Origin of the sequence: uncultured Holdemanella sp. (assembly GCF_934754935.1) — a bacterium.
GTDB lineage: Bacteria > Bacillota_I > Bacilli_A > Erysipelotrichales > Erysipelotrichaceae > Holdemanella.
Genome location: NZ_CAKVJB010000015.1, coordinates 1 through 50,211, shown reverse-complemented (window position 1 = coordinate 50,211; position 50,211 = coordinate 1). Strand labels below are relative to the sequence as shown.

Below are 50,211 nucleotides of genomic sequence, written 5' to 3'. Positions count from 1 at the left end.
AACCGTTTTGGGGTATATGCCGCCCCTTAAATTCTTGGAGAGCAAATTCACCTAACCCCATCCAAATTTATTGCGCCTTTTTATTCTTCTTTTAATCCCATGACTTCGTCTGTAAATAGACGTGCATCCATCAATTTCAAATCTTCAGCAATATATGGTTTGAATTCCATTTGGTCTAATACATCTTTTTGTAGATCTACACCTGGAGCAATTTCGATCAATGTTAATTTTCCATCAATCAACTTAAATACGGCACGCTCCGTGATATATAAGACTTTTTGACCTGTTTCATTCGCATAATCAGCTGAGAATGTAACTTGTTCAATGTGATTTTTGAATTTCTTGATTTGACCTTCTTGATCAATTGTCAATTTACCATTGCCAATTGTTTCTTTTAAACCTTTAGCAGTGAATGTTCCACAATAAACAACGACTGGTGAAGTTTGTGTGATATTGATAAATCCACCGCATCCTGCAATTTTTGGTCCAAAACGAGAAACATTGATATCACCTTTCGAATCACATTCTGCAAGTCCTAAGAAAGCTTGATCTAATCCACCACCATCATAGAAGTCAAACTGATATGTTTGATCAATGATCGCATCTGGGTTAGTACAAGCACCAAAGGCAGTACCATTCATTGGAACACCACCGATTCCTCCGGCCTCAACTGTCATCTTAAGTCCTGGAAGACCTTCTTCGTTGGCAACATTTGCGATACCTTCTGGCATACCAATTCCTAAGTTGATTACTGCAGTTGGATCAAGTTCCATTGCAGCACGACGACATACAACTTTACGTGCATTTAGTGGCATTGGTTCAATTGAATCCACTGGTACACGGATTTCTCCACAGAATGATGGGTTGTATGGATCTGAGTAAGTTTGCCAATGATTTTCAGGTTCAGCAACAACGATCGCATCCACATAAATTCCTGGAATCTTAACATCCATTGGTTTTAATGATCCACGTTCTACAACTTTTTCAACCTGTAAAATAACTTTACCACCACTGTTTTTAACAGCTTGCGCAATACTGATTGAATCTAGAGTAGCTGCTTCTTTACACATTGAGCAGTTTCCATCTTCATCGGCATATGTACCACGAATCAATGCGATATCTAATGGGAATGATTTATAACGTAACCATTCTTCCCCATCCATATTGATTAATTCAACTAAATCTTCAGTTGTACGTTCATTCATCTTCGCACCTTCTAAACGAGGGTCGATAAATGTTTTTAAACCGATTTTTGTGATAACACCTGGACGGTGACCTGCGATTTCACGGAACATCAAACTAATAGTTCCTAAAGGTAAGTTATAGCCTTCCACTTTATTTTCGAAAACTAATTTTTGGAAAGTAGGAATCAATCCCCAGTGTCCACCAATGATTCTTTTTAGCAATCCTTCATGACCCATATGGTTTAATCCAAGATCTGGAGTACCATCTCCTACACCGGCAGAGAACATAACTGTTAAATCTCTTGGGTGTCCTGTTTCTAAGAAACTCTTTTCAATGGCAACACTAAGTTCTTGAGGGTGACCCATTCCAATAAATCCACCAACACCAATTTTGTCACCATCTTTGATCATACTGATGGCTTCTTGGGCTGACATTACTTTTGACATTTAAATCATCCTTTCAAATAAATTATTTGTTTTTAAATTCTTTTTCTTTTACTTTATTTACGAAGCATTCCATACCATAAGTTTGGTCTTCTGTAGCGAAGCAATCTGAGAAATCTTTAACTTCGATAGCGATAGCTGAATCCATATCTGTTTGAAGTCCAGCGTTGATAGCTTTTTTAGATTGTGCAACAGCGATTGGAGCATTTTTACAGATTCCATTAGCCATTTTTAATGCAGTAGCCATTAATTCTTCTTGAGGAACAACCGCATTTACTAATCCGATAGCCAATGCTTTATCTGCTTTGATGTTACGAGCTGTAAAGATCATTTCTTTAGCAATTCCAGCAGGTACTAAACGAGCTAAACGTTGAGTTCCACCAAAACCTGGAGTAATTCCTAATCCTACTTCTGGTTGTCCAAAAATAGCATTTTCAGCTGCGATACGAATATCACATGCCATACTTAATTCGCATCCACCACCTAATGCAAAACCATTTACTGCAGCGATAACTGGGCAGTGTAAAGTTTCGATTTGACGGAAGATCTTGTTTCCATAAGCTCCATATTCAGCAGCTTCTTCAACAGTTTTGTCTTTCATTTCAGCAATATCTGCACCAGCAACGAAAGATTTGCTTCCAGCACCTGTGATAACTACACAATAAGTGTCTTTGTCAGCTTCAACTGTGTTAACAGCTTCTTCTAAATCGTTTAATACAGCAGTTGATAATGCATTTAATGCTTTTTCACGATTGATTGTGATAATTGAAACGTGACCTTGTTTTTCTAATAATACGTTTTCCATGATTTTTCTCCTCTAATATTTAAATAAAAAGTGAAACAACGAGTGTTTCACTTTAGTTATTTCACTAGTTGTAGCTGTAGAATCCTTGTTTAGTTTTTTGACCTAATTTTCCAGCACGAACCATTTTCTTTAATAATGTACATGGACGATATTTAGGATCTCCAGTTTCAGTATATAATACTTCCATTACATCTAAAACGATATCCAATCCAATTAAGTCACCCAAAGCCAATGGTCCCATTGGGTGGTTAGCTCCAAGTTTCATAGCTGTATCGATATCTTCAACACTTGCCAATCCTTCTTGGTAAATGAAGCAAGCTTCATTGATCATTGGAATCAAGATACGGTTAACTACAAATCCAGGTCCTTCAGCAACTTCTACTGGAGTTTTTCCTAATGATTTAGAGTATTCGATGATAGCTTCTTTAGTTTCAACTGGAGTGTTTTCACCAGAGATAACTTCAACTAATTTCATACGATCAGCTGGGTTGAAGAAGTGCATACCGATAACGTTGTGTTTGATTCCGTTAGCAATTTCAGTAACACTTAAACTTGAAGTGTTTGTTCCGAAAATGCAATCTTCTTTACAGATTTCATCTAAAGTCTTGAATAAGTCTTTTTTGATTTCCATTTTTTCAAGAACAGCTTCAACGATTAAATCGCAATCAGCTAAATCTTTGTATTCACCAGCTGTTAAGTTAGCTTTGATACCTTCAGCTTTTTCAGCAGTAATTTTTTCACGAGATACTAATTTATCTAATTTAGCACCAATTTTGTTGATTCCATTTTGTGCCCATTCGATTTTAATATCACATACAGTTACATTGTATCCAGCTGTAGCAAATGCATTGGCAATACCTTGCCCCATTGTTCCAGCACCAATAACACCTACATTTTTCATTTTAAATATGCTCCTTTTTATTATTCAGCTCTTGCAGCTTTAATTGATTCAACTAATAAAGGTAATACAGTTGCGCAATCTCCAACGAATCCCATGTTAGAAATATTGAAGATTTCTGCTTGAGGGTCACGGTTGATAGAGATGATCAAATCTGATTTGTCCATACCAGCACAGTGTTGTACAGCTCCAGAAATACCACAAGCGATATATAATGAAGGACGTACAGTTTTACCTGTTTGACCTACCTGACGATCTTTGTCTAAGAATCCATCTTCAACAACGGCACGTGTACAGCAAACTACACCACCTAATTCGTCAGCTACTTTTTGAAGTACATCTAAGCAGTTTTCAGCACCACGACCAGCACCTACTAAGATATTAGCTTTTGTAATATCTACATCTGCTTTGACTTTTTCGATTACTTTTTCTACAAATACTTGAGGATCTGTAGTTGTCCATGATGGAGTAAATTCTTCAACTTCACCAGTACGGCTAGTATCTGTTGGAGCCAATTCGAATACTTTTGGTCTGATTGTAGCCATCTGTGGACGAGTGTCTTTACATACGATTGTACCGAATAAGTTACCACCGAATGTTGGACGAGTTACGTCTAATAATGATTCACCAGTTTCTTTAGCATATTCTAAATCCACTTCAATTTTAGTAGCATCTGCAGTTAAACCAACATTTAAACGAGCAGCTACACGTGGTGCTAAGTCACGTCCTAAAGGAGTTGCACCAGTTAACATTGAATCTGGTTTGTGAGCTAAAACAACTTGTGTTAAAGCATCAGCATAGAATTGAGTTGAATAGTCTTTTAATAAAGCATCATCAACAACGATTACTTTGTCAGCTCCATGACTAATAACTTCTTGAGCTTTTTCTTTTACATTTTCTCCAAGCAATACACCAACTACTTTGTATCCAAATTCAGGGATAGAAGCAACTAGTTTTCTTGCTTCTGAAATAAGTTCATAACTTACTTCTGCAATGTTTCCGTTTTCTTGTTCAACGAAAACGAAGATATCTTTATATTCTTCAAATCGAGCCATTCTACTTCATCCTCCCTACTTTGTAATGATTTGCTTTTCTTTCAAAGTCTTAGCAATCATATCTGCAGTTTCCTGCTCAGACAATGTGAATACTTCTGTTTTGTCAGTAACATCTTTTGTGAAAGTAGTTTTAACTGATGTAGGAGAACCTTTGAAACCAACTGTTTCAGGATCGATTCCTAATTCAGCATTTGTTAAAACTTCAATCTTGTCTTCTTTACATAAGTCAACGATGTTGTCACATTGCATGTAACGAGGTTTGTTCATTCCAGATAATGTTGTGATAACACATGGCAACTTAGCAGTTACGATTTGTTCAACATCTTCTAATGAACGTTTAACAGTAATTGAATCTTCTTTTACTTCTAAGATTTCATCTACATAAGTAACTTGAGGAATATCCAAACGTTCTGCAGTTTGAGGTCCTACCTGAGCAGTATCACCATCGATAGCTTGACGACCAGCGATAACTAAGTCGAATCCTACTTTTTTCAAAGCAGCAGCTAAAGCGATACTTGTAGCACATGTATCAGATCCACCTAATACACGGTCTGTTAATAAAACACCTTTGTCAGCACCCATAGCTACGCCTTCTTTTAACATTTCAGCAGCTTTAGGTAATCCCATTGTCATTACAACAACTTCAGTGTCAGGGTTTTTGTCTTTTACTTCCAATGCAGCTTCCAAACCAGCTAAATCATCTGGGTTTGTGATTGCAGGAACACCGTCACGAATTAACGCACCAGTTTTTTTATCAACTGTAATCTCAGTTGAATCCGGAACTTGTTTTTCTAAAACAACAATTTTCATTTTTCAACACCAATTCCTTTCTTACTTCAACATAGCGCCAGAGATGACCATACGTTGTACTTCTGATGTACCTTCGTAGATTTCAGTGATCTTAGCATCTCTAAACATTCTTTCTACTGGTAAGTCACGAGTATATCCGTATCCACCTAATAATTGGATAGCTTTAGTTGTAACTTCCATAGCTGTTTCAGCCGCAAATAATTTTGCTTCAGCTGCTAATTGAGTATAAGGACGACCTTCTTGTTTAGCAGTAGCTGCAGAATATACTAACCAACGAGCTGCATCTGTTTTTGTTTGCATATCAGCTAATTGGAATTGAGTGTTTTGGAATTTAGCAATTGGACGACCAAATTGTTTACGTTGTTTTACATAAGCAACGGCTTCATCGATTGCACCTTGAGCAATTCCTAATGCTTGAGCAGCGATACCAATACGTCCACCATCAAGTGTCTGCATGGCAATCTTGAATCCCATACCTTCTTTTCCTAATAAGTTTTCTTTTGGAATACGTACATTATTGAAAATTAATTCACATGTAGCAGATCCACGAATACCTAATTTCTTTTCGTGAAGACCGAATGTGAATCCTGGAGTTCCCTTTTCAAGAATGAAAGCAGAAATTCCACGAGTACCTTTTGTTTTGTCTGTCATGGCAAAAATTACATATACATCAGCTTCTCCAGCATTTGTAATGAAAATTTTTGTACCATTGATAACATATTCGTCACCATCTAATACAGCTGTAGTTTGTTGTCCAGCAGCATCTGTACCAGCGTTTGGTTCAGTTAAACCAAATGCAGCCAATTTCTTACCTGTACATAGATCTGTTAAGAATCTTTGTTTTTGTTCTTCAGTACCAAATTGAGCGATTGGCCAAGTACCTAATGAAGTGTGAGCTGATAAAACTACACCACTTGTAGCACATGTTTTAGACAATTCTTCAATTGCTAAAATGTAGCATAAATAATCTGCGCCAGCTCCTCCGTATTCACGTGAATAAGGAATACCAAGCATTTTTGCTTGACGCATCACTTCTACAGATTCCTTAGGGAATCTTTCGTTTTCGTCAACATCCGCTGCGTTTTCTTTTACTTCGTTTTGCGCAACTTCTCTGAACAACTTTTGCATCATTAATTGTTGTTCTGTTAAATTGAAATCCATAAATGAAGTTCTCCTTTCCAGTTTTCTTGAACTATTCGAATTAGGACATCGATAGCATGAGAAAGTATGTTAAACTTTTCACACAGTCATATTCTACATACTTTTTTTACCCTCGTCAATGATTTTGTTAATATTTTAACAAATTGTTTCAAATACCCTATCTTATTAATATATATTAAGTATTTTTAACATGTGAATTTTTAAACAAGTTATTGACATCCCCTATTTTAAGGTCTAGACTAAGCATGTAAAAGTTAATCTCGATTAGGAGTAGAAAGTAGGTATACAAATGAGAAAAGCTTATATTGTTGCTGCTAAACGTAGTGCAATTGGTACTTTTTTAGGAAGTTTAACTGATGTAGATTTAGCTACAGTTGGAGCAACTGTTTTAAAAGAAACAATTAAACAAGCAAATATCGATCCAGCTAACTTGGATGAAGTTATTATCGGTAACGTAATTGCTGCAGGTTTAGGACAAAACATTGCTCGTCACGTTGCTTTTGATGCAGGAATTCCTGTTGAAGTATGTGCACAATCAATCAATATGTTATGTGGTTCTGGTTTAAAAGCCGTTATGGAAGCTACACTTCGTATTCAAGCTAACTTTGGTGACTTATATGTTGCTGGTGGTGTCGAATCGATGACTCGTGCTCCATTTATGTTAAGCTACAAAAACCGTACAGGAACTAAGATGGGAGATCAAAAATTAGTAGATGCTATGTTACACGATGGTTTAACAGATGCAATGTACGGAATTCACATGGGATGTACAGCTGACAACATCGCTAAAAAATATAACATTTCTCGTGAAGCACAAGATGAATTCGCATTTGCTTCTCAAGAAAAAGCTTTAGCTGCTATTGCTGCAGGTAAATTTAAAGATGAAATCGTTCCAATCACTTATAAAACTCGTAAAGGTGAAGTTGTATTCGATACAGATGAACACCCTCGTAAAACAAGCTTGGAAAAATTAGCTAAATTACGTCCTGCATTCAATGCAGACGGAACTGTTACTGCAGGTAATGCTTCTGGTATCAATGATGGTGCTTCATTTACAATCGTTGCCAGTGAAGATGCTGTTAAGAAATATAACTTAACACCAATCGCTGAAGTTATCGGATTTGGACAAGGTGGAGTTGATCCACGAGTTATGGGACTTGGTCCAACACCAGCTATCTTAAACGCATTAAAATATGCAGATCTTAAGATTGAAGATCTTGACTTAGTTGAATTGAACGAAGCATTTGCTGCTCAATCATTAGGTGTTATCCACGAATTAGAAGAAGCTACAGGTATGGATCGTGAAGCATTCTTAGCTAAGACAAACGTAAATGGTGGTGCTATTGCATTAGGTCACCCAGTTGGAGCTAGTGGAAACCGTATCTTAGTTTCATTACTATATGAAATGCAAAAACGTAAATCAAAAATCGGTCTTGCTTCTCTATGTATTGGTGGAGGACAAGGTGCCGCTGTTATCGTAAAAATGTGCGATTAATCAATAAGGAGACAAGTTCTCCTTATTTCTTTAGATTCACTTGTGAATTTTTTAATTTGTGATTGATTTTAATCATTCACTATGTTAAAGTTTAAAAGGTAAATGACTTATGAGTCTTACATGGAGGAATATTAATATGACAAAAAAAGTAGTTTTAGCAGGTGCATGTCGTACTGCTATTGGTAAAATGGGTGGAGCTTTAAGTAACACTCCAGCTGCTGATTTAGGTGCAATCGTTATTAAAGAAGCATTGAACCGTGCAGGTGTTAAACCTGAACAAGTTGACGAAGTATTAATGGGATGCGTTATCCAAGCTGCTCAAGGACAAAACGTTGCTCGTCAAGCTAGTATCAAAGCTGGTCTACCAATTGAAGTTCCTGCCGTTACATTAAATGTTGTTTGTGGATCTGGTTTAAACTGTGTTAACCAAGCTGCTGCAATGATTAAAGCTGGTCAAGCTGACATCGTTGTTGCTGGTGGTATGGAAAATATGTCAATGGCACCATATGCTATGACTAAAGCACGTTTTGGTTACCGTATGAACAACGCTACTATCGTCGATACAATGGTAAATGATGCATTAACTGATGCATTTAACCACTACCACATGATGATCACTGCTGAAAACATCTGTGATCGTTGGCACTTAACTCGTGAAGAATTAGATGAATTCTCAGCTAACTCTCAACAAAAAGCAGAAAAAGCTATGGCTGAACACAAATTCGATGATGAAATCGTACCAGTTCCAGTTAAAGTTAAAAAAGAAATCGTTGAATTCAAAGTGGATGAAGGACCTCGTCCAGGAACTACTGCTGAAACATTAGCTAAATTACGTTGCTGCTCTGGTAAAGAAGGCGGAATGGTAACTGCTGGTAATGCTTCAGGTATCAATGATGGTGCTGCTGCAATCGTTGTTATGAGCGAAGAAAAAGCTAAAGAATTAGGTGTTACACCAATGGCTACTTGGGTACAAGGTGCATTAGCTGGTGTTGAACCAGAAATTATGGGTATTGGACCAGTTGCTGCTACTCGTAAAGTTATGGAAAGAACTGGATTAACAGTAGACGATATGGACTTAATCGAAGCTAACGAAGCTTTCGCTGCTCAATCTGTAGCTGTTGCTAGAGAATTAGGATTCGATATGAGTAAAGTTAACGTTAACGGTGGAGCCGTAGCATTAGGACACCCAGTTGGAGCTAGTGGATGCCGTATTTTAGTTACATTACTTCACGAAATGCAAAAACGTGACGCTAAGAAAGGTTTAGCTACACTTTGCATCGGTGGTGGTATGGGTTGTGCTACTATCGTAGAACGTGACTAATTTTAATCAATAATAACTAACTACTTCTAAAAAGAGATTCAAACAAAACTGAATCTCTTCTTTTTTTCTTGCCTTTTACAATTCAACAATTTTTTCTGTTATAATCAATTTGAAGGAGTTACTATAACTATGAAGTCAAATTTAAATCGAATATTATTTATTTTCGCAGGGATATGTTTTATATTCGTATATTTCTTAACAAAGAATTTTACTTATCTACCATTAGGACTCTGTTCCTTAATACTATCGACAAACAAAAATAGAGAAGACCACTAAGTCTTCTCTATTTTTCGATTTCCTTTAAAATGTTTTCAATCTTATTTCCCTGTTCAAGACTTGTATCTTGTACAAAGATCAATTCTGGCATTTTACGAATCTTTATTTTTTTTGCTACTTGAGAACGAATGAAACCCTTTGATTGATTTAACACACGCATACCCGCATCATTACGCCCTTGTTTCCCAAGGAATGTAACATAAACTTTGGCTTGTGATAAATCATTTGTACATCGTACATCCGTTATCGTACAAAAACCTAAATTTGGATTTTTCAATTCAAATTGAAGAATACGTGAAATCTCTCTTTGAATTGTCATCTCCATACGTTCTGTTTTTAATGACATACTATTCTTCCACTTCCTGATCTTCGAAGCCTTCTAAAATATCTCCTACTTTAATATCGTTAAAGTTTTCGATTGTCATACCACATTCGTAACCATTTAGTACTTCTTTAACATCATTTTCAAAACGACGTAATGATCCAAGTTTACCGGTATAAACAACAATACCTTCACGGATCAAACGAACTTTACAATCACGTTTCATCTTACCATCAGTAACCATACATCCGGCAATCGTACCAATCTTACTTACCTTATAAATCTGACGAACATCCGCCTGACCAATGACAACTTCTTCATATACTGGTGCAAGCATACCTTTCATTGCAGCTTGTAATTCTTCTAAAGCTTTATAGATGATGTTGTGTAAACGAATTTCTACACCTTCTTCTTCCGCTTTTTTACGAATGGCTGCACTAGGACGAATGTTAAATCCATAAATAATCGCATTTGAAGCACTTGCTAATAAGATATCGGATTCTGTAATTGTACCTACAGTTGAACGAATGACATTGATACGAACGTTTCCATCGACTTCTAGTTTTTCCATACTTGCCTTTAAAGCTTCGGCAGAACCTTGAACATCCGCTTTGATCAAGACATTGATTTCTTGAACATCACCCTCATCAATTCTCTTTGCCAAATCTTCCAATGACATAGCACTTGTTGAATTACGTTCTTTTTCAATTTGTTTATCCAAACGATGACCAGCAATTTCTGCAGCTTTCTTGTAGCTATCATAAGACATGAAGACATCACCAGCTCTAGGCACTTCATTTAGACCAATGATTTCAACTGGACAACTTGGTTCAGCATGTTTGATTTCCATACCACGATCATTTGTCATTTTACGAACACGACCATAAGAAGTACCAACTACAACACTATCTCCCGTATGTAATGTACCACGTTGTACAAGCAATGTAGCTACTGGTCCACGACCTTTATCTAACTTCGCTTCAATTACAGTACCAGAAGCATTTGTATCTGGATTTGCCTTTAATTCCTGCATATCCGCAACTAATAACATCGTTTCCAATAATTCTGGAACTCCCGTTCCTTTTTTTGCAGAAACCTGAGTAAAGATTGTATCTCCACCCCATTCTTCTGGCATGATTCCAAGCTCACTCATTTCTGACATGATACGATCTGGATTTGCACCTGGCTTATCAATTTTATTTACCGCAACTACAATTGGAACACCAGCCGCTTTGGCATGATCAACTGCTTCTTTTGTTTGAGGCATTACACCATCATCTGCCGCAACAACGATAATAACGATATCTGTAACTTGAGCACCACGAGCACGCATTGCTGTAAATGCTTCGTGACCTGGTGTATCTAAGAACGTTACTTTTCTTCCCTTTAATGATACCTGGTAAGCACCAATATGTTGTGTGATACCACCAAATTCACCTTCAGTAACATTGGCTTTACGAATTGTATCCAATAATGTTGTTTTACCATGGTCAACGTGACCCATGATTGTGACAACTGGAGGACGAGATACTAATTTAGATTCGTCTTCTTCTACATTTTGAAGTTGTTCTTCAATATCATCTTCATCAACAATAATTTCTTTATGTACTTCTACATTGAAGTTCATACAGATCAATTCAATATCCTCATCCGATAATACTGTATTGATTGTTGACATATTTCCCATCATAAATAAAAATTTAATGATTTCAGAACTATTTTTGTGAAGCAATTGTGCTAACTGACCTACAGTAATCGCATCACTATATGTGATTTCCTTTACTGCTTCTTCCTTTTTAGGTGCATTAGACTGATACGAATTCTTATGCCCTTTTCGATTTGGTTTCTTTTTGTTTTTGTTGTTATAAGCCATCGAATCACCTAACCTTTCATCTTTTCGATAATCGCTTTGGCAAAGCCACTATCTACAATCGCAATAGCACTCATCTTTTTATAAGAAACATCATCTAATACAGATGGTTCTACCACTCTATACGGCACATTATAATATGTGCATTTATCCTGAATCTTCTTCATACGGTTTTGCCCGCATAAAGAAGATACAAGTACTAGTTTTGCTTGAGATTTTTGAATACTAACAAGTAAAGAATCACCCTTTGCTACTTTACCAGCACGATATGCTAGCTGTATCAAATTCGTAACTTTATTCATTGGTAATGATTGACTCTAATTCCTGATAGACTTCTTCGGGAATTTCAATTTCTAAAGCTCTCTGCAAAGCTTTATTCTTTTTGGCAAGAGCTAAAGTATCCAAACTTTTTGAAATATAAGCACCATGCCCATTCTTTTTACCTGTCAAATCGATCTCAACTGTTTTTTCAGGTGTACGCACCACACGAATCAAATCCTTTTTAGGAAAACGCTCTTGTGTTACGACACATTTTCGCATTGGAATCTTACGCATGAAACCAACTCCTAGTCATCATAATATTCATCATATTCTTCATAGTCAACGTCATCGTCCCAGTTGTTTTCATCTTCATATTCCTGTTCTTCGATTTCTGCTAACTCTTCATCCGAATAGATTGGCTTCATATCATCATAGTTGAATTTCTTAACTTCAACAACTTTCTTTTCTTCTTCAACCTTTTCTTTTTTAGGTTTAGAAACAACTTCTTCTTGTTTATTTGAAGCATCAGCCATAGATTCAAATTTAGAAGTATATTCCTTTACATCGGCAGCTGTTTTTTCTTTACGATTTTGTTTGGCAATACGAGCCAATTCTTCCATTTCATCGACTTCTTTTTCTTCAACTGGATTTTCCTTTTCAAATAAAGTATCTTGAGCATGTTCTTCAACTGCATCCACTTCTTCATCTTCATAAGTAAAATCAGCTACATCAATATTTTCGATCTCAGTTTCATTAGATTTTAATTCTTCAATCTTTTGTTGCTGTTTATAAGCACGTTCTTTTGCTTTCTTTTCTTCATATTCCTCTTGCATTTTCTTAGAAATTGCCATGTAGTCAATACCTAATTCCTGCATTTCACTTTCCGATTTAATATCGATCTTGTGATTTGTAAGTTTAACAGCTAAACGAGCATTTTTACCACGCTTACCAATAGCTAATGATAATTGGTTATCTGGAACAACAACGATCAAGCCATCTTTTACAGTTTCATTTGGAATAACCGCAACACCTGTACTTGGACTTAATGCGTTGGCAATCAATTCACTAATGTTGTCTGACCATTCGAAAATATCAATTTTTTCACCATTTAATTCTTCAATGATTGTTTGTACACGACTTCCTCTAGGACCGATACAAGCTCCAATTGGATCGATGTTTTCATTGTGAGAATAAACCGCAATCTTACATCTTTCACCCGCTTCACGAGCAATTGCCTTAATTTCAATAATTCCATTATAGATTTCTGGAACTTCACGTTCGAACAAACGACGAACAAAGACTGGAGTTGCACGAGATACTAAGACTTGCGCACCCTTAGTTTCTTTATTCACTTCTGTAATGACAACTAAAATGTTGTCGCCTTCTTTATAGTGTTCTGTAGGAATTTGAGCTGATTTTTTCATCATCGCAAATGTTTTACCAATATTTACGATCACAAATTTTTCTTCAACTGTCTCAATCGTTCCTAAAACCATTTCATCGACTTTATCACAATATTCCTCGTAAACCAAAGTCTTTTCAGCTTCACGAATCTTTTGCTTCATTACGTTTTTCGCAAGTACTACAGCCGCACGATCAAAATCTCTAAAATCCACTTCTTCATCGACGATATCTCCGATTTTTATATTTGGATTTTCGTCTTGAATTTCATCCAATTGAACTTCTAATTCATCATCTTCAACTTCTTCAACAACAACACGCTCATGATAGATATGAATATTTCCGTCCACAATGTCTACACGCACTTGAACTTCAGGAATTTCGATTTGTTTACGATAAGCCTTTGTCAAAGCTTCTTTTAAAGCATCTTCAACAATTTCCTTTGACAATTGACGATCCGATTCAATACCCTGTAGAGCCTTTGCTAAATCTTCAACTTTAATTTTTGGTTTCATCTTTATTCTCCTATACCTTTACAGCTGTCATAATCAGCTGAATGTTACTTTTTTCAATAGTGATCTTCTTTGTTCTTGTTTTTTCACGATAAGAAATCGTTACATCCTTTTCTGTAGCTTCAACAAGATCACCAACCACTTGATCTAAACCTTGTTTTGGATCTTTCATCTTCACAAATACATATTTGCCAACAGCTCTTTGAACTTCTTCATCCGTTCTGAGTTCTCTTTCGGCTCCTGGCGAACAAACTTCAAGCATGTATTCATGAGCATACCAGTCTTTTTCATCAAGCATTTGTCCAATTACATCTGAGCAAGATGCACAAGTATCCAAATCCATTGTACCGTCTTCTTTTTCAACCGAAACTCTTAATAATGGAGTCCCCTGATTTGTGATCCATTCAAGATCATACAAATGACATCCATTTTCATTAAGAACTTCTTCAATCCATTCTTTAAGATTGTCCATACATTTCTCCTTAGTAGCAAAACATAAGGAGTGGTTCCCCACTCCTTTGATTTCTATACACCTAATTTATAGCACAAATTCGCTTCATTTGCAACTATTTGTTTTCTTCAAGCTCAACATGGCGAAGAATAATCGTCTTAATTAATTCAGCCGCAAGTTTTGGATCATCATTACATACAATATATTTATATTGAGATACCATCTTCATTTCATTGCTCGCTTTGGCAAGTCTTTGCTGAATAATTTCTTCAGGCTCTGTACTACGACCACGAATACGTCTTTCTAGTTCCTCCATTGAAGGCGGAATGATAAAGATTGAAACGGCATCCGGACATTTTTCCTGTACTTGAATAGCCCCTTGCACTTCAATTTCTAATAAAACATTCTTTCCTTCATCACGCAAACGATTAACTTCTTTTAAAGGCGTTCCATAGTAGTTTCCAACAAACTCTGCCCACTCTAAAAGGCCCCCTTCTTTAATGGCTTTCTCAAAATCTTCACGTGTTGAGAAAAAATAATCTTTTCCATCGACCTCTCCAGCACGCGGTTTACGTGTAGTCATTGAAGTTGAATAAGCTAAATTTAGACGTTCATCTTTTTCAAAATATTTACGAATCGTCCCTTTTCCTACACCACTAGGACCACTCAAAATAATTAATAGACCTCTTTCCATGTGAATCTCGCTCTCCCTCTTTTTCATCCATTTTACAAGTCCAAACCATGTGTGTCAAATTTTATTTAACTATGTTATAATTTTTATCAGACCAAGGAGGTTTTTATGGCAATCGACGGATTATTTTTATACAATATTCAAGAAAAATTAAACGCATATACCCCATGTAAAATTGGTAAAATACAAAATATCAGCGATGAAGAAATCTTGATTCATCTTCATACGCGTAATGAAGGAAATCAAAAGCTTGTCATCAATGTACATTCCAACACAAATCGCGTATATATCGCAAACTTTATTCCCGGTATTCAACCAGAACCATCCAACTTTGTGATGGTATTAAGAAAATTATGTTCCCAAGCCATTGTCGAATCTTTTGAACAAGTTGGCTATGACCGTATTTTATGTTTACACTTATCTTGTCGTAATGAATTTCAAGATTTAGTTAAATACGATCTAAATATCGAACTCATGGGAAAATATGCTAACCTTATTTTAATCAAAGATGGTGTAATTGTGGATGCATTAAAACGTATTCCTGTATATGAAAATGCGAAACGATTCATTCATCCAGGCGCAAAGTATGTAGCTCCTAGCCAACCGGAAAAACAAAATCCATTTGAAATCAAAGATATTGATCTAGACCAAAGTCTAGTCAAACAAATCTATGGCTTTTCTCCATTACTTTCCAATGAATTTATGTATCGTATAAAAAACAACGAAAAATATATCGATATATTAAATGAAGTGGTGAATTCTAATACTTTATACATCTATAAAAAAGACTTTCATTGCATTGAATTAAAACATTTAAATGAGCAACCAAAAACCTATACCATTATGGAAGGCTTGAATCATTTATATGAGGAAGATGAACAAAAGAAACGTATCAAAGAACAATATGGAGATATAATTCGTACAGTCGATAAAGAAAAGACGAAACAAATAAAAAAACTTCCAAAGCTTGAACAAGCCTTAGAAGATGGTAAAGACTATCATAAATATCAAGAATATGGTGATTTGATTTTTGCGTACATGTACCAAATCAAAAAAGAAAAGACCATCGTTTTACCTTCCTTTGAAACAAATGAAGAAGTAACAATTCCCATTGATATGCGTTATGATCTAAAGACAAATGCGAATAAGTACTATCAGAAATATCATAAGATGAAACGAAGTTTAGTCATCTTAGAAGAACAAATCAATCAATGTAAAGAAGATATTGAATACTACACACAACTTGAAGAACAATTACAACATTGTAGCGTATTTGATGCAGGCGAAATTCGTGAGGAATTGATCAAACAACGTGTTTTAATGCCTAAAAAAGAAAACAAAAGAAAAAAGAAAAACAACAAACCAAATGTTCTTCATCTTGTTTTTGAGGATTGTGAAATCTATGTTGGTAAAAACAATATTCAAAATAACTATGTGACTCATCAAGTCTCACGTAAGAATGATTTATGGTTTCATGTGAAAGACTATCATGGATCTCATGTCTTATTAAAGAGTGATGATTTTACAGAAACACAAATCAGACTCTGTGCACAGTTAGCTGCCTACTATTCAAAAGGTAAAGATTCAAGTTCTGTGCCGGTTGACTATTGTTTGATTTCTCAAATCAAGAAGGTACCTGGATCTAAGATCGGTTTTGTGACGATGAAATCCAATAAGACAATCTATATTGATCCAGATGAAGCTTATTTATTAGACATCATCAAAAATCATCAGGTAAAGTAAAAGAGATGGAATTTCCATCTCTTTCTTTTACCCTTTTACTTCAATAGTAGAACCATCAGGTCCTGGTGTGTTTTTCAAGTAATCAATGATTTCTTGACGCTTGTCAGCTTTACAAGGTTTACAAGCAATATGATCCATATCTTTTGAAACCAAGGCTTCAGCCATACCACTACATCCAGGGAATCCACAACCACCACAGTTATACCCAGGTAGTAATGATGTTACTTTTTCAACACGTACATCTGCTTCTACTTTTAAATATTTGTCGGCAACACCTAGACCTAAGCCAAGCACTGCACCAAGTACAAGCATCATAATTACGGCTACGATTACCATATTTATTCTCCCTTCACTCGATTGTGAGCTGGATTGTTTGTGCACGCAAAATCCTTACATCCATCACAATCCGCTTTTAAATCTTCACACCCCTCTGGTTTGGGTGTTTTTTTATTCATTAAATACAAAACAATATAGATAGCGACCAATGCGCCAAAAAACAATATTGCGAATAAATATCTCATTATACAATTCCTGTAAAGCAAGAGAATGCCATAGCCATGATGGCAGCTACAATCAAGGCGATTGGATTACCAACAAAGGCATTTGGAACTTCACTTTGTTCTAATCTTTCACGAATTGTTGAGAAAATGAATAATACAAGGGCAAATCCTAATGGAGTACCAATTGAGTATACTAACATTTGTGCAAAATTATAACTATTAGAGATATTTACTAAACATACATTTAATACAACACAGTTTGTTGTGATCAAAGGTAAATAAACACCTAAAGATTTATAAAGCGCAGGACTTGTCTTTTTAATAAACATTTCTGTCAACTGAACCAAAGATGCGATTACCAAGATAAATGTAATCAAATCCATAAATTCAAGTTGTAAAGGTACAAGTACTAAATAATATAGTGCATATGTAACTAATGCAGCAACAACGATAACGAAGACAACGGCAACACCCATACCAATAGCTGAGCTTTTCTTTTTAGAAACACCCATGAATGGACACATACCTAAGAATTGAGTTAAGATAACGTTATTTACTAATACACTCGTTACTAAAAGTGCCATTAATTCACCCATCTTACTTTTCCTCCTTTGCCGCAGCTTCTTCTTTAGCTGTTACATGTTGTTTATAAGCACCAACAGCTGCTGCTAAAACCGCAAATGTAATGAAGGCTCCAACACTAGATCCAAAGATACTAATTGTGAAGTTTTCAGGAATAATATGCAGATTTAACCATACTTGAGCTTCATTAAATGGGTTTACCACTTTAATTCCACCTGTCGAAATCAATTCACGAATGAATGACATCGCAAGTACAGCCAAAGTATATCCAAGACCCATTCCTAAACCATCAAGAGCTGAATCCAAAACTCCGTTTTTACTAGCGAAAGCTTCCGCACGACCCAAAATGATACAGTTAACTACGATCAATGGAATAAATACACCTAAGCTTGTATTTAAACTTGGCGCATAGGCTTGAATCAACATTTGAATGATCTTAACCAATGTTGCGATAATAACAATATAAACTGGAATACGAATTTCATCTGGCGTAATTTTACGAACACATGAAATAATTACGTTTGACATAATCAATACGATAATAACACTAACACCCATACCAATCGCATTATTTACAGTTGTAGTAATGGCTAGTGTCGAACAAATTCCTAAGAACAATGAGAATACTGGGTTATCTTTAATTAAACCCGCTTTAAAGTTTTCAAAACGATTCATCTAGATAACCTCCTTACTTTAATTTGTCGACAAGTTTTGCCGCTTCATGAATACCATTCACAACAGGTCCTGAAGAAACAGTAGCACCAGAAATTGTATCCAATTCACCTGTTGCATCTTTTCCTTCCAAAGACTTCTTAAATGGAGCTTCCGTTACTTGAGATCCTAGACCTTTTGTATCTCCATTACTAATGGCATTATATTTATCAATTTTCTTTGAATCTTTATCAATGGATACTAAGAATACAGTTCCATCTTTGTATCCACTAACACTCATGTTAAAGATATAAACATTTTTATATTCATAAACCTTTTGAACAGTTTTTGAATCCAAAGTTTTATTCACTAATTTAAAATCATTTGCGCTTGCATCTGGATACATAGCCATCAAAGATTCTTTTTCTTGTCTTTCGTTATTTTCTGCAATAACTGGAGCTGTCATTTGATTCGCAAATGCTAAGGCACCACCGGCAACCGCACTAACGATAGCTAAGAATAAACCTAAATGTACGATCTTATTCATAGAGTTACCTCCATAGTTTCAACAACTGCAGCTGTTTCAGGAATAGTATCTACCTTTTGAATGGAACTAGCTGCATAGAAACTGATAGCTAAACCAATCAATGCTAAACAAGCACAAACAATTCTTGATTTTTTAACCAATTCTAATTGTTTTCCATCGAAACAAGATTCAATCCATGGCGTAAACATATTCATCAATAAAATAGAATATAAACATCCTTCTGGAAGATTGGCTTTTAAACGAATCAATGTAGTAATAATAGCTGCACCCATCGCGAATACAACACGTCCACTTGCACTCGTTGGACTTGTGACAGGATCTGTCAACATAAATACAGCACCAAAAATAACACCACCAGTTAATAAGTGTAATAATGGATACCAAATAAATGCTGGAATACCATGGTATGAATCAATTCCTGTAATTAAAGCTACAACAGCAGTTAATACAAAAATTGTTCCTAAATATACAACTGGAACTCTCCAGTCAATGATTTGACGAACAGCTAAAACAACTCCAATGATCAAAATCAAGATAGAGAATGTTTCACCAATAGATCCAGGATAAGTTCCTAAAGCTAAACCTGCAAATCCTCCATATTGAGATAAGAATGAATCTAATACAGTCGCATTAGCTGGTAACCAATGATAAGCACTCGCAATCACTGTAGTTGGTGTTGCTTGTGTGATTAGACCTACACTAACACCTGTAAATGCCTGTAAAATAACAGCACGACCTACAGCTGCAGGGTTAAAGATATTTTGTCCAAAACCACCAAATAATAATTTTGCCAGTACGATTGCGAATACTGTCGCAATAATAACTGCATAACAAGACATATTTACAGGTACCATCAAAGTTAAAATGATAGCTGTAACCCATCCAAATGAGCTCTTTAAGAAAGTTTTAATATCTTTCTTCATAATCTTTGCGAAGATGGATTCGCAAACGAATGTAGTAATTAAAGAACAAGCTAATAAAAGAACACAATGTAAAGCAGCATTAGCACCCCATGCAGATGCATAGTAAATGACAGCTGCTACAAACACAACTAATAAACTTAAAGATAATTCTTTCATGATACGTTGTGTTGACAAGTTATTCTTAATGCTTGGACTTACATGAAAAGTAAATTTCATTTGAATCCTCCCTACTTTTTCTTAAGCATAACAATACGTTTTGCCTTACGAACATTTTCAGTTACATCGATATGAGAAGGACAAATATAAGTACACATTCCACATTCGATACAACTCATAACACCACGTTTTGACATTTCATCAACGTCATTGGCCTTCAATGCAGCTGTAATTCTTACTGGCTGTAAACCACTTGGACAATGATCACTACATTTACCACAACGTAAACATGCGATCGCATCATCATTTGCAGCTGGAAGTACAGTTAATGCATTCATAGCACGGTCAACGACAAACATATCATTGACAATTGTTTTACCCATCATAGGTCCACCAGAAATCAAGCGAACTGTATCTTGTGTATATCCACCACAAGCTTCGATGATTTCACTAACAGGCATACCAACTGGCACACATACATTGTGTGGGTCTTTTACGCATTCACCACTCACTGTTAAATTCTTTTGTGTGATAGCTTCCCCTTTTTCAAATGCTTTCGCAATGGCGATGGCACTTGAAGCATTTCCAATGATGGCGCCGGCTTCGGCTGGTAATCCGCCATATTCTTTATGCAATACTTCACGTACTAATACACGTTCCCAACCCATTGGGTACACATCAGGGACTGGACGAACCTCAACACCAGCAGCATCATTCAATGCAGATTTAACTTTTTCAATTAAATCTGGGTGAGATTCTTTGATACAAATGTAAACCGTTTTGGCTTCAGCCATTTTCTTCATGATCTTAGCACCTGTTACTAAATCTTGTGCATCATCCATGACAGAGCGGTAATCGGCTGTGATATAAGGCTCACATTCTACGGCATTGATCAATACATAATCAACTCCATCTGGTTTCATATATTTTACATAGGTTGGGAAACCAGCTCCACCTAAACCAACAATACCTGCATTTTTTACAAAATCAACACACTCTTCACGACTTGCGCTTTGCCAGTCTAATGGTGCGAAAGATTGAACTTTGGTTTGTTTAAAATCGCATTCAATCACCATGTGATTTTGTGGACGCAAAGAATTGTGCATACGCTTAACAATTCCTTTGTAAGTTCCAGAAACACTTGAATAAATTGGCACATAAAAACCTGACTTTGTTTCAGCCAGTTTTGTTCCAACGGATACAGTATCTCCCTCTTCAACAAGAATATCAAAATCTAAAGTACGTCCTGCTACTAAAGGAATATAAACTTCCTTTTTAGGCATAAGATGTAATAATTCAGACTTTTCTGTCAATTCTTTTTTACCAGGAATATGCTGTCTCATTGGTCCTAAAAATAGTGACATATAAATCCTACCTCCCATTTATACTTTTTAATCATAGGCCTTTTTTTTCACAAGTTCAAGAATTTTTTGACAATTTCCCATAATTTAGGTAAGTACTTACATTTACATTAAACTCAATTCATCATATAATACTTCTATGCAAAAAAATAAGTCTATATTATCATGGTTGATCCTATCGATTTGTTTTCTAATATTCATTAGTTCCGTTGTATTTTTTGTACAAAATAAAGGCAATGAAACAACAGAAAACCTGAATGTTACACTAACCGATGTCGGCTTTGACACACCCATCACTCTAAATTGCTCATGTTCGCAAGCAGATTTTGCCAAATATACAAAGATCTTACGAAAAACATTTAAAGAAAACAACAAACGATTCGATCAATACCATGCCTATAAAAATATCAATAACCTATATACTTTAAATCATGAAGCTTATGATCATCCGATTCAAATGGATGCCACCTTTATTGATTGTTTAAAACTAGCTATAAAGATGCAGTCTGAAAACTCACAATTTGACATCAGCCAAGGAGCCCTATTAAATTTATGGCATGACGCTAGAGAAAACACACAAGTTCCTCCTAGTGATGACAAGATTCAAGAAGCTTTAAAACATATTGATCTAAACAATATTCAAATCAATAATAATGAAGTATCCTTTTTAGATCCTGAATTATCCATTGATCTAGGTGCGATTGCCAAAGGCTACACAGCTCAAATTGCCAAAGAAGCATTAAATAAAGCAGGACTAAAAAACGGATATATCAATGCCGGTGGTAATGTTGTCTTATTGGGTGAAAAAGAAGATGGATCAAATTGGAAGATTGGTATTCAATCCCCGGATTCAAGTGATGCGCTCGTTCAATATGAAACAAAAAAAGCCACTTGTTTAGTCACAAGTGGAGATTACCAAAGATATTTCACATATAAAAATAAAAAATATTCCCATATTATTGATCCACAAACAGGCTATCCTGCAAACTATGTTCGAAGTGTTACCGTCATCACAAAAGATTCAGGTAAAGCCGATGCCTTAAGTACAACCTTGTTTTGTATGAGTGTAGAAGATGGAATGAAATATCTATCCACACTTGATTATGATGTACAAGCGATATGGATCGTAGATAAAGATACAGATATAAAATCCAATCTTGAAACGAAAGATTATAAGATCATCACAACAGACAAAATTAAAAATAGAGTAACTCTTGTTGATTAGAGTTACTCTTTTTCATTTACAAATTAGTCATGTAACACGTGGTTACAACGATCACACAATCCATCTTCGTTTTCAGATTCTGTGTAGTTCCAGCAACGAGGACATACATGACCTGTAGCTTTTTCTACTTTTACCTGACAAACTTCGAATTGTTCTAATTCATCATTTGTGAATGATACTTTAGATACGATGAACCATTGTGCTGCATTACTCAATACACGATCCATGATTTCTTTTTGTGCATCACTTACATGTAATACAACATGTGCTTCTAGTGATTTACCAATTAAACCTTGAGCACGAGCATTTTCAAGAGCTTTGAAGACATCCTTACGAACTTTGAATAATTCTTCCATGTCCGCTTTGATCTTTTCTACATCAAAATCTAATTCTAAGTCTTTGAATGTAGTTAAGTGGATACTTTCTTCATCAAAGTGCATATAGTCATTGACTTCTTCACAAGTATGAGCCAAGATTGGAGCCCATAATTTAGTCATCACTTCTACGGCATTATATAGTACAGTTTGAACTTGACGACGAACTGGTGCATCTTCTTTTTCAATATAAAGAATATCCTTTGTGTAATCTAAGTAGTAAGCAGATAATTCGTTTGTCATTAAGTTTGTCAAATATGTAACAACATCTGAGAAACGATATTCATTATAAGCTTTTCTACAGAAATCTACGGCATCTTTTAATTCTGTTAAGATATATTGATCCAATTCACTCAATTCATTGAAGTTTACACAATCTTTCGCTGTGAATTGTTGATCATCTAAGTTAGCCATTAAGAAACGCAATGTATTACGAACTTTACGATAGTTTTCACTAACTTGTTTCAAGATCTTTTGACCCATTGAAACATCCGCTTGATAGTCTACACTACATGCCCACAAACGTAAGATATCTGCACCATATTTCTTAGTAATTTCACTAGGTGCAACGGCATTCCATTGTGATTTAGACATCTTAACGCCTTTTTCATCCATAACGAAACCATGCGATAATACTTGTTTGTATGGAGCTTTACCATGAACAGCCGTACCTACGATCAAACTTGAGTTGAACCATCCACGATATTGATCACTACCTTCAAAATATAAATCTGCAGGATAACCTAAGCCACGATCCATCATAGCTCCTGTATGACTTGATCCAGAGTCAAACCAAACATCCATAGTATCTGTTTCTTTACGGAAGATACCATTTGGTGAATGTTCATTTGTGTATCCTTCTGGTAATAAATCTTTAACATCTCTTTCAAACCAAACGTTTGATCCATATTCACCAACCAATTCGGCTACATGATCAAAGATGGCTTGATCCATAATAGGTGTATCATCTTCTCCATAAATAATTGGAATTGGAACACCCCAAGCACGTTGACGAGAAATACACCAGTCATTACGATCGGCAATCATATTGTGCATACGTTGTTCACCCCAAGCAGGTACCCAAGATACAGAGTGAATTTGTTCTAGTAATTCATCACGGATTTGATCAATTGACGCAAACCATTGTGTTGTAGCACGGAAAATAATAGGTTTTTTAGTACGCCAGTCATGTGGGTATGAGTGGGTAATGAATTGAAGTTTTAATAATACACCCAATTCATCTAATTTTTGAGTAACTGTCTTGTTGGCATCTTCAACATATTGACCTGCAAGCCATTCACCAACATCATCCATCATGCATCCTTGTGCATCCACGTTACAATACACTGGTAAACCATATTTCATACCAATATTAAAGTCATCTACACCAAATCCAGGCGCTGTATGAACACATCCAGTACCAGCATCAGCTGTTACGTGATCTCCACACATCAATAAACTTTCTCTTTCTGGATATAATGGGTGAGTACATGTAATATATTCGAATTCTTTACCTTTAAAAGTTTTTAAAACATCACGTTTTTCAACTTCAAACTTATCGCACAATTCTTCAACCATGCTTGATAACATGATCAATTTTCCCTTTTCTGTATCCACTAATGAATAGTCAAAATCAGGGTTTACACTAATTCCTAAGTTTGCAGGAATAGTCCAAGGTGTTGTTGTCCAAATTACGAAGTTGCAATCTGTATCCAATACGCCTTTTCCATCTTTAACGGCAAATTTAACATAAATTGTTGGACTCTTAACATCTTTATATTCAACTTCTGCCTCAGCTAAAGCTGATTCACTACTTGGTGACCAATAAACTGGTTTTAATCCTTTGTAGATCAAACCTTTCATAGCCATCTTTCCAAAGATTTCGATTTGGTGTTTTTCAAAACCCTTTTGAAGAGTGATATAAGGATGATCATAATCTCCAATAGATCCTAAACTTAAGAATCCAGCTTTTTGATTAGCTACTTGTTTTAGAGCATAGTCATAACAGATTTTTCTAAATTCAGCGATACCCATTTTTTTACGGTCATAACCTAATTTAGTAACAGCTGTTTCGATTGGTAAACCATGAGTATCCCATCCTGGAATATATGGTGTTTTGTATCCTTCCATAAAGTGAGATTTTACAATTACATCTTTTAACACTTTATTTAAGGCATGTCCTAAGTGGATATCCCCATTGGCATAAGGAGGACCATCATGTAGTACAAATGATTCAGCTCCTTCTCTTCTTTCTAACATCTTTTCATACAATTTTTCATCTTGCCAGCGTTTTTGGAAACCAGGCTCTTTTTTCGTCAAATTTCCACGCATTTCAAATGCCGTTTTAGGCATATGAAGAGTTTCTTTGTAGTCCATACTTTATCTCCTTTTCAAAATAAAAAAAAACGCCCTAATAAAAGGACGTAATAAACACGCGGTACCACCTTAATTCATAGTTTACACTATGCACTTTGATGAGATAACGGATCATCCGGATCAAACTACTATAATTTCGTAAGATCAGCTCAAAAGGGATACCTAAATTCTTATTCATACAATGTTTCACCAAATTTCATTGCTCTCTTAAATCCTAACGAATAAAGGCGTGTCTTTATCTTAGCTAAATATATCGATCAAAGTTCAAAACAAGTCTTCCCTTTTTTGTGGTTGAAACAACCTCTTTAAACTGGAATCGACCTGTCTTTCTGATTGACACGAAATCATTATTGCACAATTGTAAATTTTGTTCAAGTACCACATCATTAACTTTCACAAATCCTGCATGAATCTTTTTTAATGCTTCACTTCTTGAACAATGTGACAATTGAGCAACAATACTATCTAAACGTAGACTGCTGCACATGATACGTATTTCTTTTTTATTACTTTTTGTGATTTCATAATCCAAACACTCTTCAAAACATACATTACACTTACCAATCTGCGTACAATTATCGATAATATATTTTGAAATCTTTTCTTTGCAAAAAATATATAAGTCATCTTCTTGTACAATTAAATCGCCAATGACACTTCTTTCAATACCCGAATGCATTAAACATCCTAGTAAATCAGAGTGTGTTAATGTTTTGAATTTTGAATTGTATGTGGCATGAAGACAAACACAATCACTAAAACCCTCATATCCTTCGGGTATAAAGCATGCGATTTTTCTTTCTGCCTCATCATAGCCCCCATCAAATACAAGATGAATATTTTTAGGTACCATATTCTGAAGAATTGCTTGTTCAGAAATCGATAAAAAATAGGTCATGATCAGCCTATTTTGTTTTTGAAAGATACGAATCTGATCTTTCATCTGCGAAATAAACACATCATGACCTACCATAAATGAGCTCATTAAAAGTAAATATTAGTCTTCATCTTCGAAGTCATCAGGACTTCCTAATGAAATAGTTCCTTGTACACCAATTTCAGCTGGAGAACATAAAATTACGTTCTGACCAATTTTCTGAATTTTACCATCAAGTGCATATACAACACCTGTTAAAAAATCAATAGTACGTTGTGCATAGTCACGATCTAGCTTGTGTAAATTAACTACAACAGCACGACCTTCTTTTAAACGTTGTCCTACTTCCTCAGCTTCTCCAAAGCTTCTTGGTTCAAACAATACCATTTTTGTATTTGAATTCAAAGAAGTTGTGTTCGTACGAGCTTTTGGTCTCTCATAACGACTTTGAGGTTCTACTTCTTCTACCTTTTCAGCTTGTGGTGCTTCTTGATAATCGTCTTCTTCTTCGATTGGAGCAACGAAGTCTTTTACTTTATCCATAAATCCCATGGGAAAAACCTCCTTAACGAACATAATTATAGCACAAAGAATGACTTATTCAAACTTATATTCTTTTTTTTATTTCCAATTAAAAGACATGCCAATTTGACATGCCTTTTTACGTATTATTCAGTTTCAATTAATCCGTATCCACCATCATGACGTCTGTAGCAAACGGCAATTTTACTCGTTTCATCATCTGTATAAATGAAGAAATCATGTCCTAACAATTCCATTTTCATAATAGCTTCATCCAAACTCATTTCTTTTGGAACGATAGATTTTGTACGAACAACTTCATCATCATCTACTTCTTCATCATTGAATAATTCATGATCTAAGAAAGCTTCTGCAAGTGATTCTTTATTTTTACGTGTTAAACGTGTTTTTGTTCTACGAATTTGATCTTCCAATTTATCTACAGCACGATCGATAGCTGCATATAAATCATCATCTACAACCTCTGCACGAAGAATCGCATAACGTGTTGGGATTGTAACTTCAATTTTTTGTTTTGTAGGATATGTACGAACCAATACATTGGCTACATCATCCTCACCAATAATGAAGTACTTTGTTAAAACATCTAATTTCTTATGAATCTTATCTGAGATTCCCTGTGTTACTGTGATGTTTTTTCCTACAATATTGACTTTCATATTATGTACCTCCTATATGATTTCTATTGCTACTTAGATTATATCACGATTCTTTTCTTTTACACCTTTTGACAAGAAATGACAAAAATATAACCAAGTTTGCCAAGTAGGTTGACAAGTATAATGTAACTATTTTCAGAAAATAACTTGCATATTTTCAAAGAATGAGCTATAGTATATACAGGTGATTAACATGAACATTCAATCAACATTTTTTTACTTTTACTTTAGATAGCCCTAATGAAGCCAATCAAAACTGAATGGTATTTTTATTAGGGCTTTTAAGCATTAACAATTCTAACTGTTAATGCTTTTTTGTTACTCACAAATGGAAAGAAGGATATTACTATGATTATTACTTTAAAGAAAAATGCACCAAAACACGATATCGACAAATTGATCAACAAATTCGAAAAGATGAATCTTCAAGTCACAATGATTCAAGGAGATAACTACAACGTCTTTGGTCTAGTTGGAGATACAAGTATTGTAGATGAAAAAAGCGTATTGGCTAACCCCATCGTATATAACGTACAACGTGTTGCCCAACCTTATAAATTAGCCAACCGTATGTTCCACCCAGAAGATACAATTGTGGATGTGAATGGAATCAAAATCGGTGGTAAAAAAATTGCGATGATCGCAGGACCATGTTCGGTTGAGGGTGAAGATCAAATATGCCGTATTGCCAAAGAAGTAAAAGAAGCAGGAGCTGATATGTTAAGAGGTGGCGCTTATAAGCCAAGAACAAGTCCATACGCATTCCAAGGTATGGGTACCGCTGGTGTTATGGCTATGGTCAAAGCTAGAGAAGAAACAGGACTTCCTATTGTATCCGAACTTATGAGTGCAGAACATTTGGATGAATTCGTTGAAAATGTAGATATCATTCAGATTGGTGCTCGTAACATGCAAAACTTTGACTTATTAAAAGCCGTTGGAAAAACTAAGAAACCTATTTTATTAAAACGAGGCATGTCCGCAACGATTCAAGAATGGATCATGGCTGCAGAATATATTATGTCGGAAGGAAATCCAAACGTCATTTTCTGTGAACGAGGCATTCGTACATTTGAAACCTATACTCGTAACACATTAGATTTAAGTGTTGTACCAATCATTAAAGAAAGAACCCACTTACCTATTATCATTGATCCAAGTCATGCAGCTGGAGATTATAAATTAATTGAATCATTATCCCTAGCCGCTATTGCAGCAGGTGCCGATGGATTGATCATTGAAGTCCATGATGATCCAGAAAACGCATGGAGTGATGGAGCGCAAAGCTTAAAGCCAAAACGCTATGCTGATCTTGTTGAAAAAGGAAAAGCTATCGCCAAAGTTATTGGACGAGAACTATAAGAAACTGCCCACGCAGTTTCTTTTTATGTTACAATGCTTTGGGTGATACAATGAACAATCCTTATCCTTATTCAAATGACAATAAAAGATATCAAACAATCAATTACTATTTCCGGAATACATACCATCAAAAAGTCGCTAAGATTCCATTAAATGCAGGTTTTACATGTCCAAACCGCGATGGGACAAAAGGCATTGGTGGATGCACATTTTGTTCTAGCATGGGTTCTGGTGACAGCATTCTATGTTTTGATGATACTTTACAGAAACAATATAAAGAAGGCTTAAAGCGCATGCAAAATAAATGGCCCGATTGTATTGGCTTTGCGTATTTTCAAAGCTACTCCAATACATATGCCCCACTAGCTATCTTAAAGAAAGTATATGATCCTTTCTTTAAAGATCCAGATATTCCTGGTGTAGCGATTGCGACACGAGCTGATTGTTTAAGTGATGAAATCATTGACTATTTAAACCATCAAGATAAAGAAGTCTGGCTAGAATTAGGACTTCAAAGTGTACATGAGACTACTATGGAAAAGTGTAATCGAAAACACAGTACACAGATCGTATTTTATTGGATCGATAAATTAAAATCTACAAACATCAAAACATGTGTACATATTATTAATGGTTTACCGAATGAATCCAAATCCGATATGTTAGAAACGGTCAAACAGATTTCTAAACACAATCCAGATGCGATCAAAATTCACATGTTACACTTAATTGAAGGTACACAAATGGCCAAAGAATATGAAGAACATCCATTTCATATTCTAACCTTAGAAGAATATGTCGATATTGTGGTCGATCAATTGGAGCTTTTACCACAAGAAATGATTATTGAACGCTTAACAGGTGATGGTATTGCGAAAGATTTGATTGAGCCAAAATGGACCATCAAGAAAACGATTGTGACAAATGAAATTGATAAGTTAATGGTAAAAAGAAATACGTGGCAAGGCAAAAATGTCTAACCACGTATTTTTATTTTTATTTCAAATTTAAGCAGTAATATCTTTTCTTACCACGACGAATGATTACAAAGTTATCTACATATGCTTGATTTGCATCAATCACCAATGTTTCATCATTGACTTTTACACCATTTAAGCTAATTGAATTTCCTTTGATCCATTCTCTAGCTTCACGACGACTTGAAGCAATCTTAGCCTCAACTAAAACATCAATTAAAGTCTTTCCAGCTTCTTGATCCACTTTATCCATGTTTTTAACGGCATCTAAACGTTGTTGTTCATCCAAATCATTTAATTGACCTCTGAATAAAGCATTTGTGATCTTTAATGCTGATTCTAAACCTTCTTCACCATGTAAATCACGAACCACTTCTTCAGCTAGTTTCTTTTGTGCTTCACGTCTTCCTGCATCTTCATTTAATGATACTTCTAAAGCATCGATTTCTTCTTTTGTTAGGAATGTTAATTTCTTTAAGTATTCAATCACCTTTGAATCATCTGTATTGAATAAGAATTGGTATAGTTCATAAGGAGATGTCTTTTTAGGATCCAACCATACAGTTCCTGTTTCACTCTTACCAAATTTAGTTCCATCTGCTTTTGTGATTAGTGGCATTGTTAATCCATAACATTTTACATCTGCACCACATTTTTTACGAATCAATTCTAAACCAGAAGTGATATTTCCCCATTGATCCTGTCCACCAATCTGCATTGTACAACCTTTTGTTTGATAAAGATTTAAGAAGTCTAAAGATTGAAGGATCATATATGAGAATTCTGTATAACTAATTCCTGAATCCAAACGTTTTTTTACTGTTTCTTTATTCAACATATAATTCACATTGAATAATTTTCCATAATCACGTAAGAAATCAATGATTGTGATATCTTTTGTCCAATCTAAGTTGTTGACCATGTCAAAGCCCCATAATTTAGAGATTTGTGCATGTAAAGCATCATAGTTTGATTTTAATACTTCTGGCGTCAACATGCTTCTTTCACCAGTTGCCTTTGGATCGCCGATAAATCCAGTAGCTCCACCAACCAACATAATTGGGTGGTGTCCATGTTTTTCTAAACGTTTTGCCATCAACAATGATGAATAGTGTCCAATGTGTAAACTATCCGCTGTTGGATCTGTACCAATATAGAATGTAACTTCCCCATTATTGATTACATCTTCCACTTCTTCACTTGTAACGTTGTCGACTAGACCACGCCATTTCAATTCTTCAAATAATTCCATTTTGTCCTCCCTGAAAAAATAAAAAATCGCCCAATAAGGACGATTTGATCGCGGTACCACCTTACTTCATACAAATATTCTTTGTATGCACTTAAACCTTTAACGCAGGTATACGTCAAAATTGAAGCTCCAAGGTGTATTCCACAGGTCTATTTGAAACTTTACACCAACCAGTTTCTCTCTAAGAAATAGATAATCTGTGTACTCTTTCTTATCATAGCGAATTTATTATATCGAATCTAGAAACTAAACTCAACAAATATGTTTTAATTTGTTATAAATTTTAAAGATAAACGGCTTGCACGGAAGTATAAAGTTACCAATATATTCATGCACTACGGCATTATATCCACGTTTGAAATCAAAGACACCATAACCTTCTTTACCCGGTTCAAAATAACCACTGATACCATAGAAATTATAGAAGTCATAGCCCTCTTGAATTGCTTCTTGAATCATATGCCAATGGATCGCATAAGGCCCTCTAAAATCTCTTTGTTCATAATTACTAGAACCAACAAGATATACTATTTCATGACCATATTTAATGAACAAACAACAAGCTAATGGCACTTCTTTACCATACGTATCTTTTAATTCTTGAATATGCGAAATTTTCTTGTCTAAAGAATCCAAATACGTTTCATCCGTCTTTAAACGCTTTTCCTTTTTCTCATTACCAGGATTCTTTTCTAAGAAAGTCTTTGTCTTTTCAATACTTTTTAAAGTCGTATTGTATTCTTTCTTGATTTTTTGTTCATACTCATCTAAATCCAAATAAGATAATAGTGTTTCAACATGATCTTCACCATAGAACGCATATAGATTTTTAAAATAATCCAAACTCATGGCTTCAAAATCTTGTCGAGCACTCGTTTCTTTTTCCATAGAATCCAAGATATGAAGTTGATCTACACCAAGTTTTCGAATATGCACATTATACTTTTGTGCCGTTCTAGTATTTCGTCTTGTAGCACTTGAAAACTCATTAAAAATTTCATCACTCGTTTTACCCCTTAAATCAATAGAGGAACAAAAACGACATTCCTTCGATAAATCATATCCTTGTTTTAAAGGAAGTTGTAAAAACCCACCTGATTTTAGATTTTCTACAACATCATAATTATTAAAACCATTCTCAACAACATTTCCATCCTTATCTCTTTGAACAAGATCAATTTCAGGATCCATTTCAAGATAAACTACATTTTTCTTTTTCAGATATTGTTTTAAAGAAGAAGTAAACTTTACAAGCTTATCCTTATCTTTATAATCGGCAAGAAATCCTCTTGCGACATAACAATATTTAAAGACTTTCATTAAAGGAAGATACGCAAGCATGCACGTTGCGTATACTTCATTTTCTTGACTAGCCTGAATAAATTCAACACTCCATCCATCATGTTCAAATTTTTTGGCATGATATTGGGATTGTTGAAATACCACCGTATCCACTGTATCTAAATATTCACTATATTCTTGAATATTTATTGTATTGATTTGCATACTTCACCTTCTTAGTTGGCAACAATATTCACAACTTTACCCTTTACAACGATAACCTTACGAATTGTTTTTCCTTCAATTTGACGCTGAACCGTTTCCAATTCCATAGCTTGTTTTTCTAATTCTTCATTGCTTGAACCTACAGCGGCTTCAAACTTACCACGAACCTTACCATTTACCTGTACAACACAAGTAATTGTATCTTCGACTAATTTAGCTTCATCATATGTTGGCCATGGCTCATACGCAATCGTTTCATTATGACCTAATAATTGCCACATTTCCTCACCAATGTGTGGTGTAATACAAGATAACATCTTAACAATACCTTCGGCATATGGCTTGTAAATGGTTTCTGCCTTATAAGCCTCATTTACGAAAATCATCATTTGTGAGATAGCTGTATTAAATCCTAATGATTCATAATCTTCAGTTACTTTTTTAACGGTCTGGTTGTAGACTTTATCTAATTTACCATCATTTGTATCTGTAACTTTACCAGATTCAATAAATAAACGATATACACGATCGATCCATCTTCTAGCACCATCACAACCGGCCATTGACCAAGGTTTACTTTGTTCTAATGGCCCCATAAACATTTCATATAAACGAAGTGTATCTGCACCATATTTTTTAACGATATCAGAAGGATTCACAACAAATTCAGGATAACGTTTACCCATCTTGATACCATTTTCACCTAAGATCATACCTTGGTGTACTAATTTTTTAAATGGTTCTTTACAAGCCACAATTCCCTTGTCATATAAGTAGTTATTCCAAATACGAGAATACATCAAGTGACCTACCGCATGTTCTGGTCCACCTACATACAAATCAACTGGCATCCAGTGTTTCAACAATTCTGGATCACCTAATTGTTCTTTATTTTTAGGATCGATATAACGTAAATAATACCATGAAGATCCTGCTGAACCTGGCATTGTACTTGTTTCACGAACGCCCTTTACACCATTTCGATTGTATTGCTTCCACTCTGTCGCATTTTCAAGAGGTGCTTTTCCATTGTGTCCTTTATAATCTTCAAGTTCAGGTAAGATCAAAGGTAATTCTTCATCTGGAAGCACATAATCTGTACCATCTTCTAAATGCACAATTGGAACTGGTTCTCCCCAATAACGTTGACGCGCAAAGATCCATTCACGGAAACGATAATTTACTGTTTCTTTGGCAATACCCATATCTACTAATTTTTTAGTAATGGCTACTTTAGCTTCTTCTACCGTTAAACCTGTAAATTCTTCAGAATTGATTAACTTGCAGCCCTTTCCTAAATAGTCTTGTTTTTCAAAGGCATGTTCACTTACGTCTTGTCCTTCAATAACTTGAATCATATCGATATTGTGCGCAATCGCATATTCAAAGTCACGTTGATCATGACTTGGTACAGCCATAACTGCACCAGTACCATAGTTAGCTAATACGAAATCTCCAATAAAGACTTCGACTTCTTTTCCATTGACTGGGTTAATTGCCTTGATGCCCTCTAAGCGACATCCAGATTTACCTTTATTTAATTCTGTACGATCCATTTCAGATTTCGATACAGTTTCCTGAATATAAGCCTTTACTTCATCTTGGTTTTTGATTCTTGGCATCAATTCTTGTACTAAATATCCATCTGGTGCAAGTACCATGAATGTAATACCATAGATGGTTTCAATACATGTTGTAAAGATTGAGAATTTTCCTCCACCAACGATTTCAAATTGAACTTCAACACCCGTTGAACGTCCAATCCAATGTCTTTGCATTTCCTTTGTTGATTCTGGCCAATCAATTTCATTTAAACCTTCTAAAAGTCTTTCTGCAAAAGCAGCCTGATCAATACAAAGTTGTTTCATATTTTTACGAATGACTGGATAGCCACCACGTTCACTTTTACCATCGATAACTTCATCATTTGATAATACAGTTCCTAATTCTTCACACCAGTTAACTGGCATGTCTACATATTTGGCATAGCCATCTTTATACAATTGTTTAAAGATCCATTGTGTCCAATGATAGAAATCTGGATCCGATGTCGCAATCATCTTTGACCAGTCATAGTCAAACCCTAATTCTTTTAACTGATTTGTGAAAGTCTTAATATTTTCTTGTGTAAATCCATTTGGATTGTTTCCTGTTTGAACAGCATATTGTTCAGCTGGTAAACCAAATGAATCATATCCCATTGGGTGAAGTACATTATAGCCTTGCATACGTTTCATACGTGAAACGATATCTGTAGCTGTATATCCTTCAGGATGTCCTGCATGAAGTCCTACACCACTTGGATATGGAAACATATCTAACGCATAAAATTTAGGCTTTGAAAAATCCCAAACATCCGTTTTAAATGTTTCATGCTCATCCCAATATTTGTGCCATTTCTTTTCTACTTCTAAATGATCGTACATATTAGCCTCCTATAAAAAAATAAAAAACGCCCTTGAAATCTAAGGACGTTTGTACGCGGTACCACCTTAGTTCACAATCTTAATTGTGCCCTCTAACCCTTTATCGCAGAGTATACGGATAACATTACTCATCAGCTCCTTAGCAAGTTCAAAGGTTGTACAATGCTAAATTTCACCATTTTTAGCTCTCTAAAAATTGCCATTTCCTTTTACTACTCTAATTCATCGCTATGCATCAATTTTATCTTGTTTTTTATGGTTCGTCAATAACAACATCCACGATTGCCTTATCATCATAATAGATCTTCATACATACATTCTCATAGGTACACTCTATAAAAGTGGAATAATCTTGAAAATGCACTAGTGAATTCATAATGGTCTCATTCTTTTCTTTGATTAACTCTTCATTTGTATGACACAACTTAATGCGATTATTATGTTTGATCATATGTTTGGCATGATCCACAATCGATAGTTCTAGAATATTTTGTCGATTTGCCTTTAAAAGATATACATTTTGAATGGTACTCAACGTTAAAAAAGAAACAATTTGAAGCACAAGAAACAGACAAACCAAACTTGTCCAACTCGCATATCCATTAATAGATTTCAAAGTCATAGGTCTTATTCTTCTTTTTAAACCACAAATAATAACCATCTTCTTTCTTATAAAAATAGCCCGCATCCATTTGTTCCATATAGATTTCATAACCAGGACTTTTCACAATGCGATGCTTATCAAAATACAAACGAAACTTCTCATGATTACGAATATATTCCAATTGTTCATCTTCGACTTTAACTTCACTTGCCACACTTAATTCTCTTCTTAGCTGCAAGATCGCAAATTGATTTTGTGTATCCATATCCATATGCGCAAAATGTAAAGCACAACTTACAAGCATACATCCTAGTAAACTCACTAAGCTTGAGATAAACAAGGCAAGTAAGGCTTCAATCAGTGTGAAACCATTTCTTCTCAATCTTTTCATTTATTTTTAAATCCCTTTGAACATATAAAGTATAAATACCCTGAACCAATAAACTTGCACAAATCAAGATCACAAATAGCGCAAATAAAGCATCCTGCAATAAAAAACCATTATTCCTTTTCAAGACGTACCCTCCCAGCTCCTACTTGAAAAACAAGTTTCATCTTTGTACTTGTATTTGAACAATGAAAAGTTAAAGCCTTTGACATATTCCCTTTGGCATTATAGTAAAAAGAAACAGAATCACAGGCGATATCTTTAGGAATCTTATATTCTATTTCATCTACGTGAATCGAATCTTGAATATGTACATATACCTTACGATGTTCAACATACGCTTTTTGTCGAGCCGTTATACATAATGTTTGAACTTGTTTCATAAACACATAAAGAGATGACTGCATTTTCGAATAGAAACCAAAACTTAAAATTGACACAATCAACAATACGATCATCATTTCAAGAAAAGTAAAACCATTCTTATTTAGAGATGGCTTGTCCATTTTCAATCACCACTTGGCTATGATCTGGACATGTATCTTGTCCTTTCTTTAAATATCCAAAATCAATTAGCTCCTGCACACTTGTCGGTGTTTCTAATTGATCAATTTCATACAACATGATTTGTGAGTTTACAATTTCAAGTAAAGCTTCACAACCCTTATCACGAATGATCTTCTCCTTTTGTTGAATATTAGGTAAAGTTATCAACAAGAGTAAAGCCACAATCAACATTACGATCATCATTTCTAATATTGTAAATCCATTTTTCTTTTCCATTTTTTCTCCTCCATTTAAAATTGATTTAACATGTTTAAAGGCATCATCATGATTTGATAAACAACCACAACCAATATGCCAATACTGATATACGAAAACAACTGTATGCCATTCGATAATTTCTTTACCGATTTTTCTAAATCTAAACGACATTTCTTGACATAAAGATCAAAAAATATCGATAGGCGATTGCCACTTAAGGCATATTTGATCATCTTCTTAAAGGATGCATCAAATACATTGATACCCAAAAAACATGCTTCTAAAGTATTTCCCTTCTTTAATTGCTTTAAGATTTCATTGGATACCATACCCACAATACTAAAGTCCATTAAAGCTAAAGTTTCTAATACTTCTTGCGTTGAACTATTCGTCTTTTCTAAAACTTGATACATACATACAAATTGTAAAGAGATCATTTTCTTCATCAAAGAAAATGGACATTTCAGTCTTACATCATATTTATAGAAAAATAAATAATATAAGCCTAGATACAATAGAATACTCAAAATACTGACTCCAAATAAAACTTTTAATGCTTGAATCAAAATCAAGACAAAATGATTTGAAATATAGTCTTTCATTTGAACAAGCACAAAGTCTGAAAAGAAACAAATCATAAAATACGCAAACACAAGTAAAAAGAATGGATATGCGATCTTTTTCAATAACTTCTCAAAGAATACATTCGAACTTTTTTCGATTTGACTCACACATTCGATGGCTTCTTTAAGATTCATCTTATTAGCTAAAATCTTTAAATACTTGAAATACAACTTCTTTTGACCCCTACAAAATACATCTATTAAACGATTGCCAAATTTTAATTCATCCAAAATCTCACCATCCTTTTTAAACACCAAATGAACCAATGTATCAAATGGCACACCTTGATTTTGTAACAATTGAAATTGTTCAATTTCTTCACGACAAACTAAACATGTCGCATTGGGCTTGTTCGTCAAGGATATATCCTTTTTCAATACCCTCTTTAATTTTTGAAGATAATGTTTTGAATTGGTCTGGATAGTTTCCATTTCGAATAACATATTCCAATGTTTTTTGATCCATAATTTCATATACACACACTTTCTTGTCGCCATTTGAATATAAGCGTTGTGAAACAATGGCAGTACATACACTTAATAAATCTTGTTTCGATACACCAAGATCTTCAAGACGACTTATACACTCCTTTCCATTTTTGGCATGAATACTTGTTAATACTAAATGCCCCGTTAAACTTGCACGCAATACCATCTTTGCCGTATAGCTGTTTCTTGTTTCTCCAATACATATAATGTCTGGATCATGGCGTAATAATTGCTCGATTCCTACATCATATGTAAATCCCATCGTCTCATTGATTTGTAGCTGCAAGTAAGAATCATCCTCAATTTCAATCGGATCTTCTAGACTCACCACCTTATGTTTCTTAGTCTTTGCGATTTCATGAAGCAAGGCATGAAGTGTTGTTGTCTTACCACTGTTGGTCGGACCAACACATAGCACAAGTCCTTGTCGTAATGGAATCAAAGATTGAAAGAATTGTGTATCCTTTTTCCATAAAGACAATTCATGAAGCTGAATGGCTTGTTTGGTGTTCAACAATCGAATGACACCGGTTTGAATATTGTGATTATGTAGGATACTGAAACGACAAAAGATATCATGATTATGAAGATAAACTTTAAACTGTCCACTTTGTGGCGTATAAGGATTGGTTAGATCCATTTGAGAAATAAATTTTAGATACTCAAAAAAAGATGGTTTCCATATATCTTGATATACATCAATCATTTCATTTTGCGTTCGAAGTTGAATTTGTAACCTTTCATTTTGAAGTACAAAATGAATATCGCTCGCTCTCTTTTGAATCGCATATTCAATGAGATTCTTTAATAAATCATCCATTTTTTATCACCCCTTATCTAATACGAAAAAAAAAGCAGAAATTCTAATAAATTTCTGCATATTTTAAACTTTCGTTCCATTTTTTCTCTTGCGATAAAGAAGTTGTGGGTCCATGACCTGGATATACTTTATAATCTTTGTCGAGTTCATACATTTTTTTTAGTGATTGTTTCATACTTGAAACACTGCCAGTAGCTAGATCCATTCTTCCAATGGAACCTTGAAATAATACGTCTCCGGTAAATAAACAATCTTCTATTTTTAATACAGTCGAACCAATTGAATGTCCAGGACAATATATAGCTTCTATTTCAAAGCCTGCAATTTCATTTTTACCTTCAACAAGTGGCTTTGGTTTTGCGTTACATGTCACATCCATATAAAAGGCACTCGATGAATTTAAATCGGGATTTGAAAGAAAATCAAATTCATTTGGATTTAAATATACATCACAACCAAATTCATTTACGATCTTATCCACTCCTGAAATATGATCAAAGTGTGCATGCGTTAAAACAATCGCATCTAATGTACAATCATGTTGATTAAGAATTTCTTTCAGATTTGGCAACATGTCTGCCGGATCAATGATTAAAGCATGGTGATTTTCCATCACCAAATAACAATTAGCCTGTACAGGCCCTAAGGGTTGTTGAATAACTTTCATCGTCTAATACATAAAAAAGACCGAATAAAACGGCCTTTCTTACTTTTTCTCCTTATGTTCAGTCTGCTGATTGCATTTTGGACAATATTTTTTAACAGTCATACGTTCAGGATGTTTTTTCTTATTTCTTGTACCAATATAATTTTCTTCACCGCAAACAGAGCACTTAAATGTAATACGATCTCTCATGTTCAGTCCTCCTCACATTAGTAATTACTAGTTGATTCTAGCATAACTTACAAGTCAATTTCAAGTCATTTTCAAAATTTTAACTTGCAGGATACAATTCGAAATACTTTTGGATAAATTCTGGCATCACCATATTCGAACAAATGTTTGGTGAAACGCTTTGATCATTGATACTTGATGTTGGTGCTGAACACGCAAATGCCATGGTTGGAGCACTACTTGGTGCATATCCTACAAGGTTAGCAGTTGTCCAGTCGCCTACTTCGGCTGTACCTGTTTTGGCTGAAACTTGGCCGGCAAATGGCTGCATAGGATCTCCACAATAGCCTGAGCTTACACATGCACTAAAACCTTGTTTAACACGATCTAAATAAGCTGCATTCTTTTCTGGCAATGTGGATTTGATCTTTTTGGCATTTGTCACAACGACTTCTTGTGAATTTACTTCTGTCGCATACGTCATAAAACGCGGTTTAAATAAATTACCATCCGATGCGATGGTTGCACCATATATTGCCAGTTGTAGTGGTGAATACATATCAAACTGACCAATCGAATAATAAAGTAACATACCAGGTTCTGCACCATAGCCCATGTATCCCGTTGCTTCATTTGGTACATCAATACCCGTTTTATTACCTAAACCAAACATCGAATAATATCCACGCATTTTATTTAATGTACCTTGAAGATCATTCACATACAGTGGTTCTTCTTCTTGATACGATGCATTGGCCAAACGAATCGCCACATTAAACATATATATGTTACTACTTACTTCCAAAGCCATAATGTCATCAACCGTACCATAATCTTTGTAGGAACTAAATTCTTGTCCACCAATATTCATTGTTTTATCGACAATCGTTTCTCCTGGACTCATCACATGTTCACTTTCACCCATATATACTGTAGCTCCCTTGATACATGATCCTGGGTTGACTAAAGACATATAGTTTCCAGTTGAAAAATAGGTCATACCTTTTGTATCCAAATCCATTTGATAGCCTGACATCGCAAGAACCGAGCCATCTTGGGCATTTAATACCGTTGTAAATAAAGATTGGAAGTTTTCACGATTGGCTGTTCCACCATATTCATTTAATGTTTTCTTTAAAATATCATCTAATGAAGTTTGTAGATCAATATCGATAGAAAGATGGATATCATATCCTTTTTTCGCTTCTTGAATCACATCTTTTTGGGCTAATCCTTTTGAATTATACGTAATCTTAGCGATTTCTGGTGTTCCAGCAAGTAAATCATTATATTGATATTCAAGTCCTGATTTACCTACACTCGCATTTAATTGGTAGCCTTTAGAAATATAATAACTCGATAATTCACTAGGTAAACCTTGCGTACTTGTCGTTACACTTCCTAAAACATCCGATAAAGATTCTCCATATGGATATTCTCGTTTCCATCCGCCAAAATCAACGTCAAAGCCAGGAAATTCTGTTTTATGTTCAACAAGATAGGCCACATCATCATCACTGACATCTTCAAGTACAACATTTTCTTGTCCTGTACTTTGGTTGGCAATCATTCTTTGGTAAATCACACACATCTTTAATTCGGATTGTGTCATTTCGCCAATTTGTTTTTTACCAATACGATTCATTAAGATCTGATATCGTTTACTTTCGGCATTGTCACCCCATGCACCATTCTTATATTGTTTTAATTCTTTTGAAGTTAATAAATGATTGGCTGCATACTCAGAGTCTGTTGGAGATAAAAAGGATTTATACGTAATATACGCCTGTTTTTTATCTTCATCTGTAAAATCTTTTGCGCTTACACTAAACACTTTCACAATACGTTTCGCATACAATTCATAATCGTCTGAATCCATATTGTTTGGAGATGTAAAGACAATATTGTGGCTAACCACAGTCTTGGCTAAAATTTTTCCCTTACAATCATAGATCTGACCACGAGGTGCTGAAGTATATTGTTTGATGGAAGTGTAATCTTCTCTTTTCGCTGTATATTCATTATATGAAACAATCTGAAGATAGAATAATCGTAAAAAGATGACCAAAAAACATACGGTAATAGAGACCGCAAGAATCAATATACGATTAGAAATAACTTGATCAACAGAAATAGTTTGTCTTGCCCTTTTCAATGATTTTCTACTCTTTTTCAATTGAATCCCCCTTTATACGAAAACACTATATATTATACACGTTTCCAAGATGAAATGGAAAAAAAAGAAAGAAAGGCGTATACTTGAGATATGGAGGATGACTATGAACAGAACTCAAACGCGTCAAGTTCAAGTACAAAATCTTGAAATTGGACATAATAATCACGTTGTTATTCAATCAATGTGTAACATTGAAACAAAAAAGGCAGATGAGGTTGCCAAACAAATTTTAAACCTTGAAAAAATGGGCTGCGAAATGATTCGTGTCAGCTGTATGGATATGGAGGATGCCAAAGCCATAAAAGATATTAAAAAACAAATCCATATTCCATTAGTTGCCGATATTCACTTTGATTATCGTTTAGCTTTAGCTTGTATTGAAGCCGGAGCCGATAAGATTCGTTTAAATCCAGGAAACATTGGTTCTAGAGAAAATGTTGAAAAAGTCGTAAGGGCTTGTAAAGAAAAACATATTCCAATTCGTATCGGAATCAATGGTGGTTCTTTAGAAAAAGATATTCATGAAAAATATGGTAAGCCAACGGCCCAAGGTATGATTGAAAGTGCACAAAGACATGTAAAAATCTTAGAAGATCTCGATTTTTATGATACCGTCCTTTCTTTTAAATCCAGTGATCCACTTTTATGTATTGAAGCCTATCGTTTGGCCGCAAAAACATTTGATTATCCTTTACATTTAGGTGTAACAGAAGCTGGTACAACCATGACAAGTGCCATCAAATCCAGTTTAGCTTTAGGCACTTTATTAAATGAAGGTATTGGAAATACGATTCGAATTAGTGTCAATGGAGCACCTGAAAAAGAAATTCCAATTGTCAAAGAATTATTAAAAGACTGCAAGCTCATCAAAAATGTACCAAATCTAATCGCATGTCCAACTTGTGGACGTACACAATGGGATATGGAGCCGGCTGTTAATGAAATTGAAAGCTATCTTCAAACCGTAAATAAAGAAGTAACAGTCGCCATCATGGGTTGTGCAGTCAATGGTCCTGGTGAAGCTAAACATGCGGATATTGCGATTGCAGGCGGTAAAAAAGAGGGCTTATTGATTAAAAAGGGTGAAATCATTGAAAAGATTCCACAAGATCAGATCGTAGCTCGTTTAAAAGAAGAAATTGATAAATTTTAATTAAAAAAAGATCTCAGCGTAGTGCTGAGATTTCTTCTTTATAAGGAGCCTTTCCATCAATAAATGGAGTCTCTAATATTTTTGTGACATGTTCTAGTTTTGGATGATGCACAATAGAATATAATACATCAAAACCAATGTAGCCTTTACCTAAGTTTTCATGACGATCTTTATGAGCACCCAAATCATTTTTAGAATCATTGATATGCATACATAATAGATTTTCTAAGCCTAATATGGAATCAAATTGATCTAGGACTTCATCAAAATGCGTAATATCATAGCCCGCATCCCAAATATGGCATGTATCCATACAAAAACCGATGCGACTTTTTTTATGAACGCCTAAATAGATCTTTTGAAGTTGCTCAAAGGTAAAGCCACACTCATTGCCCTTTCCGGCCATCGTTTCTAGGGCAATCTTGACATCGCTTGTATCGTTATCTAAGACTTCATTTAAGCCATTGATGATCCATTCAATACCCACATCCATTCCAGCGCCTACATGGCTTCCCGGGTGTAATACAAGTGTTTTAGCACCAATTTGAGAAACTCTTTCTAATTCAGCTTTTAAAAACTCTTGTCCAAACAAGGCTGTTTCTGGTTTTAGCGCATTGGCCAAATTGATAATATATGGTGCATGCACAATGACACGATCGATGGAAAAATCATGTTCTGTCATCATTTTTTTAGCTTCTTCAATCTTTAATTTTGAAACATCCACACGACGTGTATTACTAGGAGGTCCCGTATAGATCATGCAGGCATTGGCACCATAAGATAAAGCTTCTTCAATAGCCCCTTTAAAATAGTTAGGGGCCTTAAAAGAAACATGACTTCCTAAATAGATCATACGTCCATTCCTTTTTGGCGTTGTCTTTCTTTAGCACGTTCTTTTTGTTGGCGCTTAATATCCGATTTGATCATTTCACGACGCTTTTTACGTTTCATACGATCAATTTCTTGACGCTGTCTTTTCTTATAATTTGGTTTTACTTTCTTTTTCTTATGAACAATTTTTTCAACTTCTTCATGGAACTCATCCTTTTTCATTGGACGCTTGTTGACATATGGTTTTAAATCCACAAATTGTTTGTTCTTCACATCTTGATGTTCAAATTCAATACCTTGTTTGATTAATGATTGAATTGATTTATTATCACTTTCTTTATATAAAGCGATACATTGACCATCACGAGTGGCTCTTCCGGTACGACCGGCACGGTGAATATAGAATTTTAAATCTTTAGGGAATCCACAACTAATAACGTGTGTAATTCCTTCTAAGTCAATTCCACGACTGGCGATATCACTCGCAACAATATAGCTTTTCTTTTGGCTTTGAATCATTTTAATAGCCTGCATACGTTGGCGTGATTCAAGACCTGAATGAAGTTCAACTAGATCATAGCCATTTTCACGCATTGTATTCGCAATATTTTGTGCTTCTTGTGTTGTATTCGCAAAGATCAAACAAACATATGGCTGAATACATGGAAGTACATCTAAGATTTTTTGTTCATAGCTTTTGTGCTTACAAGGAACCAAAATGTGTTTAACATCACTTTGGAAAGCTTCTTCCTTTTTGATTTCAATAAATTCAGGATCATACAAATATTTCTTTAAGAATGGTTGTAGAGATTCTGGAATGGTTGCCGAAAAGACCATCATTTGAACTTTCTTATCCATTTTTGATAAAATTTCATCAATATCTTCTAAGAAACCAAATTCTAATGTCATGTCGGCTTCATCGATGACAACAATTTTAGCCGTATCTAAACGTAAGACATTGTCTTTGATAAACATGTCTTTCATTCTTCCTGGTGTACCAATCACGATTTGTGGCTGCTTTTCCATTTGCGTTACTTTTTCCATACCACCTGTCACAAGTTTTACGCGTACATTAAAATGTTTAGCAATCTTACGACAACGATCATATAATTGATAAGCAAGTTCTCGAGTTGGTGCAGAGATGACGGCTTGTACGCAATCTTGATCAAAATCTAGTTTTTCAAAGATTGGCATAAAGAAAGCGTGAGACTTTCCTGAACCTGTACTTGAAACACCGATAATATCTCTATTTTTATTTTTACGATTTAACACCTGTTCTTGGATGGGTGTTAAGGTTTTGAAATGTTCTAAATCCATTATTTCTTGAATACGATTATTCATAAATTTTCACATCCTTTACTTTAGTATTATCCCAAAATTCTTCCCATTTTACAAATACAAATAATTAGGGCATAATGTATATATGAAAACACAAAATATCATTACAGTCAAGCCTCAGGGGTATTGTGGGGGCGTTTTAAAAGCAATTGAAACCGCAAAGAAAACACGAATTCAATATCCAAATCAAAAGATTACGATTTTAGGTAATCTTGTACACAATCAATATGTCAAAAAGGCCCTTGAATCCTATTCCATTGATACGATTGAAGATAAGACAAAGACAAGGGTGGAATTACTCGATGAAATACATGAAGGTATCGTAATTTTTACAGCGCATGGTGTCAGTCCAAAAGTGTATGAAAAAGCCAAAGAAAAAGGATTGATTCTTGTAGATGCGAGTTGTCCATTTGTCTTACAGACCCAAAAGATCGTCAAACAATATTTGGATGAGGACTATACGATTTTCTATATTGGTAAGAATAAACATCCGGAAGCTGAATCGATTTATACAATGAGTGAAAAAGTCTATTTAATTGAGCCAAATAAAGAAATTCCGAGTATTGAGACAAGTAAAATCTTTGTGACGAATCAAACCACAATGTCGATTTACGAATTAAAGGATACTTTTGATAAGATCAAACAACTTTATCCTTCAGCCATCTTCCATGATGAAATATGTAATGCGACAAGAGTTCGTCAACAGGCTATTTTAGATCTTAAAAATGTCGATTGTTTGATCGTGGTTGGTGATCCTACAAGTAATAACTCTCAAAAACTTGTGGATATTGGTAAAAAGGCTGGTATTCAAAATGTCTTTTCCATTCAAACCGTTGAAGATATTGATAAGAAAGATTTTGAACCGTATGCCACAATTGCGATCACAAGCGGTGCTAGTACGCCTACATATTTGACTAATCAAGTCAAAGATTATTTGTCTCAAGACATTGAAAAGCCAAAAATCCGTATTCAGGAAATTCTCTGAGTACGGATTTCTTTTATATATTCAATTTTTTCAAGAAATTCAGGTTTATTGACTTTTGAAAGAATATTTTTATATTTATTCTCTTCAAAATCTAGATAGGATACATACGTTGAATCCATTTTCATATTTACACCAAAATGAAGTTGTGAAGAACTTATATTTTGTGGATTGGATGCACAAATACAATCTAGAATTGGATAATAGTGTCCATGATCATAAATCATTTTCTCGCGAACAATATGAATATTATGATCGCGTAAATACTCTCGCAAGGCAAAATCATCTTTATGGCTTGATAATAATAAGCGTAAGCCAGGATATAAATTCCCTTTGGAAAGAATATCGATGATCAATTTACCGCCCATGCCACAAATAATAATTTGATCCACATCCTCATTCAAGCCTTGAATTCCATCTAATAATCGACAAGATACAAAATTGGATAAATGATTCTCTTCAATGGTTTTCTTGGCATTATCCAATGGTCCTTGTGCCACATCACACGCATAACCTTTTTTGGATTGTTTATTTAAAATAGCATTGCAGACAACGTAAGCATGATCACAACCGATGTCCGCAATACAATTTCCATTGACCCATTCTAATATTTCTTGAATACGAGATGAACAAGGTATCATTATTTTACAAAGTCTCTTAAGCGTTTGCAGCGGTTTGGATTCTTTAACTTACGCAAAGCCTTCGCTTCAATCTGACGAATACGCTCACGTGTTACGTTGAATTCTTTACCAACTTCTTCTAGCGTACGTGTTCTTCCGTCTAATAAACCAAAACGTAAACGTAATACTTTTTCTTCACGTTCTGTTAGGCCTTGTAAAACGGCATTGATTTCATCTTTCAACAATTGATTGTTTGTGTAATCATCTGGAGATAATGTATCTTTATCTTCAATGAAGTCTCCTAAGTGAGAGTCGTCTTCTTCTCCGATTGGCGTTTCTAGACTGACTGGATCTAAGGCAATCTTTTGAATTTCACGTACCTTTTCAGCAGAGATGTTTTCCATCTTTTCTGCGATTTCTTCTGGCATTGGATCACGACCTAGATCCTGTACCAATTGACGTTGAATACGTGTTAATTTATTGATGGTTTCAACCATGTGTACAGGAATACGAATTGTACGTGCCTGGTCTGCAATCGCACGTGTAATGGATTGACGAATCCACCATGTCGCATAAGTTGAGAATTTAAATCCTTTTGTATAATCAAATTTTTCGACGGCTTTGATCAAACCACAGTTACCTTCTTGAATCAAGTCTAAGAATAACATTCCACGACCTACATATTTTTTGGCGATAGATACAACCAAACGAAGGTTTGAAGAAATCAATGTTTGTTTCGCTTCTTCACCATCCGCGATGATTTTTGCGAGTTGTTTCTTTTCTTCCTCACTTAAATCTGGGTTTTTAATATCTTCTTTTGCCTGTTCTCCTTCTTGGATCTGACGCGCAATAATTGGCTCTTCTTTTGGATCCAACAATGGAATTTGACCGATTTCTTTTAAATACATTTTAACTGGGTCATTGATCTTGGCATGTGATGCATTAGCGAATGTTTTTTCAAGTTGAGAAATTTCTTCTGCGATCGAATCTTCTTCATCTAAATCTTCATCGCTTAGATCATCCTCATTTAAATCCTCATCATCCAATTCATCCCCGTCAATGAATTCAATCATATTTTCATCGATCCAGTTATATAGATCGTCCATTGTATCATCATCTAAATTTAAAGCACTGACTGCATCTAAGAATTGTTTTTGAGAAACATCTGTATTTTGTTCCTTGCTTTGTAGCAAGAATTCTTTTGCCTCATCCAAGCTTGTAAACTTTAATTTTTGAGTTTCATTTGCCATAGTTTCATCCTTCCTTTCGATGTAAGATTTCGTTTCTTTGAATAATTAATTCCTGTTTTTTACTTGCCAAATTGATTTTGATCAATGGATCCTGAACATTCTTGATCTCATTGTTGATTTGATCAATTTGGTCTTGTAAAGTACATTCTTTGATCTTCATTAAACTATCGTTAAAGAAGTCTTCATTATATTCATAAACATGAAACGGATTTTCCATTAGGCTTACCAATAAATTACGAACCTCTTCTTTTTCGATATAACTCATTAAGACATCAAAATCGATGTGGTCCATATTTCGATACATGTCATAACAATATAATGACAATTCTTCACAGACTGGATCTTGGAAAAAGCCAATCTGATCTTTAAATTGGTCGGCCGCTAATTTACTTTTAAGAATCATCCATAACACACCATACTCGGCAAGTGTTCTTCCATTTTTTAATGGCTCAATATTTCGAATAACAGATGGTTTATTTCTTGGTTCTTTTATTTGTGCAACAGCACTTACAGAATTTGATAGATCAAATCCAGTTAGATCTTTAATACGAGAATAGTAATCGGCCTTTTCAAAATCTGTGCATGTTCTTTCAATAAAAGACTGCATTTCAGAAGTGAATTTCTTCTTATCCTCGTAGTTGTCTAAATCATATTGATTTGGTAAATATTCGAACAAAAATTCAACAAACGATACGGTTTTATGAACGGATAAATACAATTCATCTTTACCTAGTTCATTAAAAATTTCGTCCGGATCTTTACCCGTTGTATTTTTCACAATGGAAAAGTTCAAGCCATAATCTACGGCTAACTTTCCAAATTTATAAGTGGCTGCCTTACCAGCTCTATCCCCGTCATAACATACCACAAGTGGTACATTTAAACGTTTTAATAATGTCATTTGTTCCTTGGTACAAGCTGTACCTAAACAAGCAATACTTTCATGAATATCCGCCTTTTCAAAGGCAATGACATCCATAGCCCCCTCAACCAATATGCATCGCTTATTCTTTTTCGCAAACTCTTTCGCTCTATGATAATTAAAAATCAAATTTCCCTTATGATAGATCTTTGTTTCTGAAGTATTGATATATTTTGCGGTATCTTTATCTTCATTTAAACGTCTTGCCGTAAAACCAACCGGATTTCCATGTTCATCATGAATAGGAATCATTAAACGATGATCAAATACGGCATAGGCATCTAAGTCATGAGTACGAATTAATCCTGTATCTAATAGTATTTGTTCGTTAAAACCTTTTGCCTTGAGATACTTCACACTACGACTCGATTCAGGTGCATACCCAATTTCAAATCTTTTTATAATATCTTCATTTATTTTTCGTTGACTTAAATACCTTTTTACACTTTCTCCATTTTCACTTTCCAGTTCAAATGTTAAAAAGCGAATATAGGATTGTATACAATCGTATAAAGGTTGATTTTGATCTACTTTCGGTTGAAATTTAGATGTATCCAAATGTAAAGGATAATGAATCAATTCAGCAACCTTACATACGGCTTCTAGAAAAGAAATGTTTTCAATCTTTTGAACAAAAGTAAAGACATTTCCTCCTGTGCCACACACAAAACATTTGAATATTTGTTTATCAGTCGAAATCGATAAGCTTGGATCATGATCATCATGAAAAGGACATATGGCTTTATAATTTTTGCCTTGTTTTTCAAGTGTAATATAGTGAGACATTACGTCAACAATATCTGCTTGTTGACGTATTGCCTTTATATCATCTTCACTAATCCAGCTCATTAAAATGCGATTCTATTTTCAATATATGAAACAAGATCATCTAAAGCGACGCGTTCTTGTTGCATAGTGTCACGATCTCTGATAGTTACACATCCATCGTTAGCTGTTTCAAAGTCAACAGTTACGCAGAATGGAGTACCAATCGCATCTTGACGACGATAACGTTTACCAATGCTTTGAGCATCATCATAAGTCACGCTAAAGTGTTTTGATAATTTTGCGAATACTTCATCACCTTGATCTGATAATTTTTTAGATAATGGAAGTACAGCTACTTTATATGGTGCTAATGCAGGGTGTAATTTTAATACCACACGAGAATCATTTTCTAATTGTTCTTCTTGATAAGCTTCACACATAACCGCTAACATCAAACGTTCAACACCTACACTTGGTTCAATAACGTATGGAATATATTTTTCATTGGCTTCTTGATCAAAATATTCTAAGTTTTGTTTAGAAGTTGTTTGGTGTGCTTTTAAGTCAAAGTCAGTACGGTCTGCGATACCCCATAATTCACCCCATCCGATAGGTTCAGAGAAGTGGTATTCGATATCACTTGTACCATT

General features: G+C 34.8%; 51 protein-coding genes and 3 other annotated features. Of the genes, 8 read left to right on the top strand and 43 right to left on the bottom strand.

Features of this window, described 5'->3' with window-relative positions:
* Positions 1 to 80: 80 nt before the first annotated feature.
* The 6 genes from Q0E86_RS05600 to Q0E86_RS05575 all read right to left on the bottom strand — a co-directional run bounded on the left by Q0E86_RS05600 (position 81) and on the right by Q0E86_RS05575 (position 6,357).
* A complete protein-coding gene (locus Q0E86_RS05600) occupies positions 81 to 1,631 on the bottom strand; it encodes an acyl CoA:acetate/3-ketoacid CoA transferase (protein WP_295755163.1) in 1,551 nt (516 codons plus the stop codon).
* Positions 1,632 to 1,653: 22 nt separating this feature from the next.
* The gene (locus Q0E86_RS05595; protein ID WP_295755161.1) at positions 1,654 to 2,433 is read right to left on the bottom strand and encodes an enoyl-CoA hydratase-related protein; all 780 of its coding nucleotides are present in this window, start codon (positions 2,431 to 2,433) and stop codon (positions 1,654 to 1,656) included.
* A gap of 64 nt (positions 2,434 to 2,497) precedes the next feature.
* On the bottom strand, positions 2,498 to 3,334 hold the full coding sequence (locus Q0E86_RS05590) for a 3-hydroxyacyl-CoA dehydrogenase family protein (protein ID WP_118114494.1): 837 nt from the start codon (positions 3,332 to 3,334) through the stop codon (positions 2,498 to 2,500).
* Positions 3,335 to 3,354: 20 nt separating this feature from the next.
* The gene (locus tag Q0E86_RS05585) at positions 3,355 to 4,386 is read right to left on the bottom strand and encodes an electron transfer flavoprotein subunit alpha/FixB family protein (RefSeq protein ID WP_295755159.1); all 1,032 of its coding nucleotides are present in this window, start codon (positions 4,384 to 4,386) and stop codon (positions 3,355 to 3,357) included.
* Positions 4,387 to 4,401: 15 nt separating this feature from the next.
* The gene (locus Q0E86_RS05580) at positions 4,402 to 5,196 is read right to left on the bottom strand and encodes an electron transfer flavoprotein subunit beta/FixA family protein (protein WP_295755158.1); all 795 of its coding nucleotides are present in this window, start codon (positions 5,194 to 5,196) and stop codon (positions 4,402 to 4,404) included.
* A gap of 21 nt (positions 5,197 to 5,217) precedes the next feature.
* A complete protein-coding gene (locus Q0E86_RS05575; protein WP_117571806.1) occupies positions 5,218 to 6,357 on the bottom strand; it encodes an acyl-CoA dehydrogenase in 1,140 nt (379 codons plus the stop codon).
* Between the two features lie 289 nt (positions 6,358 to 6,646).
* On the opposite strand from Q0E86_RS05575, the gene Q0E86_RS05570 reads away from it, so the two are divergent.
* Together Q0E86_RS05570 and Q0E86_RS05565 are read left to right on the top strand one after the other, a co-directional pair.
* Positions 6,647 to 7,852, top strand: a complete 1,206-nt coding sequence (locus tag Q0E86_RS05570) for an acetyl-CoA C-acetyltransferase (RefSeq protein WP_003865001.1) — start codon at positions 6,647 to 6,649, stop codon at positions 7,850 to 7,852.
* 136 nt (positions 7,853 to 7,988) lie between these two features.
* Positions 7,989 to 9,173: an acetyl-CoA C-acetyltransferase gene (locus Q0E86_RS05565; protein ID WP_295755156.1), complete on the top strand. Its 1,185-nt coding sequence runs from the start codon at positions 7,989 to 7,991 to the stop codon at positions 9,171 to 9,173.
* A 283-nt stretch (positions 9,174 to 9,456) separates the two neighbouring features.
* Here Q0E86_RS05565 and rbfA read toward each other — a convergent pair whose 3' ends face one another.
* The 7 genes from rbfA to gmk form a co-directional block, all read right to left on the bottom strand.
* Positions 9,457 to 9,795, bottom strand: a complete 339-nt coding sequence (gene rbfA, locus Q0E86_RS05560; protein WP_003864999.1) for a 30S ribosome-binding factor RbfA — start codon at positions 9,793 to 9,795, stop codon at positions 9,457 to 9,459.
* Between the two features lies 1 nt (position 9,796).
* Entirely contained in the window at positions 9,797 to 11,644 is a 1,848-nt protein-coding gene (gene infB / locus Q0E86_RS05555) for a translation initiation factor IF-2 (protein WP_295755154.1), read from the bottom strand.
* Between the two features lie 8 nt (positions 11,645 to 11,652).
* A complete protein-coding gene (locus Q0E86_RS05550; protein ID WP_003864997.1) occupies positions 11,653 to 11,943 on the bottom strand; it encodes a ribosomal L7Ae/L30e/S12e/Gadd45 family protein in 291 nt (96 codons plus the stop codon).
* On the bottom strand, positions 11,936 to 12,196 hold the full coding sequence (locus Q0E86_RS05545; protein WP_003864996.1) for an RNase P modulator RnpM: 261 nt from the start codon (positions 12,194 to 12,196) through the stop codon (positions 11,936 to 11,938). The genes Q0E86_RS05550 and Q0E86_RS05545 overlap by 8 nt, the downstream gene beginning before the upstream one ends.
* 11 nt (positions 12,197 to 12,207) lie before the next feature.
* Positions 12,208 to 13,818, bottom strand: a complete 1,611-nt coding sequence (gene nusA / locus Q0E86_RS05540) for a transcription termination factor NusA (RefSeq protein ID WP_295755150.1) — start codon at positions 13,816 to 13,818, stop codon at positions 12,208 to 12,210.
* A 10-nt stretch (positions 13,819 to 13,828) separates the two neighbouring features.
* On the bottom strand, positions 13,829 to 14,287 hold the full coding sequence (gene rimP, locus Q0E86_RS05535) for a ribosome maturation factor RimP (protein WP_295755148.1): 459 nt from the start codon (positions 14,285 to 14,287) through the stop codon (positions 13,829 to 13,831).
* 94 nt (positions 14,288 to 14,381) lie between these two features.
* Positions 14,382 to 14,960, bottom strand: coding sequence for a guanylate kinase (gene gmk / locus Q0E86_RS05530; protein ID WP_295755147.1), 579 nt, complete (start codon positions 14,958 to 14,960; stop codon positions 14,382 to 14,384).
* 105 nt (positions 14,961 to 15,065) lie between these two features.
* On the opposite strand from gmk, the gene Q0E86_RS05525 reads away from it, so the two are divergent.
* A complete protein-coding gene (locus Q0E86_RS05525) occupies positions 15,066 to 16,700 on the top strand; it encodes an NFACT family protein (RefSeq protein WP_295755145.1) in 1,635 nt (544 codons plus the stop codon).
* A 27-nt stretch (positions 16,701 to 16,727) separates the two neighbouring features.
* Here Q0E86_RS05525 and Q0E86_RS05520 read toward each other — a convergent pair whose 3' ends face one another.
* From Q0E86_RS05520 to Q0E86_RS05490, 7 genes are read right to left on the bottom strand one after another with little or no spacing between them, the layout of a single operon-like run.
* Complete coding sequence (locus Q0E86_RS05520; RefSeq protein WP_117571600.1) at positions 16,728 to 17,036, bottom strand: (Fe-S)-binding protein; 309 nt, start codon at positions 17,034 to 17,036, stop codon at positions 16,728 to 16,730.
* 2 nt (positions 17,037 to 17,038) lie between these two features.
* Positions 17,039 to 17,221, bottom strand: coding sequence for a hypothetical protein (locus Q0E86_RS05515; protein WP_295755143.1), 183 nt, complete (start codon positions 17,219 to 17,221; stop codon positions 17,039 to 17,041).
* The gene (locus tag Q0E86_RS05510) at positions 17,221 to 17,796 is read right to left on the bottom strand and encodes an electron transport complex protein RnfA (protein ID WP_117571602.1); all 576 of its coding nucleotides are present in this window, start codon (positions 17,794 to 17,796) and stop codon (positions 17,221 to 17,223) included. Before Q0E86_RS05510 ends, Q0E86_RS05515 begins: the two co-directional genes overlap by 1 nt.
* 1 nt (position 17,797) lies before the next feature.
* Positions 17,798 to 18,457, bottom strand: coding sequence for an electron transport complex subunit RsxE (gene rsxE / locus Q0E86_RS05505; RefSeq protein WP_295755141.1), 660 nt, complete (start codon positions 18,455 to 18,457; stop codon positions 17,798 to 17,800).
* 13 nt (positions 18,458 to 18,470) lie between these two features.
* Complete coding sequence (locus Q0E86_RS05500) at positions 18,471 to 18,980, bottom strand: FMN-binding protein (RefSeq protein WP_295755140.1); 510 nt, start codon at positions 18,978 to 18,980, stop codon at positions 18,471 to 18,473.
* Positions 18,977 to 20,119 carry an RnfABCDGE type electron transport complex subunit D gene (locus tag Q0E86_RS05495; RefSeq protein WP_295755138.1) on the bottom strand — a complete coding sequence of 381 codons (1,143 nt, stop codon included), beginning with the start codon at positions 20,117 to 20,119 and terminating at the stop codon, positions 18,977 to 18,979. Before Q0E86_RS05495 ends, Q0E86_RS05500 begins: the two co-directional genes overlap by 4 nt.
* An 11-nt stretch (positions 20,120 to 20,130) precedes the next feature.
* Complete coding sequence (locus tag Q0E86_RS05490; protein ID WP_295755136.1) at positions 20,131 to 21,423, bottom strand: RnfABCDGE type electron transport complex subunit C; 1,293 nt, start codon at positions 21,421 to 21,423, stop codon at positions 20,131 to 20,133.
* A gap of 136 nt (positions 21,424 to 21,559) precedes the next feature.
* Between Q0E86_RS05490 and Q0E86_RS05485 the strand changes: the two genes are divergently transcribed.
* Positions 21,560 to 22,645 carry an FAD:protein FMN transferase gene (locus Q0E86_RS05485; protein WP_295755134.1) on the top strand — a complete coding sequence of 362 codons (1,086 nt, stop codon included), beginning with the start codon at positions 21,560 to 21,562 and terminating at the stop codon, positions 22,643 to 22,645.
* Positions 22,646 to 22,668: 23 nt separating this feature from the next.
* Here Q0E86_RS05485 and ileS read toward each other — a convergent pair whose 3' ends face one another.
* The 4 genes from ileS to raiA form a co-directional block, all read right to left on the bottom strand.
* Positions 22,669 to 25,395, bottom strand: coding sequence for an isoleucine--tRNA ligase (gene ileS, locus Q0E86_RS05480; RefSeq protein ID WP_295755132.1), 2,727 nt, complete (start codon positions 25,393 to 25,395; stop codon positions 22,669 to 22,671).
* A gap of 38 nt (positions 25,396 to 25,433) precedes the next feature.
* Positions 25,434 to 25,646, bottom strand: a binding site (T-box leader).
* On the bottom strand, positions 25,640 to 26,368 hold the full coding sequence (locus Q0E86_RS05475) for an RNA-binding protein (protein ID WP_295755131.1): 729 nt from the start codon (positions 26,366 to 26,368) through the stop codon (positions 25,640 to 25,642). It overlaps the preceding feature by 7 nt.
* Positions 26,369 to 26,392: 24 nt before the next feature.
* Positions 26,393 to 26,824, bottom strand: a complete 432-nt coding sequence (locus tag Q0E86_RS05470; RefSeq protein ID WP_295562473.1) for a cell division protein SepF — start codon at positions 26,822 to 26,824, stop codon at positions 26,393 to 26,395.
* A 116-nt stretch (positions 26,825 to 26,940) separates the two neighbouring features.
* Positions 26,941 to 27,474, bottom strand: a complete 534-nt coding sequence (gene raiA, locus Q0E86_RS05465) for a ribosome hibernation-promoting factor, HPF/YfiA family (RefSeq protein ID WP_295755128.1) — start codon at positions 27,472 to 27,474, stop codon at positions 26,941 to 26,943.
* 348 nt (positions 27,475 to 27,822) lie between these two features.
* On the opposite strand from raiA, the gene aroF reads away from it, so the two are divergent.
* Together aroF and Q0E86_RS05455 are read left to right on the top strand one after the other, a co-directional pair.
* Positions 27,823 to 28,836: a 3-deoxy-7-phosphoheptulonate synthase gene (aroF, locus tag Q0E86_RS05460; protein WP_295755127.1), complete on the top strand. Its 1,014-nt coding sequence runs from the start codon at positions 27,823 to 27,825 to the stop codon at positions 28,834 to 28,836.
* 50 nt (positions 28,837 to 28,886) lie between these two features.
* The gene (locus Q0E86_RS05455; protein ID WP_295755125.1) at positions 28,887 to 29,816 is read left to right on the top strand and encodes a TIGR01212 family radical SAM protein; all 930 of its coding nucleotides are present in this window, start codon (positions 28,887 to 28,889) and stop codon (positions 29,814 to 29,816) included.
* Between the two features lie 16 nt (positions 29,817 to 29,832).
* Here the strand turns inward: Q0E86_RS05455 and tyrS are convergent, their stop codons facing one another.
* The 13 genes from tyrS to Q0E86_RS05390 all read right to left on the bottom strand — a co-directional run bounded on the left by tyrS (position 29,833) and on the right by Q0E86_RS05390 (position 41,697).
* Positions 29,833 to 31,065: a tyrosine--tRNA ligase gene (gene tyrS / locus Q0E86_RS05450; RefSeq protein ID WP_295755123.1), complete on the bottom strand. Its 1,233-nt coding sequence runs from the start codon at positions 31,063 to 31,065 to the stop codon at positions 29,833 to 29,835.
* A 32-nt stretch (positions 31,066 to 31,097) separates the two neighbouring features.
* Positions 31,098 to 31,292: a binding site (T-box leader), on the bottom strand.
* Between the two features lie 25 nt (positions 31,293 to 31,317).
* Complete coding sequence (locus tag Q0E86_RS05445; protein WP_295755121.1) at positions 31,318 to 32,571, bottom strand: peptidoglycan bridge formation glycyltransferase FemA/FemB family protein; 1,254 nt, start codon at positions 32,569 to 32,571, stop codon at positions 31,318 to 31,320.
* An 11-nt stretch (positions 32,572 to 32,582) separates the two neighbouring features.
* Positions 32,583 to 34,997: a leucine--tRNA ligase gene (gene leuS, locus Q0E86_RS05440; RefSeq protein ID WP_295755120.1), complete on the bottom strand. Its 2,415-nt coding sequence runs from the start codon at positions 34,995 to 34,997 to the stop codon at positions 32,583 to 32,585.
* Positions 34,998 to 35,035: 38 nt separating this feature from the next.
* Positions 35,036 to 35,232: a binding site (T-box leader), on the bottom strand.
* An 18-nt stretch (positions 35,233 to 35,250) separates the two neighbouring features.
* On the bottom strand, positions 35,251 to 35,619 hold the full coding sequence (locus Q0E86_RS05435; protein ID WP_295755117.1) for a hypothetical protein: 369 nt from the start codon (positions 35,617 to 35,619) through the stop codon (positions 35,251 to 35,253).
* Positions 35,600 to 35,992 (bottom strand): prepilin-type N-terminal cleavage/methylation domain-containing protein, encoded by a 393-nt coding sequence (locus tag Q0E86_RS05430; protein WP_295755115.1) that lies wholly within the window; start codon positions 35,990 to 35,992, stop codon positions 35,600 to 35,602. Before Q0E86_RS05430 ends, Q0E86_RS05435 begins: the two co-directional genes overlap by 20 nt.
* Positions 35,955 to 36,116 carry a hypothetical protein gene (locus Q0E86_RS05425; RefSeq protein ID WP_295755113.1) on the bottom strand — a complete coding sequence of 54 codons (162 nt, stop codon included), beginning with the start codon at positions 36,114 to 36,116 and terminating at the stop codon, positions 35,955 to 35,957. The genes Q0E86_RS05430 and Q0E86_RS05425 overlap by 38 nt, the downstream gene beginning before the upstream one ends.
* The gene (gene comGD / locus Q0E86_RS05420; protein ID WP_295755111.1) at positions 36,103 to 36,495 is read right to left on the bottom strand and encodes a competence type IV pilus minor pilin ComGD; all 393 of its coding nucleotides are present in this window, start codon (positions 36,493 to 36,495) and stop codon (positions 36,103 to 36,105) included. The genes Q0E86_RS05425 and comGD overlap by 14 nt, the downstream gene beginning before the upstream one ends.
* Complete coding sequence (gene comGC / locus Q0E86_RS05415; protein ID WP_295755108.1) at positions 36,473 to 36,772, bottom strand: competence type IV pilus major pilin ComGC; 300 nt, start codon at positions 36,770 to 36,772, stop codon at positions 36,473 to 36,475. The genes comGD and comGC overlap by 23 nt, the downstream gene beginning before the upstream one ends.
* Before the next feature lie 14 nt (positions 36,773 to 36,786).
* The gene (locus tag Q0E86_RS05410; RefSeq protein WP_295755105.1) at positions 36,787 to 37,737 is read right to left on the bottom strand and encodes a type II secretion system F family protein; all 951 of its coding nucleotides are present in this window, start codon (positions 37,735 to 37,737) and stop codon (positions 36,787 to 36,789) included.
* Positions 37,697 to 38,686: an ATPase, T2SS/T4P/T4SS family gene (locus Q0E86_RS05405; protein WP_295755102.1), complete on the bottom strand. Its 990-nt coding sequence runs from the start codon at positions 38,684 to 38,686 to the stop codon at positions 37,697 to 37,699. Before Q0E86_RS05405 ends, Q0E86_RS05410 begins: the two co-directional genes overlap by 41 nt.
* A 43-nt stretch (positions 38,687 to 38,729) precedes the next feature.
* The gene (locus tag Q0E86_RS05400; RefSeq protein ID WP_295755100.1) at positions 38,730 to 39,353 is read right to left on the bottom strand and encodes an MBL fold metallo-hydrolase; all 624 of its coding nucleotides are present in this window, start codon (positions 39,351 to 39,353) and stop codon (positions 38,730 to 38,732) included.
* A 39-nt stretch (positions 39,354 to 39,392) separates the two neighbouring features.
* Entirely contained in the window at positions 39,393 to 39,542 is a 150-nt protein-coding gene (gene rpmG, locus Q0E86_RS05395; protein ID WP_003864966.1) for a 50S ribosomal protein L33, read from the bottom strand.
* Between the two features lie 79 nt (positions 39,543 to 39,621).
* Entirely contained in the window at positions 39,622 to 41,697 is a 2,076-nt protein-coding gene (locus Q0E86_RS05390) for a penicillin-binding protein 2 (protein ID WP_295755097.1), read from the bottom strand.
* 103 nt (positions 41,698 to 41,800) lie between these two features.
* Here Q0E86_RS05390 and ispG point away from each other — a divergent pair, with 103 nt between their 5' ends.
* The gene (gene ispG / locus Q0E86_RS05385; protein ID WP_295755096.1) at positions 41,801 to 42,850 is read left to right on the top strand and encodes a flavodoxin-dependent (E)-4-hydroxy-3-methylbut-2-enyl-diphosphate synthase; all 1,050 of its coding nucleotides are present in this window, start codon (positions 41,801 to 41,803) and stop codon (positions 42,848 to 42,850) included.
* Positions 42,851 to 42,863: 13 nt separating this feature from the next.
* On the opposite strand, the gene Q0E86_RS05380 is transcribed toward ispG, so the two are convergent.
* Positions 42,864 to 43,703: a deoxyribonuclease IV gene (locus tag Q0E86_RS05380; RefSeq protein ID WP_295755093.1), complete on the bottom strand. Its 840-nt coding sequence runs from the start codon at positions 43,701 to 43,703 to the stop codon at positions 42,864 to 42,866.
* Positions 43,700 to 45,022, bottom strand: coding sequence for a DEAD/DEAH box helicase (locus Q0E86_RS05375; protein WP_295755092.1), 1,323 nt, complete (start codon positions 45,020 to 45,022; stop codon positions 43,700 to 43,702). The genes Q0E86_RS05380 and Q0E86_RS05375 overlap by 4 nt, the downstream gene beginning before the upstream one ends.
* An 82-nt stretch (positions 45,023 to 45,104) precedes the next feature.
* Between Q0E86_RS05375 and ispH the strand changes: the two genes are divergently transcribed.
* Complete coding sequence (gene ispH, locus Q0E86_RS05370) at positions 45,105 to 46,004, top strand: 4-hydroxy-3-methylbut-2-enyl diphosphate reductase (protein WP_295755090.1); 900 nt, start codon at positions 45,105 to 45,107, stop codon at positions 46,002 to 46,004.
* Here the strand turns inward: ispH and Q0E86_RS05365 are convergent.
* From Q0E86_RS05365 to Q0E86_RS05350, 4 genes are all read right to left on the bottom strand, one after another.
* On the bottom strand, positions 45,989 to 46,642 hold the full coding sequence (locus Q0E86_RS05365) for a class I SAM-dependent methyltransferase (protein WP_295755089.1): 654 nt from the start codon (positions 46,640 to 46,642) through the stop codon (positions 45,989 to 45,991). The genes ispH and Q0E86_RS05365 overlap by 16 nt on opposite strands.
* Positions 46,642 to 47,871, bottom strand: coding sequence for an RNA polymerase sigma factor RpoD (rpoD, locus tag Q0E86_RS05360; RefSeq protein WP_295755087.1), 1,230 nt, complete (start codon positions 47,869 to 47,871; stop codon positions 46,642 to 46,644). The genes Q0E86_RS05365 and rpoD overlap by 1 nt, the downstream gene beginning before the upstream one ends.
* Before the next feature lie 4 nt (positions 47,872 to 47,875).
* A complete protein-coding gene (gene dnaG, locus Q0E86_RS05355) occupies positions 47,876 to 49,642 on the bottom strand; it encodes a DNA primase (protein ID WP_295755085.1) in 1,767 nt (588 codons plus the stop codon).
* The coding region (locus Q0E86_RS05350; protein WP_295755084.1) for a His/Gly/Thr/Pro-type tRNA ligase C-terminal domain-containing protein at positions 49,642 to 50,211 on the bottom strand (570 nt) is incomplete at its 5' end. The genes Q0E86_RS05350 and dnaG, both read right to left, overlap by 1 nt.

Coding starts and splice junctions, on each gene's coding strand:
- Q0E86_RS05575 (WP_117571806.1), bottom strand. CDS start 6,357: ATGGATTTCAATTTAACAGAACAACAATTAATGATGCAAAAGTTGTTC.
- Q0E86_RS05595 (WP_295755161.1), bottom strand. CDS start 2,433: ATGGAAAACGTATTATTAGAAAAACAAGGTCACGTTTCAATTATCACA.
- Q0E86_RS05525 (WP_295755145.1), top strand. CDS start 15,066: ATGGCAATCGACGGATTATTTTTATACAATATTCAAGAAAAATTAAAC.
- rpmG (WP_003864966.1), bottom strand. CDS start 39,542: ATGAGAGATCGTATTACATTTAAGTGCTCTGTTTGCGGTGAAGAAAAT.
- raiA (WP_295755128.1), bottom strand. CDS start 27,474: ATGAAAGTCAATATTGTAGGAAAAAACATCACAGTAACACAGGGAATC.
- Q0E86_RS05380 (WP_295755093.1), bottom strand. CDS start 43,703: ATGATCTATTTAGGAAGTCATGTTTCTTTTAAGGCCCCTAACTATTTT.
- rimP (WP_295755148.1), bottom strand. CDS start 14,287: ATGGACAATCTTAAAGAATGGATTGAAGAAGTTCTTAATGAAAATGGA.
- Q0E86_RS05500 (WP_295755140.1), bottom strand. CDS start 18,980: ATGAATAAGATCGTACATTTAGGTTTATTCTTAGCTATCGTTAGTGCG.
- Q0E86_RS05515 (WP_295755143.1), bottom strand. CDS start 17,221: ATGAGATATTTATTCGCAATATTGTTTTTTGGCGCATTGGTCGCTATC.
- Q0E86_RS05600 (WP_295755163.1), bottom strand. CDS start 1,631: ATGTCAAAAGTAATGTCAGCCCAAGAAGCCATCAGTATGATCAAAGAT.
- rsxE (WP_295755141.1), bottom strand. CDS start 18,457: ATGAATCGTTTTGAAAACTTTAAAGCGGGTTTAATTAAAGATAACCCA.
- Q0E86_RS05580 (WP_295755158.1), bottom strand. CDS start 5,196: ATGAAAATTGTTGTTTTAGAAAAACAAGTTCCGGATTCAACTGAGATT.
- Q0E86_RS05375 (WP_295755092.1), bottom strand. CDS start 45,022: ATGAATAATCGTATTCAAGAAATAATGGATTTAGAACATTTCAAAACC.
- Q0E86_RS05485 (WP_295755134.1), top strand. CDS start 21,560: ATGCAAAAAAATAAGTCTATATTATCATGGTTGATCCTATCGATTTGT.
- Q0E86_RS05490 (WP_295755136.1), bottom strand. CDS start 21,423: ATGTCACTATTTTTAGGACCAATGAGACAGCATATTCCTGGTAAAAAA.
- tyrS (WP_295755123.1), bottom strand. CDS start 31,065: ATGGAATTATTTGAAGAATTGAAATGGCGTGGTCTAGTCGACAACGTT.
- nusA (WP_295755150.1), bottom strand. CDS start 13,818: ATGAAACCAAAAATTAAAGTTGAAGATTTAGCAAAGGCTCTACAGGGT.
- aroF (WP_295755127.1), top strand. CDS start 27,823: ATGATTATTACTTTAAAGAAAAATGCACCAAAACACGATATCGACAAA.
- Q0E86_RS05475 (WP_295755131.1), bottom strand. CDS start 26,368: ATGGTAGGTCATGATGTGTTTATTTCGCAGATGAAAGATCAGATTCGT.
- rpoD (WP_295755087.1), bottom strand. CDS start 47,871: ATGGCAAATGAAACTCAAAAATTAAAGTTTACAAGCTTGGATGAGGCA.
- dnaG (WP_295755085.1), bottom strand. CDS start 49,642: ATGAGCTGGATTAGTGAAGATGATATAAAGGCAATACGTCAACAAGCA.
- Q0E86_RS05430 (WP_295755115.1), bottom strand. CDS start 35,992: ATGAAAAGATTGAGAAGAAATGGTTTCACACTGATTGAAGCCTTACTT.
- comGC (WP_295755108.1), bottom strand. CDS start 36,772: ATGGAAAAGAAAAATGGATTTACAATATTAGAAATGATGATCGTAATG.
- Q0E86_RS05470 (WP_295562473.1), bottom strand. CDS start 26,824: ATGGGATTTATGGATAAAGTAAAAGACTTCGTTGCTCCAATCGAAGAA.
- infB (WP_295755154.1), bottom strand. CDS start 11,644: ATGGCTTATAACAACAAAAACAAAAAGAAACCAAATCGAAAAGGGCAT.
- Q0E86_RS05365 (WP_295755089.1), bottom strand. CDS start 46,642: ATGATACCTTGTTCATCTCGTATTCAAGAAATATTAGAATGGGTCAAT.
- comGD (WP_295755111.1), bottom strand. CDS start 36,495: ATGGACAAGCCATCTCTAAATAAGAATGGTTTTACTTTTCTTGAAATG.
- gmk (WP_295755147.1), bottom strand. CDS start 14,960: ATGGAAAGAGGTCTATTAATTATTTTGAGTGGTCCTAGTGGTGTAGGA.
- Q0E86_RS05455 (WP_295755125.1), top strand. CDS start 28,887: ATGAACAATCCTTATCCTTATTCAAATGACAATAAAAGATATCAAACA.
- Q0E86_RS05400 (WP_295755100.1), bottom strand. CDS start 39,353: ATGAAAGTTATTCAACAACCCTTAGGGCCTGTACAGGCTAATTGTTAT.
- Q0E86_RS05550 (WP_003864997.1), bottom strand. CDS start 11,943: ATGAATAAAGTTACGAATTTGATACAGCTAGCATATCGTGCTGGTAAA.
- Q0E86_RS05585 (WP_295755159.1), bottom strand. CDS start 4,386: ATGGCTCGATTTGAAGAATATAAAGATATCTTCGTTTTCGTTGAACAA.
- rbfA (WP_003864999.1), bottom strand. CDS start 9,795: ATGTCATTAAAAACAGAACGTATGGAGATGACAATTCAAAGAGAGATT.
- Q0E86_RS05565 (WP_295755156.1), top strand. CDS start 7,989: ATGACAAAAAAAGTAGTTTTAGCAGGTGCATGTCGTACTGCTATTGGT.
- ispH (WP_295755090.1), top strand. CDS start 45,105: ATGAAAACACAAAATATCATTACAGTCAAGCCTCAGGGGTATTGTGGG.
- Q0E86_RS05405 (WP_295755102.1), bottom strand. CDS start 38,686: ATGGATGATTTATTAAAGAATCTCATTGAATATGCGATTCAAAAGAGA.
- Q0E86_RS05445 (WP_295755121.1), bottom strand. CDS start 32,571: ATGCAAATCAATACAATAAATATTCAAGAATATAGTGAATATTTAGAT.
- Q0E86_RS05435 (WP_295755117.1), bottom strand. CDS start 35,619: ATGACTTTGAAATCTATTAATGGATATGCGAGTTGGACAAGTTTGGTT.
- Q0E86_RS05545 (WP_003864996.1), bottom strand. CDS start 12,196: ATGCGTAAGATTCCAATGCGAAAATGTGTCGTAACACAAGAGCGTTTT.
- Q0E86_RS05510 (WP_117571602.1), bottom strand. CDS start 17,796: ATGGGTGAATTAATGGCACTTTTAGTAACGAGTGTATTAGTAAATAAC.
- ispG (WP_295755096.1), top strand. CDS start 41,801: ATGAACAGAACTCAAACGCGTCAAGTTCAAGTACAAAATCTTGAAATT.
- Q0E86_RS05570 (WP_003865001.1), top strand. CDS start 6,647: ATGAGAAAAGCTTATATTGTTGCTGCTAAACGTAGTGCAATTGGTACT.
- leuS (WP_295755120.1), bottom strand. CDS start 34,997: ATGTACGATCATTTAGAAGTAGAAAAGAAATGGCACAAATATTGGGAT.
- ileS (WP_295755132.1), bottom strand. CDS start 25,395: ATGGACTACAAAGAAACTCTTCATATGCCTAAAACGGCATTTGAAATG.
- Q0E86_RS05520 (WP_117571600.1), bottom strand. CDS start 17,036: ATGGTAATCGTAGCCGTAATTATGATGCTTGTACTTGGTGCAGTGCTT.
- Q0E86_RS05495 (WP_295755138.1), bottom strand. CDS start 20,119: ATGAAATTTACTTTTCATGTAAGTCCAAGCATTAAGAATAACTTGTCA.
- Q0E86_RS05590 (WP_118114494.1), bottom strand. CDS start 3,334: ATGAAAAATGTAGGTGTTATTGGTGCTGGAACAATGGGGCAAGGTATT.